Raw genomic sequence first — 57,671 nt, forward strand, 5'->3', positions numbered from 1 at the left:
GCTCACCATGAGGAAGGTGGTGTTCGGCAGGGAGACTGATCTCGAACAATGGCCATGCAACCCGCTCACTTTCCTCATGGTGAGCGTCCTGAGCTTGTCGAAGGGCGAACCACGCACGACACTATTGCCGTCACCTGCCACCCTCCTGACAGAAGGTTGTCAGGAGCCATGCGCTATAACCCACCCAACACAGGGGATGGCCATGGACGGATCACCGCATATTACCGGCAGTGCAACGGATTTTGATTTCCTCGTTGGCGATTGGAAAATCCGCAATCTTCGGCTGAAGGAACGATTTGTCGGCTGCCATATCTGGGATGAGTTTCACGCCACTTCCACCGTGCGCAAGCTTCTCAACGACACCGCCAATCTTGAAGAAATGGATATGCCCTCCCAAGGCTTTTCCGGCATAACCCTGCGGCTGTTCAACCCGCGCGATGGATCATGGTCGTTGCACTGGGCTGACAGCCGCAGCAACTATCTGTTTCCGCCTGTCATCGGCCATTTTGAGGGTGGCAAAGGCGTGTTCTACGGCAACGACACCGATAATGGCACGCCGGTGCGTGTGCGTTTCCTATGGACCCCCTCGCCCAAATCTCCACTTTGGGAGCAGGCCTTTTCCAAGGATGGCGGCGAAACATGGGAAACCAATTGGGTGATGGAGTTCAGCCACGTGTAGCCTCACACGGCAACCCTACTTATCTAATTCGAGACGGACCCGCCGCCAGAGCGCCTGTTGATAGCTATCGCCGCGATGCCACGCATAGTGTTCTTCGGTGACAGCCCTCTCTTCGCAATCGGGGCCATATTCAATGACAAGCTGTCTCGCCATGCGGGCAATTTCAGCCTGTGGGACAAATCGCGGCTTTATGAACTGCTCCCAGATATGAAACAGCAAGGTGCCCCAAATCGGGGCCGTGCAAATGCAAATGAGAGACCAATTCAAAATGACAATTAACATGCAGATATCTCCACAATTTGGCGACTATTAATCGCCATATTGTAGATCGACCTGTGGTTTTTGCCAGAACAAATTGTTCCCATGGAATCATTTGCATTAAACCTCAAATCGCGAACCAAAGAACTTGGTATCAGCCAAGCAGATGTTGCTCGCCGAGCCGGGTTAAGCGAACGACGCTATAGCAATTATGTAACTGGCCGACGCGAACCCGATCTGGCAACACTCGTAAGAATAGCAGTGGTCTTGCAAACAACGCCCGACAAACTGCTATCGCTCGGCACCGACGATCCGGATTCCGAACCCCTTGCACAGCAGAGAATTCGCGCTGCAATCAGCGTGCTTTCAGCGGAAGATTTGGAGCGGGTCGCCATCATGGTCGAGGCGTTGGCGGACAAACGCCACACCAGCCCGGAGTGAGTATCCAAGCTTATTGCAGTAACGAAATGCGTGGTTCGACAAGCTCACCATGAGGAAGGTTTGCTATTTGCACGAGCCGCGCTGCGTTATGCTGACGGGAGGTCAACGTGCGGCTTACCACCTTCCTCATGGTGAGCTTGTCGAACCACGCACAACAGCACTGCCATCAAGACAGATCAGCGGCGGGTCATCTCGCGGGCAATGCGGCTGAAATCCGCCTGCTTGATGCCGATATCGGCACGGTCTGCGGCGCTCATGCTGTTAAGCAAAGCCAGCGCATTGCGATAATCCGCATCATTACGGCGACGCCCGCGTGTGGCAAAATCAAAGATAAAACTCATGGCCCGATCCTATGGCGATGTTTGGTTCGTTATAGGATATGCGCAGAGGGTCGGATATTGCAGTGCAATATTGGCATAGGAGATATGTTTAATTTAGAAATCAGAAAAATTAGAATGTAACTTCGGTTAAGATAACACACCAAATTCGCTGTCTATCCAGTTAGAGATTTCTCTGAATGACTCCTTGGTCTGATTTAAATCTGCGTTGTTCTTTTCATTTAGTAGTTGTTGAAAAAGAAGCGAATAGTGCTTCTTTTGAATTGTTTTCACCCCAAACATACGTCTAACAGCTTCTTTCACATCATCCTTATACACGGCTTCAAAAGATTTTCCTCTCAGTCCTGAAGAAATATCCCCCAGCGTTACAACCTGATTCTCAGTTAGCAAGTATTCCTCAATATACCTTTTCTTGCCTTCCCGGCCCGCATTATCATCATCGAGAATGATACGGAACTCCACTCCCCATCCTCGAAAAAGGCTGATCAAGGAGCCTATGCTACCGGCACCATTTGCCGGGAACATTTCGGGACTATCTTGAGAACAAGAAAGGTCACGACGCAAGTAAACAAATGGATGGTAATCGAACTTTCCTTCAATAATTAGGGCGCGAGCCGATCTTATCAGGGGGCTAAAGGGTATATCTAACGCATCAAGAACCGGCTGAAAGTATGTGGTTTTTGTGGGGTAAGAACCAACAAAGGTCTTGTATTTGACTGCCTTAATATCGGTTTCGCGCTTCATAACCATATCTATTTGGTCTTCATTTTCATAATTTGTCGCTTTATTTTCGACAATGTAGGCTCTTTCCAGCCAAGTCGGGTTGATCATATAGTGAGAATGAGTTGAGTAAATTACTTGAACGGAACCGCCCGCAATACCGGCGAAACTTTCAAGAAGTTTTATTTGTGCCTTTGAGTGAAGATTGGCAGCAGGTTCATCAAATAAGAAAATCGTAGCGCCACCATCTTTCCGATTGCGGCGAAATTGTGTGAAAAGCAAAAATGAAAAAAACCAACGAAACCCCAATGAACATTCGGAAAGCGAGTACTTGGACTGACCGTCAATAATTGACACCTCAAGATAAGGTGCATTGTTACGTTCGGTGTCCAAAAGCCAGTCGATTTGAACACGTTTCCCAGTAACATTCCTACCAAGTATCTGATTCCACGAACCAAAGATTACCCTGCTCATTTCGGTCGAGGCCTGTTGAAGAACCGCATCAATTTGCTTTTTCTCATCGCGGCCAAATAGGTACGGCATAAAAGTTGCAGCTACCGAATGATGCTCTTTTGAACGATTGATCCGATCAATTATGTGTTTTTGAATAGTTAAGTCTTTGCCTTGACTGTCTAACACGTCTTGGATGACTTGCGTGTAATACGCACTAGTCTTTTCTTCATTCGTCTCCCCAGAGTTTTCAATGTATATTCTGTCGGGAAAATCAAAAAGGAACGTTGGGAAGTAAATAATCTTCGGTATACGCTCACCCAAAAATTGAATTCCGACCCTCCAGATCTCTACATCATTCTTTTCATCCGTTACGAACCCACCAAAACTTTTATACTTCTTATTTCCTTTTTTCTTCAGCAAGAATTTTATTCGCCAGAGCTTGCTGGAATCCTTAAAACTACTATCTTGAAACTCGTAGTCGCGAGTTACAGCGAATTTTCTCGGGATCGCATCCTTATCGATTATAAACCCTTCCTTAGATAGAAATTCTTCCGCAAGTGCCTCTATATCACTATCGTCAATCTCAACCGTAGCTTCAATCTTAATATGGCCAGTAAAGGCGGACTTTTGTTCTTTCGGAATAATGTTCTGTAATGAAGTCTTTTTATAAACTGTTTCAACCAGATTGGCTGTAATCTTATCCTCCGTCACGAAATGGGACAGAGCCTCTAGAATTGTTGTTTTGCCGCTCTCATTCAGTCCGACTAAAGTTGTAACGTTACCGGGGGTGCCATTACTTAAATCAATCGAAGTATGGGCTATACCCTTGAAGTTTCTTATATCAAACTTGACAATTCTCACGTTTTTCTCCGGAAAAGAATATACCCCCATAGAACAACCATAATACTCATTATGTAAATATATAAGTATCATTTACGAGTACAATTATAGCTTGCCCGAGCAAGAATAATTTTGCTCTCCGTGCAAATTATCCCACCCATTCCTCCTGCTCGACCGTCAGAGGTTTGATCCCTGGGGTGGCAGGTTCGGGGCGTTGCGGGTCGATGATGACCGGCGCAGGTGCAGGGCGCGGTGTACTGGTGGTGCATGCAGAGGCGCTGCACAGTACAAGCCCGCAGAGAAGAAACCCGGATAATAGGCGTGGAAGCCTGTGTGCGAGCAAAGCGGCGCGCATAGCACGCAGATAACGGGGAGCCGCTATCCGGCTTTGTCTGGCGCAGCGTGTTCCCGACAATGCGGTTCCACCATCAGCCACAATTTTAGTTATCGCTCATCTTCAGCGCCTGAATGAAGGCTTCCTGCGGAATTTCGACCTTGCCGAACTGCCGCATGCGCTTCTTGCCTTCCTTCTGCTTTTCCAGAAGCTTGCGCTTGCGCGAGACGTCGCCGCCATAGCACTTTGCCGTCACGTCCTTACGCAGGGCCGAGATGGTTTCGCGCGCGATCACCGTGCCGCCAATGGCTGCCTGAATCGGGATCTTGAACATGTGCTTGGGGATAAGGTCCTTCAGCTTTTCGCAAAGGTCACGCCCGCGCTTTTCAGCAGCGGCGCGGTGTACCATCATCGACAGCGCATCCACAGGCTCGCCATTCACCAGCACGGACATCTTGACCAGATTGCCTTCGCGGTAATCCGACAGGTGATAATCGAACGAGGCATAGCCCTGGCTGATCGATTTCAGGCGGTCGTAGAAATCGAACACGACTTCGTTGAGCGGCAGGTCGTAGGTGACCATAGCGCGCTTGCCGACATAGTTGAGATCGATCTGGATGCCGCGGCGGTCCTGACACAGTTTGAGGATCGAGCCGAGATAATCATCGGGGGTGAGGATGGTTGCCCTGATCCAAGGCTCCTCGATGGTGGCGATCTTCATCACTTCCGGCATGTCGGCAGGGTTGTGCAACTCGCGCTGCGTGCCGTCGGTCATGTTGAGCTTGTAGACAACGCTTGGCGCGGTGGCGATGAGATCGAGATTGAACTCGCGCTCAAGCCGTTCCTGAATGATTTCCAGATGCAGCAGCCCGAGGAAGCCGCAACGGAAGCCGAAGCCCAGCGCGGCAGAGCTTTCCATCTCGAACGAGAACGACGCATCATTGAGGCGCAGGCGGCCCATGGCAGCGCGCAGATCTTCGAAATCCGCCGCATCGACGGGGAAGAGGCCACAGAACACCACAGGTTGCGCAGGCTTGAAGCCCGGCAGGATGGTATCGGTCGGCCGCTTGTCTTCGGTGATGGTATCGCCGACGCGGGTGTCGGCGACTTCCTTGATCGACGCAGTGATAAAGCCGAATTCGCCCGGCCCCAACTCATCGACAGCGACCATCTTCGGCGTGAACACGCCGGTGCGCTCGACCGGATATTTCGCGCCAGTGCCCATCATGCGGATGGTCTGGCCCTTCTTGAGCACGCCATCAATGATGCGCACAAGCACGATGACGCCGAGATAGGTATCGTACCAGCTGTCAACCAGCATGGCCTTCAGCGGCTTGGTGCGATCACCTTCGCGCGGCGGCGGCAACTGCTTGACGATGGCTTCCAGCACATCCGGAATGCCAAGGCCGGTCTTGGCCGAAATCAGCACAGCCTCGCTGGCATCAATGCCGATGACGTCTTCCACCTGCTCGCGGATACGCTCGGGCTCGGCGGCGGGAAGATCGACCTTGTTCAGCACCACAACGATTTCGTGGTTGTTGTCGATAGCCTGATAGACATTGGCCAGCGTCTGCGCCTCGACGCCCTGAGAGGCATCGACCACCAGCAGCGAGCCTTCGCAGGCCGACAGCGAACGCGACACCTCATAGGCAAAGTCGACATGGCCGGGCGTGTCGATCAGGTTGAGGACATAGGTCTCGCCATCATTGGCCTTGTAGTGCAGCCGGACAGTCTGCGCCTTGATGGTGATGCCGCGCTCGCGCTCGATATCCATCGAGTCGAGCACCTGCTCCTTCATGTCGCGAAGCTCCAGTCCGCCGGTCGATTGGATCAGGCGGTCGGCAAGGGTGGATTTGCCATGGTCGATATGCGCGACGATGGAGAAATTACGAATGTGATCTAGTGGAGTGCTCATGCGCGCCACATAGAGCATTTTCAGGCGATTTGGAAGGGCGACGGCAGAGCAGCGTGATATTCATCGCGAATAATTTTACCCGGGTATATTGACGCACACATTTTACCCGGGTAAATCCATACTCAAGTTTCAGCGATGGATGGAAATCATGGACAAAGTAACAGCCTTTCAGGGCAACAGAAAAATCATCGACGGAACGCCAGCGGAAGTGGCCCTTACGGTCAAGCGACTGGAAGATAATGGCGAGACGATCCTCATATTCGACAATATGACGGGCAGACAGACAGAATTTGACCTGCGCGGTAGCGATGCGGAAATCTTGGCGCGGCTGGACAATAGTGAACCGCGCAAGCCGGGCCGCCCAAAGCTTGGCGTGACGGCACGCGAGGTGACGCTATTGCCGCGACACTGGGACTGGCTGGCAGAGCAACCGGGCGGCGCTTCCGTTACGTTGCGCAAACTGGTGGATGCGGCGCGGACAGCGAATGGCGGACGCGAACAGAAGCGGCAGGCGCAGGAAAGCGCCGACCGTTTCATGCTGGCAATGGCGGGCAATCAGCCGCATTATGAAGATGCGACGCGCGCGCTTTATGCGGGAAACTACCAGCGCTTCATCGAACTGACCGACGGCTGGCCGCAGGATATCCGCGACCATGCCCGGCATTTGAGTGAACCGGCGTTCGACTGGCCGGATTGAGCACCAATATTATACCTTAGACGGATCCCCGGCTTTCTGGCACGGACTTTGCAACGTTGTTTTTGTTATTCCGCGAGCGGCACCCCCGTTTTTACAGGGTCACCTCGCGGAAGCCATCAATATTTTGCGTGTTTTCAGGCGCTATTGCCACGCCAGGAGTATTTGAATGACGAAACGGATAAAACGATCTGCACTAAATTTGTGCGTAGCAACGATACTGACTGCTTTTTTAGCAGGCTGCAAAGACAAAGAGGATACGGCCGTCGAGGCAGTTTCAACGTTTTCAACGGTAGTGGCAGAAGCGGTTGTCACGCCTCCTGTCTCAACAGGCAGTTCGGAAGAGCCTGTGATTGGAACTGTAACCGTCGTTCCTGGCACAAGATCTGCAGTGACGCCGCAACCCGTCCCCAACACGCAGACATCTGTTCCTGCGGTCACAACTACAGTGCCGACGGCTCCGACAAACAATAACACTCAAACAGAGGCTCGCACAGCAGAGCCGCACACAGGAACCTTTCCTCAAACTATCGTAACGGAACCTGCAGCACCAACTTCAACCAAAAGTACCAGCAATCCAACCCCGCTTGTTGAGTCTCAAAGCACTGCCACGATAACCGTGCCCAAGGACAATATTGCAGCCACAGACCCGCTCCTCATAATCAATGGCGGCAAGCTGACTGCAAACAAGCAGGATGGCGCGCCAGTGCTAGCTGCAGAAACGGTAAAGGCCACGCGTTTTATCACAACCGCTCCCGATACAATTGAAGACCCAACATTCTGGTCCTCACCAGCTTACGAGTATAATCTGGGCAACCTCATTGCCACCGTAGGCGTTGATTCCACCAGTTTCGCCAAGAGCAACGTTATTATTACTCCTATCAGGGGTTGGCTACGCTATCCTCTCCAGTCCGTCTCCCCAATTACCCCCAATCAATATCCCCTTATTGTATTCTTACACGGACAGCATGATCCATACGTCACCAACTTTCACGGATATGATTACCTTGCTGAGAACCTTGCATCACACGGATATATTGTACTTTCAATTGACGCAAATGCAGTAAATGGCGAGCTAGTAACTGCTCCAGGTTACCATGGCGGGGATTCATCAAGTGAGTCTCGCGCCCAACTTGTGTTGGGAACCTTGGATCGCTTAAAGCAAATTAATGAACACGGACAAGTCGACAAAAACGGCAATCCGGGCGCCTTAAACATACTCCGCGGTAAAATCGATTTTGATCATATCGGTATTATGGGCCACTCACGCGGAGGCCAAGGAATAGCCAACACAATCAAGTTCAATAAAAGTCGGCGCGGTGCAAGCTACGCAGGCTTAGTTACTGCATTGTTGTTTGACCCAGACCGCTTCAGCACTGAGTATCCTGATCTTGGCGACAGCTTTGCAGCGGCAACCACTACTACAAAAGCAAGCCTGGATGAGCCAAAATTCGCGGCGGCCATTAATAAGTACAATATTTTTTATGCCGAAGGCGGTGGCGTGGCTTCACCTTATGATTTCAAGGCTGCCTTTTTGCTGGCACCTACAGATTTCGGAGGCAATACAGATCTGAATAACGTTCCTCTGGGTGTCTTACTACCCACCTGCGATGGCGACATGCTCAACCTTCAGGGAGCGGTTTCTTTTGATCATAACAGATACGGCGGGAAAGGCGACAAAGCACCCCGCTATCAAATAACTGTCCATGGCTCAAATCATAACTTCTATAATACGATCTGGGCTCAGGATGATTTCCGTCTAGGTAAAGGGCCGGATCACTGCTTGACAAACAGATACGATTCAATCCGGGTAGCTGCAGATGACCAGCGCCGTGACGGCTTATTCCTGATCAACTCGTTTATGCGCTATCATGTGGGTGGGGAAGAAAAATTCGCAAGCTGGTGGAAGGGCATGGCAAGACTGCCGGATGCAGCCTGCCCATTTGGACGTGGCCCGTGCGATGAACGCGTTGCACTGACAATCCAGAAGAATGAAAGCCAGCGAAAGCCGATCCAATATTTTACAATGGCAAACAGCGATAAAGTTAACTTGCTAGGCGGCGCGGTCACTTATTCCGGGTTCGACAAGACTGCCACATGTGAAATGCCCAGTGGGGCGATGACAGCCGGTATTTGCTCACGCTCCCGCATCTCGGATTTTGAGTTTGAGCCCTGGGGTGGTTCCGGCTTACGATCCATAGCAGAACACGCCGAGCTATCGTGGACCAAAGCCGGTGCAACCATTACGAACGATCTACTTGGCACTTCGGCGGACTCACATGATACATTGAGCTTCCGTTTAGCAGTTGTGCGTCCGATGGGGCAGGAAGTTTTGGTAACACTTACCGACAGTGCCGGTAAGGAAGCAACGATTGAAGCCAGTGAATTCAGCGGTGCAGTTTACAATGCGCCAAGGACGAAAGCCGAAGGGCGCCCCTTGATCGATGACCCGATCGACAAGCCTTACTCAAGCGGTCAGACAAAAATGCTGCTCAACATGGTGGCGATACCGCTCAAGGCTTTTGTGGGCGTGGACACAACGCAACTGAAAGAACTCAAACTGACTTTCCCGAAAGAGAGTGGCAAAGTTGCTCTTGCGGATATCCAGTTCCAGACATTTGGGCGGGATAAGTTTGGGCCTCGATTGGTCGCTGCCAAAAAATAACAACAGCAAAGCATAAGGTTGTCTACAAGCGTCCGGCTCTGAAACATTTCAGAGCCGGACTTTTTTGATGCTATTGTCTTAATTACACTCCGATCTTGCCACCGCCCTTTTTGGTGATTGCGACCACCGCCGGGCGGACAGGCATATCATCTTTGAAGTCCGGCCAGCGAGTCGACAGGTCTTCGTAGTAAGATGGACGACCAAAGCCTTCCCAATCTTCGCCGCCGTCTCCCGGATGCTGAACAGCAACCATCATGGTTGCCATATCAGGCAGCATCAGCGGACCGCACATTTCAGCGCCGACCGGCACACGGAAGAATAGTTTTGATGTGGCGCGGGCAGCGCCTTCCGTATCCACGGCCCAAAGTCCATCCGTACGCCCTGTGTCCTTGGGCGAATTACCGTCGGTGGAAACCCACAGCCGTCCGTCCGCATCGACCGCGCAATTGTCCGGCATACCGAACCAGCCATTTTTGGTCGTATCCGTGGAAAATGATGCGCCAACATCCGCGACAGCAGGATCGCCGCACTTGAGCAATATTTCCCATTTGCCTTTGGTCGCGGCAAAATTGCCGTCCTCTTCGGCAATCTCGACAATATGGCCAAACGCGTTCTTAGCGCGCGGATTGGCAGCATCAACCTGATCATCCTTGCGCTTGGTGTTGTTGGTCAACATGACATAGACCTTACCATTCACACCGTTTGGCCCAATATCCTCGGGGCGGTCCATCTTGGTTGCCCCAAGCAGGTCCCCGGCGCGGCGCGTCTCGATAAGAACATCAGCCTGGCTGTGAAAACCGTTGGCTTCCGTCAGAGGCCCCTCACCAAATACGACCGGCAGCCAAGCAATGGTGCCGTCCACGTCAAATTTGGCCACGTAAAGCGTGCCCTCATCAAGAAGGTCAAGATTTGCGGCGCGGTCATCAGGATTGAATTTCCCGGCAGTGACGAACTTGTAAACATAGTCGAAACGCTCATCGTCGCCGAGATAGAAAACAACGCGACCATCTTTGGCAACAATGGAATCGGCACCTTCATGCTTGAAGCGGCCAAGCGCAGTGCGCTTCTTCGGGATTGAATTGGGATCGTTTACATCGATTTCAACAACCCAGCCAAACCGGTTGGCTTCATTCGGATCCTTGGAGACATCGAAGCGATCATGAAAATTGCCCCAATCATAAACGCCCTCTGGTATTCCCATGCGCTTGTAATTGGCCGCTTCCTTGCTGTCTTCCGGGAGTTTTCCAAGGAAGTAGCCGTGAATGTTTTCTTCACCCGAAACATAGGTGCCCCAAGGAGTAACACCGCCGGAGCAGTTATTGATCATGCCGAAGACCTTTGTGCCTGAACTGTCGGCATTCGTTTTGACACGATCATGACCGGCAACGGGTCCGGACAACTGCATTTGCGTATTGGCAGTAATGCGGCGATTGAGTTTGCCGTCCTTGACGACCTGCCATTTGCCCTCGGTCTTGCGTATCTCCACCACGCTACCACCATGAGCAGCCATTTCGATATCAACACGGTTTTTGTCTGCAGGGGAGACTTCAATCTTGCCGTCCGCCACCTTGACGATACCGGGGAACATCAAATGTTCATTCGTGTATTCGTGATTGACGACCAGCAGCCCATGTTCCGAGGAACCGTCTAGCGGAATGTAGCCGACGTAATCATTATTATAGCCAAACTGCTTGGCCTGAGATTCCGGCGTCTGGTTTCTTGGATCAAATTCCGGCGAATCCGCGAAAATTCCGTCACCCCAACGCAAAAGCACATCTGCATCATAACCAGCAGCCACGTGATGCTTTTCATCAATACCAACTTCCACTTCTTCAAAGCTGAAGGCGGATTTGGTTTCAGCCCGCGCATCGTCTGCCAGCATCAACGCCATGGGGCTGACAGTTGCGGCGATGGCAGATACGGCCAGAGAGCCTTTCAGAAAGCCGCGGCGTGAGAAACGAGCCGCAATGAGTTCACCCATTGTAGGATTGTCCGTCGGATTGTGACCCGGACCTTCATTTTCCTCAAGCTGACTTGTTCTGAAAACGGGAGTTTGATCATTCATGTCGGACCTCTGGCTATCTGGCTGGGTTGCGGATTAGAACCGTTCCAGAATGGCTAGAAGTTAAGCGTAACAAACTGATGACAAAAGTGCAGCTTTTACCCACTTGCAACGATGGTCTAAGTAGCTGCGATCAACTTGGCATAAGAGTCCAGATCGACATTGCCACCCGATAGAACCACGGCAACGGTCTTTCCCTCAATATTCACTTCGCCGGATTCAAGTGCAGCAAGGCCGACTGAGCCGCCGGGCTCAACCACCAGCTTCAGATAACTGGCGGCGGCGCGCATGGCGCTGCGAACGGCGGCATCCGGAACGGCAATACCACCAGCAAGATTTTGCCTGTTGATAGGAAATGTCAGATCACCCGGTTGGGCGGTAAGAATGGCATCACAGATTGAACGATGCCCCGCTTCGTTGCTCAGAATGTGCCCTGCAACCAGCGAACGGCGCAGATCATCAAAGTTTTCAGGCTCTACACCCCAAATGCGTGTTTGCGGCGAGCGCGCCTTTACCGCAATTGAGACACCACTGATGAGACCACCGCCACCGCTGGGAACAAAAACATCATCAAGGACTATTCCCCGTTCCTTGGCCTCGTCAGCAAGTTCGAGACCAATCGTGCCCTGCCCCGCAATAATGGATGGATCATCATAAGGTGGCACCAAGACCATGCCGCGTTCTTCTATGAAGGGTGCTGCGATCACATCGCGGCTTTCCGTGTAACGATCAAAGAACACCACTTCCGCACCATAGGCCCGCGTATTGTCGATCTTTACCTGCGGTGCATCTTTTGGCATGACAATGACAGCTTTGATGCCGAATATGCGAGCCGAGCTTGCAACACCCTGCGCGTGATTTCCGGAGGAAAACGCCACGATGCCCCGCTTTCGCTCTTCTGCGGTGAACTGGGTGATACGATTATATGCGCCGCGAAACTTGAATGATCCGGTTCGTTGCAGGCATTCCGGCTTGAACAGAATTCGTGCCTTGTAGCGGTCGTTGAGAATCTCCGATTCCATCAAACGTGTCGGCACAAGTTGGCCCGACAATCGCCGCGCAGCAGCCTCGATATCGGCAATCCCTGCGGCAAAATCCTGATGATCCATGAGTCCGTCTCCTGCAATCCAGATATCCAGTCGATAGCATTCTACAATGCCGCAGACATCCAAATCATTGTCATCGTATCAATCCACCTAAGGAGTAGATTTGGCACGCTTCTCCAGAAATTCCGGCAATTCCGCAATCGATCCGAGAATGGCATCGCTGAGATGGGCAAGATCGTCCAACGTGCTGTTTCCGGATAAAACGCCGATTGCCAGACCCGCCCCGGCAGCATGGGCCATTTCCAGATCATGGGAGTTATCGCCCACCATGGCAACAGATTCGACCGGCAGGCCCGTTTTCGACGCAAAAAGATGCAGTTGGTCAGCATGCGGTTTTGCACGGGCCACAGAGTCATAGCCAATCATGACCGCGAACAGGGATGAAAGCCCCAATGCCTCAGCCGTAGCACGCGCACCCGCCTCTGAATCATTGGTCGCAATGCCAAGGACGAAACCTTGCGCGACCAGCAATTCTAGCGTTGCGTGCAGTCCATCGACGCCAACGGCGCGCCGGGAACCTTCCTGCACGGTATAATTGTCGTAGTCGCGAATTCGTTCGCGTTTTTCTTCCAAAGTCAGTTCCGGATGCCATAGATCGACGACATCATTGATCGTTCCGGCGGCCACAACCGAGCCTCCCCGGAACTTTTGCATTTCCCAATCATATCCCCCGGCCTCAACCAAAGCTTTCGCTCTTGTCTCATCTCCTTTGGCGGCCATTTGCGCCAGTTCCATGGTAATGCCGAACCAGGTTTTGTTGAAATCGACAAGCGTACCATCCTTGTCGAACAGAATGCCACGTATCTCGCCAGACTGCACCGTACGCATCAGGATTCCAGCGAGCCCGGCTTGGCGTTTTCCGAGCGTCTGCTACCGAGCAGTTTCAGCAAGTCGTCGCCCCGGCGGGTATAACGATGGCCGCGACGGGTGAGTATCCGGCCGGCCTGCGGCGCTGTCAGTGTTATATCTCCGGTCGGATCGCCGGGAATGGTCACAACGGTAACAAGCTTGTCGCCTGCCTTTACTTCCGCTCCGATATCAACATGGAAGAGGATCATGCCGCCCAGCGGTGCACGGATCATCTCAACATTTTCAAGTGGCGTAACAGGACCACTGAAATCAACTGTCAGCGTGACATTCGTATCTATGATCACACCGCGATGAACGAGGAACTTGTAGAGGCCTTCCGCATCCGATTTTCCGGTATCAATGTTTACATCACCGAGGCCACGAAATTCCACAGTGGTGACTGCTCGGTCTTTCTGCCCGGCTTTTGGCAGTTGCAGCACAGGGTGCGCGCAGGCCTCTTCGAATGCCGCATCGGCAGTGCTGTCCCATGAAAGGATGGCTGTTGAGCCGAGGGCAGAAGCAAGATCATACATTTCCGGTAGGAAAACCTGGTGGATATAGAGGTAGCTTTCGCTCTCATCGTCACAATGCAGGTCAAGAACAATCTCATGCGGAAGTGCGAGGCGCAGAAGCTGGGCTTTCAAGCGTTCAGCAAGCGGCTTCGACCCATCAATGGTTGGCAGCGATGAAGTATCAAAATTCTCCAGCAGCGGGAAAGAACGGTTGAAGTTTGTGCTGGAGAAAAACTCGAAGCGGCCAAGATGCTGATGAGCGAGCCATTGCCCGGAAGCAATGGGATTGGCCTGCGGAACAACTGTAATGTTACCGGCGATACGACCTTCTTTGGCGGCCTGCTCAAGCATTGGAACAAGGAAATGCAGTGCAGCCTGACCGGGCAATTCCGAACCGTGCAGCGAGGATTGCAGATAAGCAGTTTTTGCCTGGCTGTCCTTGCCCTCAAAACGCAACACGCGCAGTTCGATGCTGTTGCCCGGTACATCACCGGCCAGCTGTATTGTCTCGGTCTTCATCCTGTTATTCCTACCTATTGGCCGTTTCTTGTAAGTCTATCTTTATTTGGCGCGGCGCTTGCGCAGGTGCGCGACAAGTCCTTGCGTGGACGCGTCTTTGTCCTTTGCGCTCGCTTCGCCTGAGACGACAGGAAGAAGCTCGGTTGCCAGTTCCTTGCCCAGTTCAACGCCCCATTGATCAAACGCATTGATCCCGTAGAGCTGCGCTTCAACAAAAACGCGGTGTTCATAAAGCGCTATGAGGCGACCAAGCGTATAGGGATCAAGCTTGTCGTGGATGATCGTTATCGAAGGACGGTTGCCGGTGAATACGCGATGTGGCGCTATACGATTGACCTCTGACTTCGGCAAATTCTTGGCAGTCAATTGTGCCTTCGCCTCTTCCAGTGTGCGACCCTTCATCAATGCTTCCGACTGGGCCAGGCAATTTGCCAGCAACATCTGATGCTGGTTGTCCAGATCAGATTCATGACCATTGGCAGCTACGATAAACTCTACAGGGATTGTGTCGGTGCCCTGATGCAGCAGCTGGAAGAAAGCATGCTGGCCATTGGTCCCGGGCTCGCCCCAGACGACAGGTCCTGTCGGGCCCGATACGGGTTTGCCATAAACCGTGACGCCCTTGCCGTTCGACTCCATGTCCAGCTGCTGCAGATAGGCAGGCAGGCGCGCGAGACGCTGATCATAGGGGATCACAGCTCGGCTGGTATATCCGGAAATTGCACGATGCCAATACCCCACAAGGCCAAGCATCATTGGCAGGTTCTTTGAGAGCGCAGCCTTGCGGAAATGCTCGTCCATAGCATGTGCACCATCGAGGAACCGGCCGAAATCGTCCGGGCCGATGGCAATCATCAATGGCAGGCCAATGGCGGACCAGATGGAATACCGACCGCCAACCCAATCCCAGAAACCAAAAATGCGATCGGCAGGAATGCCGAAGGCATCGACCTTTTCCAAAGCGGTTGAGACTGCTGCGAAATGCTTGCCCACAGCCTTTTCGCCCAGCGCGTCGGCAATCCATTTGCGGGCAGCTTTGGCGTTGGTGATTGTTTCGATCGTCGTGAATGTCTTGGAAGCGATGATGAAAAGGGTTGTCGCCGGATCCAGCCGCGCCAAAGTGTCAGCAATATCAGCACCATCCACATTGGAAACAAAATGTGCCCGCGGTCCATCATGATATGGCGACAAGGCCAGCGTTGCCATGGCAGGTCCGAGGTCGGAGCCACCAATTCCTATATTGACGATATCCGTGATTGGTTTGTTTTTTGCGCCTTTGATTTCACCGGAACGAATACCGTTTGCGAAGGCTGCCATACGATCAAGCACGTCCTTGATACCGGGCATGACGTCCTGCCCATCGACCTTGACGGCCTTGCCTGAGCGATTGCGCAATGCGACATGGAGGACCGCGCGCCCTTCCGTATTGTTGATCGGCTCCCCTGCAAACATTGCCGTACGACGGCCTTCAACATTCGCCGCTTTGGCCAAATCAGCAAGGAGCGCAAGCGTTTCGTCATTGATGTGACATTTGGACCAGTCAAGCAAGAGATCATCAAGGCTCAAGGAATAACGGGAATATCGCTTTTTATCCTCGGCAAATACCTCGCGCATATTTTTGGGCGCACCGTTTTTCCAATGGGCTTTCAATGCCTGAACCGAACGCTTGATGCTGTTCGTTTGCTCTGACGCCATAGTCTGTCTCCTGAAATGATGGTCTTGTGCAAAATGTGGAGCGAACCTGCCACTAGAATGGCTTCAGTTCAATCGACCAACGGTGGAATATCTTGGCTTTCCGCGATAAGTGACTGATATGCTGTAAATGCGGCAATGAATCGGGAGATGCCAAGGATGGATTTGACGGGTGAAGAACGGATTGCCGCAAGCCGTGCAATTGTTTGGAGCGCCCTTAATGATCCCGAAATACTGAAAGCTTGCATTCCCGGTTGCGAACAATTGGACTGGGTGAGCGAGACGGAACTGGAGGCAACACTTGCTGTTCGCCTTGGCGTCATCAAACCGCGCTTCAGCGGCGCAATTTATTTGAGCAATCTCAATCCGCCGTTTTCCTATACGATCACTTGCATGGGCAAGGGAAGCATAGCAGGCATAGCCAAGGGCGGTGCAGATGTATCGCTTATTGAGGATGGAGGTGAGACGCGCCTTGTCTATAAAGTGAATGCCGAAGTCGGCGGCAAGGTGGCAAAATTCGGCAGCCGTCTGATCTCCTCAACGGCGAGTAAAATTGCCACGCGCTTCTTTGAAAAATTCAATGAGGCGGTTTCCGCCCTATAACCATTGATACTGTCGCAATTTCCACAGCTCATGGCGGAAAGCCGTTTGGGTTGGGATCGGCTAAGCCGGATATCCTGACGTGCGCAATTTTGCGCCGGACAGCTTTGCATGCGTAGTTATGATTTCATCATTGTTGGGTCTGGATCGGCTGGCTCCGTTGTTGCAAACAAGCTTTCCGAAAACGGCCGCTACTCTGTACTCGTCCTCGAGGCTGGCGGGTCAGATCGTCGATTTTTTATCACAATGCCGCTTGGATATGGCAAAACCTTCTACGACAAATCTGTCAACTGGATGTATCGCGCCGAGCCGGATTCCGGACTTGGAGGTAATGCGGATTACTGGCCACGCGGCAAAGTGCTTGGTGGGTCAAGTTCCATCAATGCCATGGTTTATGTACGTGGCGCAGCAGAAGATTTTGACGAATGGCGTGATGCTGGAAATCCCGGCTGGGGTTATTCGGACCTAGAGCCCATTTTCCGCTCTCTTGAAGATCACGATGGACCTGCCACAAGTCTGGGCAAAGGCGGGCCTCTGCATGTGACTGATTGTTCAAAGCTCTTTCACCCGCTGGCGAACAGGATGATCGCAGCCGCGCAGGAAGCTGGGCTGCCCTATAACCCTGATTTTAACGGTACGACACAGGAAGGAGTAGGACCGTTTCAGCTGACCACAAAAAGTGGGCACCGTATGTCGGCTGCCAAGGCATTTCTGCGCCCGGCGATGAAGCGCCGGAATGTTACGGTACTGACCGGAGCGATGGTAAAGCGGATCGTATTTGAGGGAAAGCGCGCTATCGGCGTTGAATTCCTCCACAAGGGAACGATGCAAAGTGTCACTGCCGGTCGAGAGGTCATACTTTGCGGTGGTTCGGTCAATACACCGCAATTGCTCGAACTATCAGGTATTGGCGATGCAACGAAGCTGAGAACACTCGGCGTTGAGGTCGTCTCTGATAGTCCGCAGGTGGGCGAGAATCTCTCCGACCATCTCGGGATAAATTATACGTACCGCGCAAATATTCCGTCCCTCAATCAGGTGCTTCGCCCTTGGTGGGGCAAGGCCTTGGCTGGCATCGAATATTTGCTGCTACGAACTGGACCACTCTCAATCAGTATGAATCAGGGCGGTGGTTTTTTTCGAACTGACCCGTCGCGGACGCGCGCCAATATGCAGCTCTATTTTCAAGCGTTCTCAACGCTTGTGCCCAAAAATGGCGAGCGGCCAATCCTCACTCCGGACCCTTGGCCGGGGTTTTCAATCGGTCTATCCAATTGCCGCCCGACCAGCAGGGGTTCGATCCATATTCGCTCCCGCGACGCACATGATGCGCCGAGAATAATAGCGAATGCGTTTTCCACTGAACATGATGTGGCAGAAATGCTGGATGCGGTGAAGTTCCTGCGAAAAATTGCAGCAACTGCAACTATGTCGAAACTGATTGAGGAAGAGCTCCTGCCCGGTCCGGACTGCACAAGCGATGAAGCATTGATCGAGGATTTCCGCAAGCGCAGTGGGACTGTTTATCATCCCGTATCAACATGCCGTATGGGGCCCGATGCGTCGCGGTCCGTCGTGGACTCCCGCCTCAAAGTTCATGGCATAACAGGTTTGCGTGTTGTCGACTGCTCGATATTTCCGAACATTATCTCCGGCAATACGAATGCCGCTGCGATGATGGTTGGAGCTAAAGGAGCACAGCTCATCTTGGAAGATCAACCGTAGCGCGCTTCCATCATATCGATATCGCGCACCATCTTGCTGGCGATTGTACTTTCAAGCCGCCGTGCCCGCACCAAGCGGTAAATCTCCTGCCTTTCAGCCTTCAGCGCTGTAATGCGAAGCCGTTTCTCGATTTCCTCGCTGAGAACGGCCAGTTCGCGTTCCTCGCCAAGGTGCATTCTTCCATCAATACGCTTGCGGTAAAGTTCCATGATACGGGTGGCTACATCGGTAAAAATATCAGCATCAGCGCGCCCAGTTGCCAGATCATGCTGTGCTTTTTCGATAGCCATGATCGCAGCCTCGGCGGCAGCGATACGGGCGTAATCTTCTTCCTTCTGGTGCGTATCTTCCGCGGGGAGATCGATGTTCTTGAGCAGCTTGGGCAGGCATATACTCGCCATCACCAATGAGAGAATAATAACGCCGGCAGCAAGAAAGATGACAAGATCGCGCGCCGGAAAGAGCGTTCCATCATTCAGGAAAAGCGGCAAGGTGAGAATGCCGGCAAGGGTGATTGCCCCGCGCACGCCGGCGAATGACATGGTTGCAACCAATTGCCAGCTTGGTCGCACCACTGTCTGCTGTCCGTCGGAACGGCGTGAAAGTGCAAAGCGCCATGATGCCCATACCCACAAAAAGCGTAGGCCCACCAGCGCTCCATATATAACCACAACATAAACTGGCAGCCACCAATAGCTGGAGCCACTGGCGTGCACGTTTTTGACGGCACCCCAGAATATGCTTGGCAGTTGTTCGCCCAGAAGAACAAAGATCGCTCCATTGGCAGCAAACTGTGCTGTATCCCAAACTGCGGTACGCCTTACCCGCGTTACCGCGAGTGACTGGCTGGAATTTTCCGCGTAGCTCATGGTGATACCAGCAGCCACCGCCGCGAGAATACCTGATGCGTGGACATGCTCAGCCAAAAGATAGGCCCCGAAGGGAATGAGCAGGCTGATAAGTATCTGCGAGCCGCTTTCTTCACCAAGCCGTCTGGTAAGGAATGCCTTGCCCCGGGTAACGCCAATTGTCACGCCGATGCCAATTGCGATGCCTGCGAAGGCAAGCCACAGAAAAGTAAAGAATGCGGCTGAAAAAGAGAAGGCCCCGGTCAGCATCGCCGCCACTGCAAAACGCATGCAAACCAGACCGGACGCATCGTTGAGAAGCGATTCACCTTCGAGAATGTGCATCATACGGGACGGTATGGGTACGCGGGCCGCAATTGCAGAAACAGCAATTGGATCTGTTGGCGACACAATGGCCGCCAATGCGAAGGCAACCGGCAGTGGTATGGACGGTATCATCCAGTGAACGAAGAAGCCTACCCCCAGAACGGTAAAGATTACCAGCCCCAGTGCCATCTCCAGAATGATGCCCTTATCCCTGAACAGACCTTCCTTCGGGATACGCCATCCATCGAGAAACAGCAGAGGCGGCAGGAAAAGCAGAAAGAAAATATCCGGATCAAGTTCGACGCGTATACTGGCCACTGAGGCAATGGCCGCGCCGAGACCAATCTGCACCAGCGGCAATGGTACAGGCAGAGGCAGCACACGGACGACACTATCGCTGACGACAACCGCCAGCAGCATCAACAGGACAATGGTAATCGTTTCCACGGCGAATCCAGTTTCAGTCTAATATTCAAGATGGAGGAAGTGCGGGTGCTTTGTCGAGGTGAACCTTGGCAACTTTGTGCCAAGATGTAGCCAAATGAATGAATTGGGGCGTTAAGTTAAAACAATCGTGAACAACGTTTTTACGTTTACGTTAGTGTAATTGCTTGCAAGACTAATCCTCTCGCCATAGGAGATATTGTTGAGTAGCATGGCGTAGGGGAAATGGTGCCAAGCTAGTAGCTAACTGGGAGGTTAATGTGGCTAAACAGACAAGTCCGGCAACGAAGTCTAAAATTGCAGCACAGAAGACTGTAAGCGAAAAACCAGCAAAGGCTGCGAAGCCTACCGGAAATGTCAAAGAGGCTGCTGCCAGCAGCCAGACAGCATCAACCAGGAAAGCCGCTGCAGCACCCAAGGCTTCAGCGAACACCAAGCCATCGGTAAAACCTGCAACGGCAGCTGTGAAAGCGGAGAAGCCAGCAGCCAGTAAACCGGCGACGGCTGCAAAGACGAGCCCGGCCGCAAAAGCAGCGCCGTCCGAAAAGGTTGCGGCAAAGGCTCCTGCCGCTAAAAAACTTCCAAACAACAAGGCCGCGCCAGCCGCGGCTGTAAAGCCCAGTGCGTCTCCAAAGGCGACCGTCAAACCAGCTGCTAAAACGGCGTCAGTCACAAGCACCAAGCCGGTTGCCAAACCTGTAAAGGCACAAGCACCGGCGCCGACACCTGCCGTTTCCACCAAGCCAAAAACAGCGGCCAAAGCCGCTCCGGCAAGCAAAGTCTCGGCAAAAGCTCCTGCTCCTGAGAAGGCTGCTGCGAGTACGCCTGTTCCCGATAAATCCGCAGCAAAGCCGAAGGCGCAAGCCAAGTCCTCTGCAAAGACTAACGCTGCCGCAAACAAAACGACCGGAAAGCCGATTATGCCCACGCCAAAAATGTGGGTAAAGCATTATCCGGACAATGTGCCAGCGGACATTCCCGACTTGCCCAATGAATCGCTTGGCGCCTTTTTTGACGAAGCATTCAAAAAGTTCAGTGCCAAGCCTGCATTTGATTGCATGGGCAAAAGCATCAATTATGGGGAACTCGACAAATATTCCCGCTCTATCGCTGCCTGGTTGCAATCCCGCGGGTTGGTCAAAGGTGACCGCGTCGCGATCATGATGCCGAATGTGCTGCAGTACCCGGTTGTGATTGCAGGGGTTTTGCGAGCTGGTCTGATCGTCGTCAACGTCAACCCGCTCTACACGCCGCGCGAACTTGAGTATCAGCTCAAGGATAGCGGCGCGAAGGCAATTTTTGTTCTTGAGAATTTTGCGGCGACGCTGCAAAAAGTTGTCACAAAGACCTCGGTGCAGCATGTCGTCGTGACTGCCATGGGCGACATGATGGGTCTGAAGGGTCACCTGGTAAATCTGGTCGTACGGCGGGTAAAGAAGATGGTACCCGCTTGGTCATTGCCGGGCCACATCCCCTTCAAAACGGCGCTGGCAAAGGGCGCTTCGATGTCCTTCAAGTCCGTCGATGTCAAACGTGCCGATGTTGCATTCCTGCAATATACGGGAGGCACAACAGGCGTTTCCAAAGGCGCTACACTGACCCACAGCAATATTCTTTCCAACATAGAACAGATGAGCATGTGGTGTGATGTGGGTTTCCGGCTGAAGGGTCGGCCGGACAGCATTGTGTATGTTTGCGCACTGCCGCTCTATCATATCTTTGCGCTGACAGTGAATGCGATGATCGGTATCAAGCAGGGCGGCCTCAATATTCTCATTCCCAACCCGCGTGACATTCCGGCCTTTGTTAAAGTCCTGCAGAAGCACAAGTTCCATTTCTTTCCGGGGCTAAGCACATTGTTCAACGGTTTGATGAACAATGAAGAGTTCCGCAAACTGGATTTCAAGGAACTGCGTATGTCCTTCAGCGGTGGCATGGCAATGCAAAAGCCTGTTGCCGACCGCTGGAAAGAACTGACCGGCAGCCTGATGATTGAGGGCTATGGTCTGTCCGAGACCTCGCCTGTTGCGTCTGCAAACCCGCTTGATGCAACTGAATTTTCCGGCACGATCGGCATGCCCATGCCATCAACGGATTTTTCCATACGCGATGATGACGGCAAGGAATTGCCTTTGCTGGAAGTCGGTGAAATCTGCATTCGTGGACCGCAGATCATGGCCGGATACTGGAACCGCCCAGATGAAACTGCCAAGGTCATGACCTCGGATGGTTTTTTCCGCTCCGGCGACATGGGCTACATGGATGAACGCGGCTACACGAAGATTGTTGACCGCAAGAAGGACATGATCCTTGTCTCCGGCTTCAACGTTTATCCGAACGAGATCGAAGAAGTAGCCATGGAACATCCCGGTATCGCGGAGGCCGCTGCAGTGGCGATTGCCAATGAGCATTCCGGTGAAGCCGTTAAACTTTTCATCGTGCGCAAGGACAAGACTTTGACCGAAGAGGCCGTAAAAGCTTTTTGTGCAGAACGCCTGACCAACTACAAGCGACCGCGCGTCGTTGAATTCCGGGACGAACTGCCGAAAAGCAATGTCGGCAAAATCCTGCGGCGTGAACTTCGCGACTGACAAGAAAGGGAGGGCTTAAACCCTCCCTTTTCATTTCAGATAGGCTGCCCCACATCAATGCGATTACCGTCGTGGTCCTCAAAGACGAATGCCCTGAGGCCATAGTCCTTGTCTTTCAGTCCCTTGATGATACGCAGGCCTTCGCTCTGGCAGATTGCATGCAACGCGTCGGCATTGTCCACGATCATATGAGCCACATTGAACGGGGGTGGATCATAGTCTTTTTGCAGGCTGAGATGCAGTTCCGCACCCTCGCGCTTTAGAATCATAAACCCTACAGGATTGCCGTTTTCGAACGTTTTGGTGAAGCCGAACGCGCGTGTGTAAAAATCATGCGCACGGACCATATCTTTGACCGGCAGCATGGCCGCAATACGCCCAAAGTGGATGACATTCTCATCTTTCATCTCATAACCTCAATTGTTGAAAGCGCATCCTGCCATATCGCGCGGTGGCGACACGATGGATTGTGCTTGCTTTAAAGATCATGAGACGGTGCCCACGCATTTTCTATAATAGTAACTGATGCTGCTGAAAAGGGTGCTCAGGCGACCTTGTCGCGAACCTGATAATCTTTGATCGCAGCAAAACGTATCGCCTTCCAACGCTCTGCTTCATAGGAAAGCGAGAAGCTGTTCTGCGCCAAAAACACAGGATCATTATCAAGGTCATGGGCGATATCGGCGCGGTGCCCATTGATAAAGCGCTGCAGTTCTGCCGGGTCATCGGCAGAAATCCAGCGCGCAACGGTGAACCGCGCAGGCTCGAAGCCAACCGGCAAAGTATATTCGACCTTGAGACGCTCTGTCAGAACGTCGATCTGCAACGCACCGACGACGCCAACGATTGCCGGCGAGCCATCATCCGGCAGGAAGAGCTGGACCACGCCTTCTTCCGCCATCTGCTGAAGCGCTTCACGCAGCTTTTTGGCTTTCATGGCATCATCCAGACGCACGCGGCGGAGGATTTCCGGCGCAAAGTTTGGAACACCGCGGAAGAGCAGGTCTTCGCCCTCTGTCAGCGTGTCGCCAATGCGCAATGTGCCGTGGTTGGGGATACCAACCACATCGCCAGCCCAAGCCTCATCGGCAATCTGGCGACTACGGGCGAAGAAGAATTGAGGTGCGGAAAGGCCCATGGGCTTGCCGGTGCGCACAAGCTTGGCCTTCATGCCACGCGAAAGTTTGCCTGAGCAAACACGCAGAAACGCAATACGGTCGCGATGGTTTGGGTCCATGTTGGCCTGAATTTTGAAAACGAAGCCGGTCATCTTGTCTTCTGTTGCTTCCACCCTGCGCGTATCGGCATCTTGTGCGCGCGGGCTTGGGCCAAAGTCACAGAAGGCCTCGATCAAGTCCCGTACCCCGTAATTGCGCAATGCCGAACCGAAATAGACGGGTGTCAGATGCCCTTCACGAAACGCTTGCAGATCAAACGGATTGCAGGCGTCGCGCGCCAGCGTCACTTCATCGATCCATGCTTGACGTTCGTTTTCGGGCAAAAGTCCCGAAGCGCCTGACGCTTCAGGACCATTTACAGGACGCGGTGTTTCTTCAGAGTCGCGCTGACGGACAGTGTTGTTCTGGAGATTATATGTTCCGGCAAAGCTTTTCCCTCTGCCGATTGGCCAGGTGATCGGTGCCGTATCCAAGGCAAGCTTCTGCTCGATCTCATCAAGAATTTCATAAGGGTCGCGACTCTCACGGTCCATCTTGTTGATGAAGGTAACGATAGGAATATCCCGCATACGGCAGACTTCGAAAAGCTTTAGCGTACGCGCTTCGATACCCTTGGCGGCATCGATCACCATGACGGCACTGTCAACGGCAGTGAGCGTCCGATAGGTATCGTCGGCAAAGTCTTCGTGACCCGGCGTGTCAAGCAGATTAAAAATGCAATCCTTGTATTCGAAGGTCATCACGGAGGTGACGACCGAAATGCCGCGATCACGCTCGATGTTCATCCAGTCAGAGCGGGTCTGGATGCGATCTTTCTTGGCCTTGACCTCGCCAGCAAGCTGAATCGCGCCGCCGAAAAGCAGCAGCTTTTCAGTCAGCGTGGTTTTACCGGCGTCAGGATGCGCAATAATCGCGAAAGTACGGCGCTTGGAAACGGGATGGTCTGCAGAAGACATAAAAGATAGCTCGAACAAAAGGAAAGGTTGGCGCCTTCTATCAGCCCCAGCCTTTCCCGTCGACCTTCAATTCCAAGGTCAGGCGCTTTCAAGTGCAGGCGCAGATTCCTCAGTGCCCATGAAAGTCTCGATGGTAATTCGCTTCGTGTCCTTGACCGTCACGAAACTGTTCGGCGGGACCGGCATCCAATTGCCGGCTTCACCATCAAGTGGCTCCGAAACGACGCACAGTCCCGCATTTGGTGCAAGCGTTGCCGTATAGAGTGATGGGGCAAAACGATCCGTTGCATATCGAACCGCATAAAGCTGATGGCCATCAGAAAAAGCTGCAGTCAATCGAATAAATGCCGGGACACCGATGCGATCTGACTCGGCCTTGATCGCATTGACAGTCGCAACAAGAGCCCGGGAGGGATCGAGATCAAGGCCATGCTGCAGCATGAGCAGGAAAATCAACTCCGAATCCGTCGAGCCAAGTTTTTGCGCATAGATTGCATCATCCAGACGGGCTTCAAGGCTACGCCGCAACCTGTCGAAATGTCCTATTTGCCCATTATGCATGAAGCTCCATTTGCCTGAAACAAACGGGTGGCAATTCATGCGGCTCGTAACACCGCCTGTTGATGCACGAACATGGGCAAGAAAAAGATGCGACCTGATCTGACGGGAAAGACTGCGCAAATTCTGATCTGACCATGCGGGCAGTATATCCCGGTACAACCCCGGTTCTTCACGCGCCCCGTACCAGGCCACGCCGAAACCATCCCCGTTCGTGCGGGTTTTGGCTTCATGGGCATCGTGGCTTTGCGCTATCAGCGAATGGCAGGGAGAGGCAATGACATCTTCTAGGAAAAGCTCAGGTCCGAGATAGGCAGCCCAACGGCACATGATTCACCCGCATTTGGTCACATAATGGCGGGTGATTTCTCCAACGGGAATCACCAGCTCCGTGCTGGGATAATATCAGATTATGTGCAAACAATGGATCTCGCCTATCTTGTGAGTTGACGGTGCCCGCCGTCTGGTGAAAAAGGTCTCTTCATGTCACAGAAAACCGATTCCACTCACCCGAACAATCCTGCACTTGGCCTGGTTCGCCTTGATCATGCCAAGGGGCTGGAACTTCCGTCTTATGAAACGTCCGGCTCTGCCGGTATGGATCTTCGCGCAGCTGTTCCCGAAGACAGGCCATTGCTGTTGCTTCCCGGCAAACGTGCCCTTGTGCCAAGCGGGCTGATCTTTGAAATTCCTGAAGGGTATGAGGCGCAGATTCGCCCTCGCTCCGGGCTTGCGCTCAAAAACGGTATCACCTGCCTCAACGCTCCTGGAACGATTGATTCCGACTATCGCGGCGAAGTAAAAGTGATCCTTGTCAACCTTGGCGAAGACGACTTCTATGTCGAACGTGGAATGCGGATTGCACAGGTAGTGCTTGCACCAGTGGTTCAGCTTAATGTTGAAGAGCGGCAGCATGCCAGTGAAACATCCCGTGGTGCTGGTGGATTTGGTTCGACAGGTACAGCATAGGAAAGAAACAAGACTGGGAGGTCATCATGGACAAGGGCAAAACATTTCGTCTTCTGCATCAAGGACCGGACGTTTTGCTGATGCCCAATCCATGGGATCCCGGTACAACGAAATTCCTGGCGTCTCTTGGTTTCAAGGCCATGGCGACCAGCAGCGCCGGATTTGCCTTTTCCCGTGCGCTTCCTGATGGCGGCATAACTTTCGATGTCATGATGCAGCATTGCCGCGATCTTGTCGCCGCCACCGACCTTCCTGTTTCCGGTGATCTGGAAAAGGGCAAGGGCGACAGCGCTGACAGCGCGGCAGAAACTATTTTTGCTGCCGAAGCCGCTGGCCTTGCCGGCTGTTCGATCGAGGACTTTTCTGGTGATCCGGACAAACCGGTTTATGAATTTTCCCATGCCGTCGAGCGGGTTGCCGCCGCTGCAGAAGCGGCACGGGCTTTAAAACGCGACTTTGTTTTTACCGCGCGCGCCGAGAATTTCCTCCGTGGCAATAATGACCTTGATGACACGATCAAACGTCTTCAGGCCTTTGAACAAGCGGGAGCCGATGTGCTCTTCGCTCCCGGCATTACTGATCTCGAGAGTATCACAACGCTCTGCAAATCGGTCTCCAAGCCGCTGAGTGTGCTAGCTCCGGCATCGTTGACAGTTCGCGAACTTGCAGAAGCGGGTGTCCGGCGAATATCGCTCGGACCAAGACTGACAACTGCGGCATTCAGCGCGATTCATGATGCAGCCCGACAGGTACTTGACAAAGGTACATTCGAGTTCGGTACGACGGGCGTCACTTTCGGCAATCTGCAACAGCTGTTCTCGCAGGATGCAAACAAGGAAAACTGAGTTATGGCACGTCCCGATCTGGTGATTTTCGACTGCGACGGCGTGCTCGTTGATACCGAAACAGTTGGCAATCATCATCTGGTCAAAATGCTTGGCGAAGCTGGTTTCCAGACTACGTTCTCGGAATTGCGCAAAACCTATACCGGCATGCCGATGCGGGCAGTTCAGGAAAAGGTTGAAGCGCAAGGCTATTCACTTGGCGCCGATTTTGTCGAACGGTGGTACAAAGCCATCCCCGTGATCTTCGAGAATGTCGAGGCAATTCCTTACATCGACGATGTCATCACTGCGGTCCGGAATGCCGGTCTTGCCTATTGTGTCGCTTCCTCGGCGAATGTCGAAAAAATGCATATTACCCTTGGAAAGACCGGTCTTATCGGTCATTTCGAAAAGGTACTTTATAGCGCATCAATGGTTGCGCGGGGAAAGCCGTTCCCTGATCTGTTTCTCCATGCTGCTGCCGAAATGGGCTATGATCCAAGCCGGGCTGTTGTGATCGAAGATAGCGTTGCAGGAACAAGGGCTGGCGTAGCCGCCGGTATGCGTGTCTTTTCCTATTGCGGCGATGAACATGCAGACCGCGAAGGCCTGGCAGCGGCAGGTGGAATCCTGTTTGACGATATGCGCAAACTGCCTGCCCTCTTGGAAATCGCGTGATGGGCAACCCGTTGAAGGTCATTGATATGCATACGGGGGGCGAGCCCTTGCGAATCATCACCGACGGATATCCCAGATTGCCCAAAGGTACGATTCTGAGCAAGCGTGCTTATGTGCGTGACAGGCTCGATCACTTGCGAAAAATTCTGATGTTTGAGCCCCGCGGTCATTTCGATATGTATGGGGCACTGCTGGTGGAAACCGACCTTCCAGATGCTGATCTGGCAGTCCTGTTCATGCACAATGAGGGGTATTCTACCATGTGCGGCCACGCGATTATCGCCCTCGGTCGCTACGCTGTCGATTATGGACTTGTCGCCAAGGTGGAGCCGGTCACGACCGTTCGCATTGAATGCCCATGTGGAATGGTCGTCGCTTCCGTGGAGGTTCGCGATGGGAAATCCGGCGGCGTCTCCTTTGAAAGCGTTCCGGCCTTCCTGTTTGCAGGGGACCAAACAATAGAGGTTCCGGAATTCGGTGAGATCACCTTCGATGTTGCTTATGGCGGTGCGTTTTATGCCTTAGCCGATTGCAGGCAATTTGGACTTGAGTTTGGGCGTGATCCCGGGTCAGCGTTTAAACATGCCGCGACAGCTTTGACTGAAGCAGTGAAGGAAGCTGTGCCGCTTGATCATCCCGATCACAAGGATCTCGCCTTTCTCTATGGGTCGATTCTTACCGATGGATCAGATGAATGGAATGAAGCCCCAACGAAGAACGTCTGTATTTTTGCTGATGCGCAATTGGATCGCTCACCTACGGGATCGGGGGTTACGGCCCGGCTTGCTGCAATGCATGCCAAAGGACAGATAATCCAAGGCAATGCCCGCATCTTTGAAAGCATTGTAGGATCACGCTTTGCAGGTTTTGTAGAAACAACTACCAAAACTGGCTCCTTCGATGCCATTACTGCCCGTGTTTCCGGACATGCCTACTATAGCGGAAAGGCTGAATTCATTGTCGAAGATGATGATCCATTGGGCGCTGGCTTCCTGATTTCCTGAGAATCGGCTTCAATAATCGCGAATTGAAAAACATTTAACCGAATGGTTGACCATTTTTCCATGACATGATACTAAACCATATGGTTGAATTACAAACACCTCACCTCGACGCCGTATTTCATGCGCTTTCCGACCCCACACGCCGGGCAATGCTGCATCGACTTACTATCGGCGAACACTCCGTCAGCGATCTGGCCACACCTTTTCGCATGTCGCTCGCAGGCGCTTCAAAACACATAAAAGTTCTTGAGAGCGCCGGTCTTGTGCGCCGACGCATCGAGGGAAGAACGCATTTATGTCAGCTTGAAGCTGCGAGGCTTGCAGAAGCTCAGCAATGGCTGAGCACCTATGAAAAATTCTGGAGCGCTCGACTTGATGATCTTGAAGCAATCCTGCGTGAAGAAGATGCTTCTATTGCCGGGAAACCCGCCACTCCACCCCTCTCCAATAAAGTGGGAGAATGACATGAACGAGTATAGTGGCAACGATAGCCTTGGCACTGTTACTGCACCGAGGACAGTTCGCATCGAACGCCTTCTTCCGGGGCCTGCTGAACGTATCTGGGCATATCTGACCGAGTCAGACAAGCGACGCAGATGGCTGGCGAAAGGACCGATTGCGGATTTTGTCGGAGGCGACGTTCGTCTTATCTTCCACCATTCAGAGCTTTCGCAAGAACCCGCGCCTGCCGAGTACAGAAAGTATGAGGGGCATACGAACCACGGGAAAGTGACGAGATATGATCCACCGCATGTTTTAAGTTACACATGGCCTGATGGTGACAACGAGCCATCGGAAGTAACATTCGAACTCGATACTATCGGACCTGATACGAAGTTGACCATCACCCATACACGTCTCGCCAATACGAATTCGATGGTGAGCGTGGCGACGGGCTGGCACACGCATCTGGCCGCCTTGGTTTCACATTTGCAAGGACAACAGATCAAAGACTTTTGGGCCGACCATAAGCGTCTTGAGTCCGAATACCGTCAGATTATCGGCAACTGAACATATCAAAAAATGGAGAGATCATCATGAGACCTTCTTACGAGGGAAGCCATAATATTGCAATGAAGGTTCCCCCACACCAGTACGAGGCTACTGTTGCATTCTACAGGGACATCATCGGCCTTAAGCCTCTGACCAACCATCTCCCCTATGTCGGATTTCATTTTGGCTCCAACCAGCTCTGGATCGACAAGGCTCCGGGCCTCAGTCAATCCGAACTATGGCTGGAAATAGCTGCCGATGATGCACAATCCGCAGCAGCGCACCTTGCTGAAGCTGGCATTGTACGTTGTGATGAGATTGAAGAACTACCGGAAGGGCATAAGGATTTCTGGATCACCAGCCCAAACCAGATTATCCATCACATATCGCAAAAAGGCGAAGGCTGGTAATCAGCGCTCAAACAACCTTTCATGCAGCCAGACAGGCTCACCGGTATAGGTGGTTTCCGCAATCTTGCGAAAACCATTCTTTTCGGCAATGCGGCGGGATGCAATATTCTCTGGAGAGATAATGCAACGGGCACTATCGGCCTTGAAGAAGCCTGCGCCCCACTCAAGCATTTTTCCGAGCGCCTCATTGCCGTAGCCCTTGCCATGAATTGCTTCCGACAAGACCCAGCCCATTTCCGGTGTATCGCCAAATGGTGGTTCGATTTCCCGGTTGAAATTGGCAAAGCCTACATCGCCAATGTAGCGGCCGCTTGCCTTCTCTTCCAAGGCCCAGAAGCCATATCCGATTGCATGCCACATGCCGATATATTGCAGTAGACGCCCCCATGAACGTTCCCGGGTCGAGGGCTGCCCGGAAATATACTGATAGACTACAGGTTGGGTCCACACTTCATGCAGGGCTTCAAAATCGTCTTCGCGATGCCCGCGCAGGATCAGGCGTTCCGTTTCAAGGATAGGGATCAAATCACACACTCCACTTTTGCTTTATTACGCTTCAAGTGCCTGCAAAGCCGTTGCAATCTTTTTTGCCAAGCGTTCAGCGACTTCTTCCTTGCTCATGTCTGGCCACTCCTCAACGCCCGTATGGCTGACAATGCGGACAGCATTCCGGTCACCACCCATCACTCCCTTGCTATGACTTACATCATTGGCAACGATCCAGTCCGCGCCTTTCTTGTCGAGCTTTTTCCGGGCATTGTTAAGCAAGTCCTGGGTTTCTGCAGCAAAACCGACAACCAGACGCGGGCGCAGCTTGTTGTGGCCAATACCTGCCAGAATATCCGGGTTTTCAACCATTTGCAGTGCAGGCGCTTTTTCGCCTGGTTGCTTCTTTATCTTCTCTTCTGCCTCATTTGCATATCGCCAATCCGCAACCGCTGCCACCATCACCGCTGCATCTGCTGGCAAAAGCTGTTCAATCGCATCCCGCATTTCGCGCGCAGACTCCACTCGAATAACCGATACCCCCACCGGGTCCGGTATTGTCACCGGGCCCGAAACCAGCCGCACCGTTGCACCAAGCCTGGCAAGAGCCTCAGCAATAGCGTGCCCCTGTTTGCCGGACGAACGGTTAGCGATATAGCGAACCGGATCGATTGGTTCATGCGTTGGACCAGACGTCATGATGATGGTTCGCCCGGCAAGCGGTTTGGGCCGAGTATCCAGATGCTTTTCAAGCTCGGCAACAATTTCAAGTGGCTCTGCCATGCGTCCAGCACCACTTTCACCGCTTTCCGCCATTTCACCCTTGTTTGGGCCTATGAAGTGGATGCCGTCCTTTTCTAAGGTGGCTCGATTGCGTTTCGTCGCAGCATGATGCCACATTTTGGGATTCATGGCCGGAGCAATCAGAACAGGCTTATCCGTTGCCAGAAGAACAGCACTGGCAAGATCGTTGGCAAGGCCATTTGCCATTTTGGCCATCAGGTCGGCAGTAGCCGGGGCAACAACAATAAGATCCGCTTCACGAGACAGGCGAATATGGCCCACATCATGCTCATCCTCGCGGGAAAAAAGCTCGGTAAATACCTTATCGGCAGCGAGCGCTCCCACCGCCAGCGGTGTTACGAACTCTTCCGCAGCCTTGGTGAGGATAGGCCGAACGTGGGCACCACGTTCCCGAAGACGCCTGATAAGATCAAGGCATTTATAGGCTGCAATGCCACCGCCAATTATGAGAAGAATGTGCCTTCCCGAAAGCGAGCCTGAGGTATTTATCGAGGCGGTAGCCGCGATAAAGGGCCTTGATGCCTCGCTGTTAAGCTCTCCAAGAACAAGCCGAGCTTCTTCCTCCATGGAACGGCCGTTCAAAGCTGCGCGCAGACGAAGCTTCTCCTTGACGGAATCATCCAGATTACGAACCGTGATACTGGCCATTTGATTGCACCTCGCCGATTAATGACCGCCATTGTGCAATCATTGCAATCAACGTATCGCAGAAATGATTAGTTTAAAAGCTGATAGGTGATGATGACAAAACAAATTGCAATCACCCACAACGCCCAGCGGCCCGACCTTGTATGACGTGCCTCGGCCTTACCGATTGCAAATGCAGTCTGGTCATCGAAACGAAGCCCCTTTTCTGCCATGCGATCCAGCTCAAGCGAAAGCCGATCGGCCCGTGCCACGAGATCAGGCGCCTGGCGTGCCAGATGCAGCAGGGACATGGCGCCTTCACGCGCATCAACAATGATGCCCTGCGGGCCAAGATTGCGCCTGATCCAATCCCCAACAACCGGCTCGGACGCTTTCCACATATTGAAATGCGGATCGAGCGTACGCGACACGCCCTCAACAACAACCATGGTCTTTTGCAGCATGACCAGCTCGGGACGTGTTTCCATGTCGAAAAGCTCAGTCACTTCAAACAGCAGGGTCAACAGCTTGGCCATGGAAATGGTTTCGGCAGGCTGGCCGTGAATAGGCTCCCCAATAGCGCGGATGGCTTGCGCAAAACTCGCAACGTCGTGGTGATGCGGAACATAACCGGCCTCGAAATGCACCTCAGCGACCCGCACGTAATCGCGCGTGATAAAGCCATAGAGTATCTCCGCAAGAAAGCGGCGCTCCTTCTTGCCCAAGCGCCCAGTGATGCCGAAATCCACGGCAACAATGTTGCCGTTTACGTCAACAAACAGGTTTCCCGGATGCATATCCGCATGAAAGAAACCATCGCGCAACGTATGACGCAGGAATGACTGGATCAGAGTTTCGGCGAGCTTGATGAGATTATGCCCGGCAGCCCGCAAACCCTCAGTGTCCGACATCTTGATGCCATCAATCCATTCAAGCGTCAGCACATCACGGCCCGTGCGTTCCCAATCGACTGTAGGAACCCGAAATCCCGGATCATCCTTGGTGTTCTCGCCAATTTCTGAAAGTGCCGCTGCCTCCAGGCGCAAATCCATTTCGATGCGTGTGGTCTGAGCAAGCGTCTGGGTGACCTCAATAGGGCGCAGGCGACGACTGGCCGGGACATATCGCTCCTGCCAGCGAGCAACCAGAAAGAAACTCTCGAGGTCATTGTTGAATCGCTGGCGCACGCCCGGACGAACCACCTTAACCGCGACTTTTTTTGGCTCTCCGTCACTTTTAACAAAGGCTGGATGCACCTGAGCAATTGACGCTGCAGCTATGGGCGGTTCAATATTTACATAGAGATCATCAATGGTACGGCCCAGCGATCCTTCGATAGCCTTGATCGAAGCCTCCATCGGGAAATAATCGAGCTGATCCTGCAGCAATGCCAGATCGTCCGCAACCTCTGTACCCACGACATCGGGCCGCGTAGCCAGAAACTGTCCAAGCTTGACATAAGATGGACCAAGCTTGTTGATCGCTCTCGACATGCGCTCCGAACGACGTGCGGTCATGGCGCGGCGGCGAGCCAGAAGACCGGCAATCTTGTGCCCGAAGGCGGGTAAACCGCGCAAACCATCGGCAGGGAGTGCGGCTATCACACCCTCTCGTGTCAATATCCACCCTGCCCGCATCAAGCGGAACGTTGCTGCAAAACTACTCATTCAAAAATCACAATTTCCAGCCGGAATGCAGCGCTGCAATGCCGCCCGTGAAGTTTCGCCAACTGACCCGCTCAAATCCGGCGTTGCGAATCATGTCAGCAAAGTCCGACTGGCGCGGGAACTTGCGAATGGATTCCACCAGATACTGATAGCTGTCCGCATCGCCCGTCACAGCCTTACCGATCTTCGGAATCGCATTGAATGACCAGGCGTCATACAGCTTATCCAGCACCGGCAGCTCAACCTCTGAAAATTCGAGGCAAAGGAAGCGCCCGCCCGGTTTCAGAACGCGATATGCCTCGGCAAGGGCACGATCAATGTGCGGGACATTACGGATGCCGAACGCAATGGTATAGGCGTCAAACCTGTTGCTTTCAAATGGAAGCTCTTCCGCATTCGCCTCGACGAATTCGGTGTTTTCGGTCAATCCCTTCTTGGCAGCACGGTCCCGGCCAACACCAAGCATTGAGCCGTTGATATCCAGTACAGTGGCATGGGCATTGCGGTTGGATGCCTCGACAATCTTGAAGGCAACATCACCAGTTCCACCCGCAACGTCCAGCACCTTCCAGTTGGCCGTTCGCGATGGAGAGAGCCATGCAATCATCGAATCTTTCCAAACCCTGTGGAGGCCACCTGACATTAGGTCATTCATGACATCATAGCGCTTGGCGACACGATGAAACACATCATTGACGCGTGTCTGTTTTTCGCCGTCGCCCACATCCTGAAAACCAAAGGATGTTTCCATGCCGCCCTGTGCACCGGTGCGTTGCTGGTTCATTGTGTTACCTGCCTGTCTAATTCGCCGGAACCATAGAATATTGAAACGCAGAAGGCTATCGCCTGTTGCGCGACAAAACTGTGCGTGCGCATCACGCACACTTTGCGATCACGCCCTTCAACAGATAAGGTTAGGCAAGTTCAGTTTAAAGGAATCCCTATGGGCGTGACGATCGTTTCCCACCCGCTTGTACAGCACAAGCTTACCATCATGCGTGACAAGGATACGTCAACGGCAGGCTTTCGCCGGCTGCTGAAAGAGATATCCCTCCTGCTCTGCTATGAAGTAACCCGCGATCTGCAGCTGACAAACATCACGATCCAGACCCCCTTGGTCGAAATGGAGTCGCCTGTTATCGAGGGTAAGAAACTGGTTTTTGCTTCAATCCTGCGAGCGGGCAATGGCTTGCTTGAAGGCATGCTGGATCTGGTGCCTGCGGCTCGCGTGGCGCATATCGGGCTATATCGCGATCACGATACGCTGCAGCCTGTCGAATATTATTTCAAGGCACCGGAAGACATCGTGAACCGCCTTATCATTGTCGTTGATCCAATGCTTGCCACGGCCAATTCAGCGATCGCAGCGATCCAGAAACTCAAGGAAAGGGGAGCGAGCAATATCCGTTTTCTTTGCTTGCTGGCAGCACCGGAAGGTATCAAGCGCTTCACCGAAGCACATCCGGATGTGCCCGTCTTCACCGCGTCCATCGACAGCCATCTGAATGATAAGGGTTACATTGTCCCCGGTCTCGGCGATGCGGGCGACCGCATGTACGGAACCAAATAGCTGGAGCATGTTTTGCTCTAGAGCCTTTCTTGCTTAAATTGAATCGTTCTGCCGGAGGGAATTTTGGACAAGGTCGAGGGGTTTAGCGAGATCGATGTTTATCCATCGGGCGAAGCTGAAGCCCGAAGGATTTGACCCAAATTCACCCGGCCCTTTGGGTTTCCGGCTGGCGGACAACCACTTTGTCAGGCGGCGTCGGACGATGGGTAAACATCGACCTCGCCACCTTCCGCGCGGATTGCCTCGTCATCCGCGAAACAGAACTGCTTCTATTTAAACAAGAAGGGCTCTAGCTTCCTATACGACGCAAAACAGGATTGACCGTGCGGGGCTTTTTATCTGCAAAATGATAAGCGGCCTCCACGGCGCTAACGGCAGCGGCAGCATCACTGTCCGAACGAGCATGAACAAGTGCAATTGGTTCGCCCTTCTCCATCTTCGCGCCTATGGGCTGCAAAGCGGTAATTCCAACGGCATGATCCACAGGATCTTGGGGGCGTATACGTCCGCCGCCAAGCGCTACCACCGCGATGCCAACGGCGCGAGTATCCGTCGATGAGATATAACCCGCCTGTGACGCCCGCACCTCTACTTTTACGGGGGCCACGGGCAAATACTGATCAACCTTCTCAACAAAATCAGCTGGGCCGCCCAAACCCGTTACCATTCGCCCGAAAACTTCCGCAGCTTTGCCGCTATTGAGAGCTGTTTTTGTCTTTTCCATCGCGGTCTTCAGATTTGTTGCGAGCCCCGCAGACAGAACCATCTCCGCAACCAGTGCGAGAGTGACACTTTCCAATCGGGCGTCGCGACGATCACCCGTGAGAAAATCGACAGCATTTTTGACCTCAACCGCATTGCCAGCCGCCAAGGCAAGCGGCTCATTCATATCTGTCAACAGAGCAGTGGTGGGCAGACCTGCACCGTTTGCCACTTCTACAATACTCGTTGCCAAGGCCACTGCATCGCGGTTCTTGGCCATGAACGCGCCATTTCCCGACTTCACATCGAGAACCAGTGCATTCAATCCGGCAGACAGTTTCTTTGACAGGATTGATGCTGTTATCAGCGGTATGGATTCCACTGTCGCAGTAACGTCGCGGATGGAATAAAGCCGTTTATCGGCAGGCGCGAGATTAGCAGTCTGGCCAATAATCGCACATCCGACTTCGCAAACAACTTTCCTGAACAGGGCGTTGTCAGGCTGGCTGATATAGCCTGGAATTGAGTCCATTTTGTCGAGCGTTCCGCCCGTGTGTCCAAGCCCCCTGCCCGATATCATGGGGACATAAGCTCCACAGGCAACCGCAAGAGGTGCCAGCATCAACGAAACATTGTCGCCAACACCACCGGTCGAATGCTTGTCAACAACCGGCCCGGGCAAATCCGACCAGTCCAACACGTCGCCTGAATCCCGCATGGCCAGTGTCAATGCCACAGCCTCATCGCGCTTCATTCCGTTGAAGAATACGGCCATGGCAAACGCTGCGACCTGGCCATCCGTGATTGTGCCAGAACTCATCGCATTCACAAAGGCTGCAATATTTGCGGCACTCAAAGTCTCGCCGTCACGCTTGCGCCGGATGATTTCTTGCGGAAGCAGCATCGGCTAACCTATTTCCTGAATCAGCGAGCGAATAATCTTCTGCAAACGCGCGCCGCCTTGCGGTGCCACGTCTTTCGTCTCTTCATGCGATAGTTCTGCACCGGTCATACCGGCCCCGAAATTTGTGATGACCGAACAAGCGGCAACCCGAAGTCCAAAAAATCGAGCCAGAATGACCTCTGGAACTGTCGACATTCCAACCGCATCAGCGCCCAATGTTCTGGCCATGCGTATTTCGGCAGGTGTTTCGAACGATGGTCCCGAAAACCACATGTAAACGCCTTGCGCCAGTTTCTCTCCAACTTCGCTAGCCGCAATTATAAGAGCATCTTTAAGTTGTTGATCATATGCCGTTGTCATACCGACAAAGCGTTTATCGGACGGCTCGCCAATTAGCGGATTCAGACCAGAATAGTTGATATGGTCATCAATCAGCATCACACTACCAGGGGCCAGATCGTGACGCACAGACCCTGCCGCATTTGTCAGAACAAGCATGTCAATGCCGATCTCTGCCAGCGCCGCTATCACAGGGCGCATAACGGAAGCATCGCCTTTTTCGTAATAGTGTGCCCGTCCCGCAAGCATCAGGACCGGTTTCCCGGAAAGATAACCGGCAACCAACTCGCCAGCGTGACCGGAAACACCACTATGCGGAAAGCCCAGTAACTCAGAGTAAGGAATCCGGACTGCATTCTCCACCGCATCAACCAGAGAACCGAGGCCGGAGCCAAGCACCAGCGCAACGCGTGGCGCGAGGCCATTCAGCCTTTCAATGAGGGTACTGGTGGCTGGCGCGATCATGCGGCACCTTTACCAAGCACTTCCGCCTCAAAACCGAAGGGGAACAGTTCTTTCATCGTCAATGTCTGGACAATACCGTTATTGTCGCAAAGGTGCAGGAGAGTTTCCGGGCCAGCGAATTCGGCCAGACGCTGACGGCAACCACCACAGGGCGTACACTTTGCCTTTTTCTCCGCCACCACAGCTATTTCGGTGATCGTCCCACCACCGCCCATGACGAAGTGGGATAGGGCAGTGGTCTCGGCACACCAGCCTTCAGGATATGAGACCACTTCGATATTGCAGCCGGAATAGATTCGCCCGTCACTTGTCCGCAGCGCCGCTCCAACGGGAAACTGCGAATAGGGCGAATGGGTTTTCTGCATCGCCGCAAAAGCTGCATCAAACAAATCAGTGCTCATGACTATCTTTCCTTGACATAGGCTACGCCACCAGCTTTCGGCGGGATTGCCTTGCCAATGAAACCTGCCAGCAGAACAATCGTGAGAATATAGGGCAGAGCCTGCATAAGCTGTACCGGCACTTCCCCGATCAAAGGCAAAGACTGACCTTGGAGACGAATGCCCAAGGCATCAAGAAACCCGAATAGAAGACAAGCATACATTGCCTGCACAGGCCGCCATTTTGCGAAGATCAAAGCCGCAAGCGCAATATAGCCCTTACCTGCCGTCATATCTTTTACGAAACCAGCGCCTTGCGCCGTGGCAAGATAAGCGCCAGCAATGCCGCAAAGAATGCCGCAGCAAATGACAGCGCGATAGCGCAGCCAAGGAACAGAAATACCCGCTGTGTCTACAGCTGCCGGATTTTCACCCACCGCCCGCAAACGCAGTCCGAAACGCGTGCGGTAAAGCACCCACCAAGTGAAAGGCACCAGCAGGAAAGCCAGATAAACAAGGATGGAATGACCGGATATCAGCTCGAAATAAATTGGGCCGATGATTGGAACCTCTCGTAACGTCTCCGCACCGGGTAGATTGATCGCGTTGAACCGCGCCGTGTTTGGCAATGAGGGCGTCCGGCCACCTTGATGGAACCACGCCTGCCCCAGAATAACTGTTGTTCCCGCTGCAATGAAGTTTATCGCAACGCCAGAGACAATCTGATTTCCACGATGTGTTATGGATGCAAAGCCATGCACCAGCCCCAAGGCCACCGATATGGCAATAGCAGCGATTAAAGCGAGACTGGCTGAGCCATACCATGTGGCAACAGCACCTGCAGCAAAAGCGCCCGCCAGCATTTTGCCCTCAAGGCCAATATCGAAGATGCCAGCGCGTTCCGAATAAAGCCCTGCTAGACAAGCGAGCAGCAGCGGAGCTGACAAACGGATTGTTGAATCAAACAGTTGGAGAATGGCGACGAAGCTATCCATTACTGGTTTCCTCCAGCAGTGACGGGAGCGGCAGTCTCGTTCTTTTTACGTGAGAACCCGAAGAAAATACGCTGCAAAGTCGGTCTGAACATGTGCTCGAGTGCTCCGGCAAACAGGATCACCAAGCCTTGAATGATCACAATCATATCGCGAGAAATGTTTGGCATATCAAAAGCAATCTCAGCGCCGCCCTGATAGAGCATGCCGAACAGGATAGCGGCAAGTACAATACCAACGGGATGCGACCGCCCCATGAGAGCGACTGCGATACCGACGAAACCCGCACCTGCGACAAAGTCCAGCTGCAGTCGATGCTGTGCGCCCATGATGGGATTCAGTGCCATCATACCGGCCAACGCACCTGAGATCATCATGGTAATGATAATGATGCGCAGCTCGCTGATACCTGCGTAACGTGCAGCCTTCGGGCTGAAGCCCATCGTGCGGATTTCATAACCAAGTTTCGTCCGCCAGATGAGTACCCAGACCAGAAAGGCTGCCACAAGGGAAATAAGAAAACTGAGATTGAGCGGGGCGGAACGCATGTTAAGCCCCACGGAATTCAACAGCCATCCAAGGCTTGGCAGTTGCCCGCCAGCACCGAAAACACGTGTCTCCGGGGATTGAATATTCATCGGCTTGAGGATTTGCACCACGATATAGACCATGATGCTTGCCGCAATGAAATTGAACATAATCGTCGTGATAACAACGTGCGAACCGCGCCTCGCTTGCAGCCAGGCAGGAATAAGCGCCCACAAGGCACCAGCTATGCCTGAGGCCACAATTGCCAATGGAAATACCACCCACCAAGGCAGAGTATCGCCAAGGCTCAGCCCTATGAAAGCTACGCCGAGGCCGCCAATATATGCTTGTCCTTCGCCACCGATATTGAACAGTCCGCAGTGAAATGCCACAGCGACACACAGGCCCGTGAAAATGAAATTGGTCGCGTAATACAGGGTATAGCCAACGCCATCACCCGAACCAAATGCGCCCTTGACCATAAGCACTGCCGCATCGATCGGGTTTTCCCCGACAAGAAGAACGACAAGTCCCGCAACAAAGAAGGCAACGACAAGATTAATGAGCGGAAGAAGTCCGTAATCTGCCCAAGCGGGTAGTTTTGCAAAAGGCTGGCTCATGGCAGGTTTCCGATAATTTCTGCAGATGTCGTGATACGGGCATACTCACCCTCAAGCAGAGAAAGTGCCAAAGCATGCACATCTTCTGCCGACCAGTTTTTACCGCGGTGGTCCTTGCGATCAACGCTCGCGACGGCATCTTCCGGGATAATCACCTCGAACCCCAACCCTGCTGCCATACGCACTGTTGCATCAACAGAGTTTTCGAGCAGCACGCCAGTCACCACCAGACTGCGAACCTGTAGCTCATCAAGCACGTCCATCAGATCGGTGCCGATGAACGCACTGTTTGTGCGCTTGTCTACGACCGGCTCTCCTATCTGAGGCGCTACTTCATCCTTGAATTCATTGCCTTGCGTGCCCGGACGATAGGGTGATGCTGGATCTGTCGAATCATGACGGATGTGGACAATGGGCAAGCGGCGCTCGCGCCAAGCTGCAAGCAATTCTGCAATTCTCACTTCAGCTTCACGTTGCCCGCGGCGGCCCCATTTGGGATCATCTATCGCATTTTGCACATCAATTACGATAAGAGCCTGCGTTGTCATTGCGCAGCCTCCAACTGTTCCACACCAGCCATGAGGCAGCCGAGTTCGCCTTCATCGGCTTCAGCATCGCGTTCACCGACAATACGACCGGCAAACATGACCAGGATGCGGTCCGACAATGACCGAATTTCATCAAGCTCCACAGAAACCAGCAGGACGGCCTTACCCGCATCGCGCATTTCGATAATGCGTTTGTGGATGAACTCGATTGCACCAACGTCGACGCCGCGCGTCGGCTGGCCGATGATAAGCACACCCGGATCGCGCTCGATTTCACGCGCAAGTACAATTTTCTGCTGATTGCCGCCCGAGAAATTGGCTGTCTTCAGGTTCGGATCGCCCGGGCGTATGTCATACTTTTCGATCTTTTTGCGCGCATCGGCTTTGATGGCATCAATATCAAGAAACGGCCCTTTGAGATAAAGCGGATCGTCATGATATCCGAGGATGGAGTTTTCATATTCCTCGAAGGCCAGAACCAACCCCATATGGTGACGGTCTTCGGGCACATGCGCCAAACCGCGATCCCGCAACTCGCCCGGGTCTGCCGCGCCAGTAATATCGATCAACTGACCATCCAGCAAAACGCGGCCTGATACGGCAGCGCGAATTCCAGCTATCGTCTCGATCAGTTGTGATTGCCCATTGCCCGCTACGCCCGCAATGCCAACGATTTCACCTGCACGCACATTGAAAGAGGCATTATCGACCATGACAACACCACGACTGTCCCGCACCGTCAGGTTTTCGACGGAAAGCTTCACTTCACCGGGTTGCGCCTCCCCCTTCTGAACACGCAGGAGAACACGACGACCAACCATAAGCTCAGCCAATTCTTCCACCGAAGTTTCGCTGGTCTTTCGCGTTGCCACAACTGAACCCTGACGCATAACCGATACGTTGTCGGTTGCAGCCATGATCTCGCGTAGCTTGTGCGTTATGAGAATGATTGTTTTGCCTTGATCCCGCAATTGCTCAAGAATTCGGAAAAGATGATCTGCTTCCGGCGGCGTCAAAACCCCGGTTGGCTCGTCCAGCACAAGAATCTCAGCGCCACGATAAAGTGCTTTGAGAATTTCTACACGCTGCTGCAGGCCAACAGGCAATTCTTCGATCAGGGCGTCCGGATCGACATCAAGCTCATATTCCTGTTCAAGGCGTTTCAACTCGGCGCGAGCTTTCGCGATACCATTTTTCAGGAGTGGAGCCCCCTCCACGCCAAGCATGACATTTTCCAGAACTGTGAAATTTTCGACCAGCATGAAATGCTGATGGACCATGCCAATACCCATCCCGATTGCAGCATTCGGATCGGAGATTTTGGTCGCATTGCCATTGATGCGTATTTCACCGCTGTCGGCTTGATAAAACCCATAGAGGATCGACATCAGGGTCGATTTTCCAGCACCGTTTTCGCCAATGATGCCGTGAATCGTCCCTTTTTCTATAGCAAGATGAATATCGCGATTTGCATGGACTGTGCCGAAACGCTTGTCCACGCCAATAAGTTCGATTGCAGCTACGCTCATATCCCCATCCGCTGTTGATCAGCTTTTGTCGTTTTTCGAAGCTTTTGACCCTAACACGGGAAATTTTTCTTTCCAGTCAAGAAAAGCAACATTCAACAGCCGCTATCATCTCTTCATGCCTTGACGCAATGGATATCAACTTGTTCAAATATCAAACCCGGAACAGAATAAGAAAGAACGGAGACGGGAATGACAGCCGAAAACATTGACCGCCTGACGCGGCTCGAAATCCTGGTAACCGAACAAGAAAAAACGATTGATGAACTCTCAGGCCAGCTTGCCGAGCAGTGGAAGACCATTGAGGCCATGCGGCGCAAACTGGATGCCCTGACAGATCGTTTCCTTATGCTGGAAGAGCAATCCGCCGACGATATTCCCGTAACCAAACCTCCGCACTATTAGATGATTACACGAGTAGAGCCTCTCGAACACCACCCCGAACTCGTGCCATTATGCGCGCGCTGGAATTACGAGGCATGGGGCCGTGACGATGGTCGCAGCCGGGAAGAGATCGTCGAAAGCTTCTTAAATTTCCTCAGTCCTGAAAGCCGCCAGAAAGCACTCGTTGGTTTCGTTTCCGGCCTGCCCGTCGGCCTGTCATTGCTGATCGACCATGACCTTGATAGCCACCCTCATTTACACCCTTGGCTTGCAAGTCTCTACGTTACCCCCGAAATGAGATTGCTTGGGGTCGGCAAAGCTCTGGTTGAGGCGACCGAAAAAGCTGCTCAGCTGCAGGGTCATGGACAACTTTATCTCTATACGGCTGAAACAGGTTATTACGAGCGGATGGGCTGGCAGAAGGTTGAAGAACTGCACGGCGACAATGCCGGGATGTGGATTTTGCAAAAACCATTAAAAAAGCCGCTGGTGATGTAACCAGCGGCTTTTCTACTTCAATCTACACCTTATTTATACGGGCAGGCATTGTCTGAGAAATAGCTGTGAACCTTCACTTTTCCGGAGATGATGTCGGCCTTTGCAGCTTCAACCGCTTTTTTGATATCATCGGTCAGGAGTTTCGCGTTGTTTTCATCAGCCGCGTAGTCCACACCCCCATCCTTGACGCCCAGATAGCTGACGCCTGCGGTAAATTTACCGTCAGCACCATCCTTGAACGCATTGTAAGTCGCAACATCGACACGCTTTAACATTGATGTCAGAACTTTGCCGGGATGCAGGCCATTCTGGTTGGAGTCTACGCCGATGCCGAGCTTGTCAGCATCAGCTGCAGCTTGAAGAACGCCAATGCCTGTTCCGCCGGCTGCCGCAAAAATGACATCTGAACCCTGATCCATCTGGGACTTGGCAATTTCACCACCCTTGGAGGGATCATTCCAGGCAGCTGGCGTGTCGCCGGTCATGTTCTGAATGACCTTGGCATCGGCATTGGTTGCCTTGACGCCGCCAACATAACCGCACGCAAAATTACGGATCAATGGAACGTCCATACCACCGATAAAGCTTACCGTGCCGGTCTTGGATGCCTTTGCTGCAATTACGCCAACAAGGTATGAGCCTTCATTGTCATTGAAAATGACCGAACGCACATTGGGTTTGTCAACTTGCGCATCAATGATGACAAATTTGGTATCAGGAAACTCACCCGACACTTTTTCGATAGCTGCTGCGGCCGAAAAACCGGCGATCACGATAGGCGAATTGCCATCCGACGCAAATTTGCGAAGCGCCTGCTCGCGCTGTGCTTCGTTCTGGATTTCAAATTCGCGGAACTTTACACCGGAATCAGCCGCATATTTTTCGGCCCCGTTGAAAGCAGCTTCGTTGAACGATTTATCGAACTTGCCGCCGAGATCGAAAATCAAGGCTGGCTTGTCGTCCGCAGCATAAGCTGAGACGGACAATGCCGTAGCCGCAAGGAGACCGAGAACAATACGCTTCATTTGATGGCAACCCTCTGGATTTTGTTGAGACACAACTTGCCGCTGTGTCCGAGACCATTGCAGCAGGATATTCCCTGCCGCACCACGCCCAATCTTGCACGGCATTGCGCAAAATTCACGCGGAATTTTTCCAAACGATCAGAAAACGGTTACCAAAGCGTCGAATTCGGTCAGTTGACTGCCTTGGCACCAGGGATCGGGCAGGCAACGCCCGTACCACGCAAGCCACAATAACCAGCCGGATTTTTTGCAAGATATTGCTGGTGGTAATCTTCCGCATAGTAGAATGTTGGTGCTTCAATGATTTCGGTGGTTATTGTCCCACGATTGCTGGCTGTAAGTGCTTTCTGGTAAGTCGCCCTACTCGCTTCTGCTGCTGCCTGCTGCTCAGGCGAGAAGGTATAAATACCGGACCGGTATGTTGTTCCCACGTCATTGCCCTGCCGCATACCCTGAGTTGGATCGTGCTCCTCCCAGAATATTGTCAAAAGCTCGTTGTAGGAGACAACAGCCGGATCGAAAACGACCAATACTACCTCATTGTGCCCGGTAAGGCCGGTACAGGTTTCCTGATAGGTCGGATTGGGTGTAATACCACCTGCGTAACCCGCCACAGTCAGATAAACTCCGGGAACCTGCCAGAACAGCCGTTCCACGCCCCAAAAACATCCCATCCCGAACATGGCGGTTTCCATGTTTTCAGGCCAAGGACCCTTCAATGGAAGTCCGCTGACAAAATGGGTTTCTGCGGTCGGAATCGGCGACGAACGGCCAAGCAATGCCTGTTCTGCCGTTGGCATTTCAGATTTTTTGCTGAGCATGCTGAATATGGACATTGAATTACCTCCGGGTGCATGGACCTTGGCAATGCTTATCGGGCAGCGAACCTTCCAGTTCTGTCCGCACGTCTGTACCCGATCATATACAACAGGAGGGCAAGCAGGGCGAAGACGATAACTGTGGGTGCTTCCAGTATCCAAAGCATCAACGGGTCCCAGAATATGCCGTATAGATGGGTTCTGATGCTCGTTTCGACAAGTGCAAGGGAATTGGTTGAGACCGATTGCCAGCTATCTCGCAGCGACGTTATGACCAGATTGGATGCGCCAACTGACCGGGCCGCATCAAGGACTGCAGCAATGATAGCGAGGCTGAGGCAGATATAGGCTAAAAGCCTGCAAACAAGACGTAGCAACATTCTTCTCCAGAACAGGACGGTTTTGCGACCCGAGGGGGCTGCAAGCCGCTTGATTTCCTACCCTCTAGCGCAAAACCCGGAAAACCGGAATCGCTTTCTGAACATGTTTGCGACACTCCTTCCTCATACGCACTAACGCATTCCACAGCTTGAAGCGAAGCTCCGGTACGATTGAAAGCCTTTAAGCCACTGAATATCAAAAGAAAAATCACTAAGTTATCACGAATCAAAAATATGTTGAATTAGGAGTTGAACAAGTGCTTGTTCTGGCTATAGTGCGCGCCGCACGGGTAGCTGCCGACTAACCATCGTAGAGCAACCTGCATGTACCGAGATTGAGTGGCCGATGGTTGACGGTGCTCTTGCAGCCGCTCTTTCCGGTTGCAAATAATCGACCCGATCGGCGATCTGCCGAACGTCTTGCGGAGAGGTGGCCGAGTGGTTGAAGGCGCACGCCTGGAAAGTGTGTTTACGTTAATAGCGTAACGCGGGTTCGAATCCCGCTCTCTCCGCCATTAAACCAGCCATTTATCTGTTTTTGCACTGTTTTTTACACAAAGAAAAACGAGCAAACTGGGGAGCTAGCAACTACGCAGGCAGCTACCTATGACAATCGTATACTAGCCCACAGCATTCTCCCGTAGAAATCTGTCCGTGGTTAAAGTATGATCTGGCGCTATGAGTATAGTAGTCTTGGATTGGCTTCTAACAGCAACTTCCGCAGAGAAGCTGATACAGTCGGCCGACGAAGCTCTTTATCAGGCTAAAAGAGATGGTAAAGGTGTGCATCGAAAGTGCCAACCACGCGCTATGCACTGACCAAGGCGCTTTTGACTGATGCACGTCGGGACGCCATTTCGCCTGCCCGCCAGGCTGACAGTTGGAGCGATCGAAAGCCGAATTTATCTTTAATAATTGGTCCCTGATTATAATGCAGATTTTTGACGTTTGTTGGTGGTAGTCACGCCCAGAGTCTCAATTGGCTTGCAGCTAATCAAATAATATTCGCTGCAAGCCAATTGATAAAAGCGGCGAGGTATCGCCAATATCGCTGTTTTATCTGGCCTGAAGAGCTTTGACCAACAACGATGTTCCTTGTTCAACTTTACTTAGTTCCGCGGCCAGGTGTTCTGAAAAAGGTTGATCTGAAGAAACTGGCTCTGTTGGGTTGACGTTTATCCAGCTGGTTTGGCTGACCGGATCGATCACGGCGCTTATAAGGGCAATTTCAGCCGGTACCGTCGTGCCTGTCTCTTTCCAGATCGACGATGAAGGCTATGCCGGTTGAGCCAGCGCAAAACTGCCATTGAAAATATAAAATGCGAATACGTTGTTCTGTCCAATTAAGCGGCGCATTTGCCACAAGGTACGTGTCAGAGTCAAAGCAGATGAATGAACAGTGGCCAAAGCTATGGCCAAATTTGAATTACCAACGTCTTCTGCAATAATTACTTTGATCCAGCGACCCTCAGTTCATGTAAATTTTCTTGCTGGATGTAAATATTCGCCTCGATCGCAGCCTCTATGAAAATTGATCGTGCCGCCTCGATAGAAACAAGTCCCGATTGCGCCTCATAGCAGGCAACGCGTGCTTCCAAATGCAGGGGTGATTTCTTCTTGGGCCATCCGCCAAGCAGAAAAGCTGCTGCCTCATCGATTGATGATACAGTTTCAACTCGGCCTATTTGACTATTTTCCAAGGTGACAGACTGAAATACGCTACTAACCATTCGGGCCTCGGTCACCTTCGGCAAGGGATTTGGCTTACATGCCAAAAGTTGAACTGTTTTTTATTTACCTGCCTGCATGTGCCCTTACGCCCCCAAGCGTGACGCGATAGTGACGCGATAAAAATGCACAACAGGGCACGAAGTATCGGTATTTTTTACCAACTAATGATGGTTTCCCGCGAAATCAAAATACCTTGGAGTCACACCGCAAGACAGTTATCACAGTTCTGACAATGCGTATTTTTCAACGATATCTTTCCACATGCACAGAAAAGCACCGCATTCCGGGCAGTGAATTGGCGCGAGGCCTTCTGACTCCTGAACAAGAAACAGCTGCATTGAATCGCATTCAACGCATTTCAATGGTGGCACAAGTGCCAATGGCGGCAGACCTTCTTCGTTGATCGCTGCAGCATGACTGCGATGCTCAGCTACGACCGGCTTGAACGGATCGTTGTGGAGGGGCCGACCTTTGTGCGTTGCCATGATTACCCCTTTACCGCGCCAGCTGTCAGACCGGACACAATTTTACGTTGGAAAATCAGAACCAGAATGAGGAGAGGCAGCGTTACCGTAACTGATGCTGCCATAACCTGACCGAACGGATACTCATAACGGCTGCTTCCCGTCAGCAATCCCATAGCCACAGGTACTGTGCGATTCTCATCGGTGAGAATAAATGTCAAAGCGAACAGAAACTCGTTCCACGAAAGAATGAAGGCAAGCAGGCCAGTGCTTGCGATGGCCGGCCCCATGAGAGGCAGCAGAACGTGAGTGAGAATTCTGAAGCGAGAGCATCCATCAATGAGCGCGGCTTCTTCCAGTTCCTGTGGCAGATCACGAATGAAACTCGTAAGCACCCATGTCGTAAAGGGGAGCACAAGAAGAAGATATGAAAAGACCAGTGCTGTTGGCCGGTTATAGAGCCCGAGCCAGCCAATTACCTCGAACATTCCCGATAGCACCACGACCTGCGGAAACACAGAAATCATTAGAACGCAGATCAGCACCATTCGGGAGAGCCGGAAGTTCATCCGGCCCAGCGCGTAAGCTGCAAGGATGCTAACTACGAGAGAAATCAGACTGCTGGAGAAAGCCACAAACGCCGAATTCAGGATGGCACCAATAAAAATCGGATTGTGAAACAGACTGATGTAATTACCAAAATTCAGCGATGGCAAAAGGCTGAAGGAATAGAGATTCTCCGGCGTCTTTGTGGAAGAGATAATAGCCCAGTAATAGGGAAACAACATGTAGGCGAGTACCATTAACACGCCAAAGTAAAGCCCGGCACGCTTCAAAAAACGTAACTTACGATAGGTGCTGTTGGAATAATGTTGTGACTTTCGCGCCATGGTCAGCCTGCATTCCTGTCAAGCCTGAGTATGCTGACCAAAGCGATCGCAATCAGTCCTATAATAAGAAATACCCAGGTCGAAGCAGCCGAACCTACGCCCAAATCCTGAAAACTTATCAACTGGTCGCGAGCGTAGATGGACATGGTCATGGCCTTCTCATTGTTCGCGGCAAGAACGTAACTCAGATCGAACATTCGCAATGCGTCAAGTGTCCGGAAGAGAACTGCTACCCCGATGGCGGGAGTGGCCAACGGCAAGGTAATCGACCAAAGGCGTTTCCACGCGGGAACTCCGGAAACCTCTGCCGCTTCATAGATTTCTTCCGGTATCAGTTGCAGTCCTGCAAGGATGAGCAGAACCATGAAAGGCGTCGTAACCCACACGTCTATGAAAATGACCGTGCCAAGAATAAGCGAAGGATCGGCAGTCCATGCAATGCCTTTATCCAGAAACCCTAACCAGATGAGGCCTTTGTTGATGAGACCGAACTGATCATTGAACATCCATTCCCAGATCTTTGCAGATACCACCATTGGCATTGCCCAAGGCACCAATATTGCTGCACGTACCAGACCGCGTCCGGCAAAAGCGCGGTGCAGCAGCAGGGCAATTGCAAAACCAAGTATGGTTTCAAGGAGAACTGACACCGAGGTGAAAACGAGCGTATTGCGAACGGCGCCCCAGAAAACGGAATCCTCGATAACAGTCAGAAAATTCTGAAAACCAACGAAATTGTAGTCCGCTGGATTATCAAGAAAAGCATCTGTAAACGAGAAGTAGACATTGCGCGCCAATGGCCATGCTGCAACAGCAGTTAGTGCCAGCAAAAGGGGCACAAGAAAGAGCCATGCTGTTGTCGCTTCCCTGTTCCTCAACGAACCACCTCAATAGCTGGCGGCTGCGGGAAAGATTCAATTCTGATTGACTGATCTTTACCATCGAAAAGATAGAGATCTTCGCTCTTCCATCTTAATCCGATTTTGGAGCCTGAATCATATGCCGGGATGGCACCGGCAGATCTCACTGTCCAGATTGTATTGTTGCTTAGCCGGATATAGGCAATCTGTTCATAGCCAAGGTCTTCGACTCGTTCAAATATACCTTTTATGCAATTTGAGCTGTCCGAAGAAACTATCTCCAATGCTTCCGGGCGTATGCCAAGCGTTACCGCTTGCCGAACGCTTGCGTGATTTGCGCTCAGCTTAAAACCGTCCGGGCCGATGAGCGTACTACCGGTTTCATCGCTTTCTACCGAAGTAAAATTCATGCGCGGACTGCCCAGAAAGCCAGCTACAAACCTGTTCACCGGGTGGTCATAGAGTTCGCGCGGCGTGCCAATCTGTTCAATGCTCCCGTGGTTCAGAATGACAATCCGATCGGCCAATGTCATTGCTTCGGTCTGGTCATGCGTGACGTAAATCATCGTAGCTCCAACCTCAGAATGGAGCTTGGCAATCTCAAAGCGCATTTCCATCCGCAAATCGGCATCCAGATTGGAGAGTGGCTCGTCAAACAAGAACAATTTCGGCTGGCTGACCAAAGCCCGGCCAATGGCCACGCGCTGACGTTGCCCGCCTGACAACTGCTTTGGCTTGCGATCAAGCAAGTGGCCGATTTTCAGCATCTCGGCCACCTTCGTCAGGCGCCGCCCGATTTCAGCTTTGGTCATCCGGGCAGTTTCAAGTGCGAAACTGATATTGCGAGCAACATTCATATGCGGATAGAGGGCATAGGACTGAAAAACAAAAGCGACGCCACGCTTGGATGCAGGCACGTCGGTCACTTCATTGCCGCCGATTGAAACAGTGCCCTTCGAGACCGGAACCAATCCAGCAATCACACGCAGCAGGGTTGATTTTCCGCATCCTGACGGCCCCACAAAGACCAGGAATTCTCCATCCTCAACGGCAAGGTCAATCGACCGGAGTACATCATAGGCTCCAAAGCTTTTACTGACTTCTTTGAGTGTGACGGAGGCCATTATGATGCCTTTGGTTATTATAAAATTCGCTGAAGCGACGATGATGACACCTGCGAAGCACATTCGCAGGTGTCATGGGAATCAGTTGGCCTTGACATCGCGTTTCAGTCTTTTTTCGAGCTGCGCCAACTCCTCGCCCACGTCACTCGTGCCGGAAATTATGTCATGGACAGCACGATAAAATGTACGCGACACCCGGTTGTAATTTTTGCCTGTTGCTGCTGAAGGACGGGCAACAGATTCCTCGAAGGCGGTCTTTGCCATTGGCAGAAACGGTATCTTTGCAAGAATTTCGGCATCAGTATAAAGCGCTTCGACCGTTGGGTTATACCCGCCTTTGATCGCCCGCATCTTCTGATCCTCAAGTCCCACCATATATCTCAGCAGTTCGGCAGCCTTTTCCTGTTTTGTCGAATATTTGGAAACGGCTAGATAAGCAGTGCCAAGCGTGCCACTGGACTTCTGACCATCTGCGCCGACGGGCAGTGCCGATACTCCAACCTTGTCAACCAGCTTGCTTCCCTGTGCCTGAGATGTTCCCCACACATAGGGCCAATTGCGGTGGAATACCGCGTTGCCGCTTTCGAAAAGTGCCCGGGAGCTCTCTTCGTCATAGTTGAGCACGCCTTTTGGAGAGATCGTATCGATCCAGGCCCGGGCACGGGCCAGTGCTGCGACAGCGGCCGGGTTATTAATTGTCACCTCTCCCTTTTCGGACAGGATTGTGCCGCCACCGCCGGAAGCAATCCACTCCACGGCATCGCATGTCAGCCCTTCATAGCTGCGCCCTTGCCAGGCATAGCCCCACATGTCCGCATTGCCCGACTTGCGTTCGGCATCCTGAATTTCCTTGGCGGTAGCGGTCAACTCATCCCAGGTTTTAGGGGCTTGTTTGCCATATTTTTCCAGCAGATCCTTGCGATAGAACATCAGGCCGGTATCAATGTAAAACGGCATCGCGATCAACTTGTCTTCAATCCGGGCAGCGTCAGTCGCTGAGGCGAAATGGGCCTTCACCTCAGCTTCAGGTACCAGCGATGTAAGATCGGAAAAATGATCTTTCATCATGCCCAGCCAGATCACGTCGACATAAAGCAAATCGACATCCGCCGACTTGGAGGCAAACAACTGCTGATAGATTGGAATGGCATCGTCCAGATTCTGCGGTGTACGATTTATCTTGACCTCGTTACCGGAAGATTTGGCCCATTTTTGAGCCCCTTCTTCACATAACTCGTAATCCGTAGCCGAGCAGAACATCGATATTGTTTCTGCTTTGGCGGGGAGAGCTGCGCCGATGGTCAAAAAAGCGAGACCTGCAAGTAATTTGAGTTTGTATCCCATGTCCGTTCCCTATTTTTCTTGATTGATTGAAGTCGTTAGCCGGCAGCGCTTCGCCGCCGGTATTGGTCAAGATCGGAAAGATATGGCAGGTTTCTGCCACCATACGCTGTCACTGCAAGCGAGCCACATATAACCGCTACTTCCAACGCCGAAACAAAGTCCGGTTCGTGCAGCAGTCCATGAACGAACCCCGCATTGAAAGAGTCACCAGCGCCGGTCGTGTCAAAAACATCAACAGCCAAGGCGGGCAGTCGGTATACCCTGCCGTTATCACTTGCTATGACGCCTTCTGAACCGCGCTTGATCACTACGGTTTTGCAGTATTTTGTCAGAATGTTCAGCGCGGCTTCAATATCCGTTTCGCCGGTAAGAGCTTTTGCCTCGGTTTCATTCGGGAGGAAAACATCGATTTTTTGCAAGGCCTCAATCAGGCCAGGTGCAGACAAATCCATCTCGATATGCTGGCAGTCGGAGCAAACTTTAATGCCAAGTTTACGGGCACTATCAATGAGCGCGGCCCGATCATCGTCAAGGGAGAAACCTTGCAGAAGGAGCACCTCCGGTCTGATCCGCTCCAGATCAGCTGGTGTTGGACTTGGATCCCTGTCTTCACTGTAACTGATAAATCCTCGGTCATCAGTGAATGAAAAGGCAGAACTTAACCGGCGCCATGGCTTGTCGAGATGGATAAACAATCCATCATCAATGTTTTCCCGCCTTGCCTCCTCAATGATCATACGGCTGAAGATGTCATTGCCGAACGCGCACCACCAACCGGCCATTGTTCCAAGCCGCGTCAATGCCAAAGCGGTTGAGAAGGCCGCCCCTGGCACCCAGTCAAATTCCTTTGCCCACAGGTCCGCGCCCATTCTGGGTATGTCCGGCAATCCTCTAAAAACGAGGTCGAAATAATATTCGCCGACGATCATCACTTCATAGGTTGATCGCGTGGATTCCTTCATTTCCATACTCCAGCATATTGGGCATGGGCTGCAAGATATTCGTCAACCAACGGAACTGCACGCGAATAGGACAATACGAGTGGGTGTGCCATCAAAGCCTCAACAGCAGTATCACGGCTCCGCTCACGGATCGCTCTTACTGCCAGCCTTTCGTACTGCTTCACGCTTTGTATGAGTTGAAGCTGTGGCTCGGGCATCTTACCGATGTTCAAAGGCCTTATTCCCGTCTTGTCAACAATGCAGCTTACTTCGACTACATCGTCGCTTCGCAGACCATCAATTGCTCCCTCATTGCGAACATTGAGACCACTGTAGCAAGGCTTACCGGTTTGCAGCGCATCAACCAGATTAAGAGCAACACCGGCGTATCCCTCACCTTCTTCGGAGTTACTCTCATGGCTGCCAGTATCGATGAAACTGTCTGCCTCTTCCATGCTTGGAGCATCCTCAAGCGCATAATGCATATAGGTAGAACTGCGCCGCCGCTCATAGGCGTAGTAGCGGTTCAACGCCTCTTCTGCATTCTTCTCAAGATTGATTGAGCCGAGGGTTTCCATAAGCGCTTTGTTCAGATCCTTGACTTCCTCGCCACGCGTACGGGTGTCAGAATTCAATGCGTCAACAGCCTTTTCGGCATAATAGTAGTAATAGAGATATTCATTGATCCAGTTCCGTTGCCTGCGAACAAGCTTCGGATCAAACATTCGTTGCGATGTCATCTTGAGGAATTGATCATCATCCAGCAGCGGTTGCAAAACCTCTTTCCCATTGATCTTGGCGCTACGCGTAAAAGAGAGATGGTTTAGACCGGCCACTTCTGCATGAACATCGTTCTGAGGAACCTTGAACCATTTGGCCAAGGCCTCCTGTGCACCATTAGCGCCATCACAAATGCCAATCGTGCGATCATATCCCTCATCCTGAAGCGCTTGCGCCACAAGACCAGCAGGGTTGGTGAAATTGAACAACCAAGCATCTGGACTAACTTTTTTCAGAAGCCGTGCATATTCCAGAATTGCGGGAATACTGCGTAGTGCCATGGCAAAACCGCCGGGCCCGGTGGTTTCCTGACCCAGCACTCCATGTGATAGGGCGATACGTTCATCCTTTATCCGGCCCTCTTCGTCTCCAGGGCGGACGGTCGTAACGACGTAGCTTGCCCCCTCCAGCGCCTTTTCCGCGTTGGTGGTCATGGAAATCTTGACTGGCGACTGTGTCCGCCGAGCCAGTTCCTGACTTATGCGGCCAAACAATTCGAGCTTCTTCTCGTTGATATCCTGCAGGCAAATTTCCTGCAGTCCGCTCTGCTCTGCGCGGCGAAGTGCCGAGCCCACAAACAATGGCGCTCTTACTCCGCCACCGCCAACTAAAGTCAACTTCATGAATTGCTCCAATGCTCACGCTGTGATATTGCTACTGGTTATAACCAGTTATGTCAACGCTGCGAATTCTACTTTCTTTGCATTGGTCTCGACAAAAGTCCCTACAATCTGCGAGATACGTTGCATGCCAAAAACAGGTGAAGATTCGAGATGATAGATACGCAACGTAATGGCGGGATAAACCCGGTGGACCGAAACCACCCGGACCCTCTTTACGTTCAATTGAGAGCTGTATTGAAGAACATGATTGAGAGCGGAAAACTCTCAGTCAATGACAAGCTCCCATCCGAACGCGAACTTGTTGCCCTTTATGGCGTGAGCCGAATTACAGTCCGGCAAGCTGTCAAGGACCTGGAGAATCTTGGCTTTCTCCAGACACGCGCTGGCAAAGGGATTTACGTAACTGAGCCTCAGCCGACCTATGAGATCGAGATCGTCAGGAGCTTTACTGAAACAGCCGAAGCAAACAATCGCAAACCCGGCATGCAGCTACTCGCCGCCGCGATCATTCAAGGCAATTCGGATATCACGCGCCCTCTTGGGTTACCGCCAGGCTCAAAAGTTGTCTTTATTGAACGTTTGCGCTTTCTGGACGATTTGCCAGTGGTTGTTCAACGCGATTGGTTTGCCGAAGCCATCGCCCCTGGTATTCTTGATATAGATTGGAGAGCGGGGAACAGGTCGCTCTATGCAGAGTTCAAGGACCGCTACAGAGTCATTCCTGCACGAGGCCAGTCAACATTGAGCGCACGGCTTGCAACTGAGGCAGAGGCCGGCTTTTTGCAACTCGACCTTCCGGCGGCAGTCCTGACCCTTGATCAGATTGCTTATGACAGCGAGTATCGCCCGGTGAATGTGAGTTCGATGGCATATCATCCCGTCCGTTATCCGTTATCGCTTACTCAATCCCGTATGCGGAGCTGATAGCCGGATTATCGCGATCATTTCATTGAGGTAGTTCCAATGACCGTGTCTCACTTGCCCTGGCAGCTCATCAGTCAGGAGTTATCGGAAACCCTGTCTAAAATAGATGCAAATTCCTTTGACCAGTTGGTACAAATTTTTTCCGACACGGACCGGCGCTGGTTCTTCAGCGGACAAGGCCGTTCTGGCCTGTCCGCGCAGATGGCCGCGATGCGCTTCATGCATATTGGACGTATTGTTCACTTTGTTGGTGAAGTATCAGCCCCGTCCATTCGACAAAACGATGGGTTGGTCATCATATCGGGCTCCGGTCAAACTCCCGTCAGTTTAAATTTCGCACAGATTGCAAAGTCCGAAGGGGCCACGGTTGTTGCGGTGACCCGAGACGCTCAAAGCCCACTTGCGCAAATGTCCGACATGACAATGCTGGTACCAACCATTGCGAGTGTTCAGTTTGGCGGAAGCCTTTTTGAACAATGCAGCCTGCTCGTTCTGGACAGTGTCATACTGCAGCTGACAGCCGGGATACCGGATGTGCATGAGGCCATGCAACACCGGCATACCAATCTGCAATAGACAGTTCGTATCAGAATGTACGGATTATTCGCGTTACGTCCTTGTCAAACTCGCCTATGACTTTCTGTGCTGCATCGCGTTCCTTGCGCAGCTCTCCCAAGCGATCTTCCTCTTGGCCCATTTGTACCAGATATCTGCTCTGAAGATCGCCATTGGGTACGGCCCGTAGATTTTCGCGTGTACGATCCTGAGACTCGGCCACCTGATCATATTCCTGCTGGATACGTTCCAGCGCGCCTTGTGCCTCGACCTGCTTCGTCCGGGCTTCGGCAAGTTCTTTCAACTTCGCCTTTACCTCAGGGTCTTCTGCCGCGTCAGCCCAGCTTGTAATCATCTGCGGAACCGCATCAGACAACGCAAATTCTTCGGCCTGCGTCTGCTCGTTCACTGTCTCGACAGTTTTTGTTTCACCTGCCTTCAAAGCGACGCGCACACGATCATGCGTCAGAGTGGAATCACCGGTGCTCTCCGCTTTGAAGGTCCAGCCCGGGCGCTTCAACTGCTCGATCAATACGGTACGATCGCCATCTGCTGCACCATTGACAGTAAATACCGTTACATCCCGCAAAAGCGTTTTTGCATGGATGACACCATCGGCCACTTTTATCGACGTAATCATCCTCTGGGGCTTGGTGTCAGTACCCACTGAAACCTTTTGATCAAGCGCAAAACTCGCAGCGCGCTTTTCGCCAGACGGCATCCCCGCTATCTGAGCGTCGCCAACATATCCGGACTTGCCGTCATACACAGTCAAAATGCCCTGTGGGAAGCTGGAGCCACTGTCGTTCTCCAGCATGACGGAAGCCGTTGGATGCTCTGCGTTGCTACCTGCCTGATAGACTGAAACCATCTCGGCCTTCACATCTTTGTCAATCAAAGGCACCGAAATTGTTTCGCCATTCTTCAGGTCAAATTGCCCAGGCAGTGTGAAATTCGACGTCACCTCCTGTTCGTCGACAGCGGTTTCCATGGAGGCAGGTGCCATCTCTATCGGTCTTTGTGCCTGCTGCATCTCCATTACCGGAGCTGGAGCCGCATAACCCGCTGCTGCATCCTGATCCGATCCTAGCTTTTGTCTGCGTGAGGCACTTAGACTTGCAATTGCGGGATTCTTCGCAGAAGTATCCACGACCAACTCGGTGCGATCTTTCCAGTAACGCCTATGCAGCGCCTGTTTCAGTGTCACGGGCTTTCCCGAAGAAAGCACGATGGAAACATCGTTCCAGTCTTCACCGGAGGCGTTCTCGAATATGGCCCAGGCCTGCAGTCGCGCAGTACCATTTTCACCTGTCACCATGCGGTAGCTGGTTTTCCAGATCGGCGCCGAGACAACATATGAAATGTCGACTGTTCGGGTGCCGTGTCCGTCCAGCTCGATCTTGATCGTACGCGAGCCATCAACCGTTGCCTTGCCAGCGACCAGCGTGGCATCAGCGATCTTATCATTCAGAACCTTGTCTAAAATTTCAATCGATATGGAGTTATCGAGAGGGATCGTTGCAATTTCCCGCTTGGCTGTGAGCAACAAAAGTACGGCATTTTGTGCGCCATTAGCACCGTTTTGATACTCAACGCCAAGGATGCTGCCTTCCACCTCGCGCGCGCCGGACACGCGGATACCAGTACCTTTCACGGCATTCAGCAACCGAGGAAGCGAGTTCAGATCATCTACAGTAAAGGGCAGCGTTCGAAAGGTCTCTTCGAGCGGGCTCGGTCCAGCTAGCGACAGGTTTTTAACCTTGCCATTGGCATCCCTGATGATGAGGCTCTTCAGGATATCATCCACCTGATCCAGCGGCACATTAATCGTGATTTCGCTATTGTCGCCAATATTGGCTGAACGAACGATTTCAGACAGGCCTCCCGACGAGAGGATAACGGATTTCACAGGTCCGTTTACAGCCGCCAGGGCGGTAGAGCAGATTAATGGAAAAAGCAGAACCGGCAGAAGGTGACGTTTGAAAGCCAT

At 52.4% G+C, this 57,671-nt stretch carries 56 protein-coding genes and 1 tRNA gene; 20 read left to right on the forward strand and 37 right to left on the reverse strand.

Annotation, left to right across the window (positions count from 1 at the left end; translation table 11 throughout):
* A partial coding sequence (locus tag PMI41_RS19395; RefSeq protein WP_008127701.1) for a hypothetical protein occupies positions 1-679 on the forward strand: 679 nt, incomplete at its 5' end.
* Positions 680-694: 15 nt separating this feature from the next.
* Here PMI41_RS19395 and PMI41_RS19400 read toward each other — a convergent pair.
* Positions 695-961, reverse strand: coding sequence for a hypothetical protein (locus PMI41_RS19400; protein ID WP_008127702.1), 267 nt, complete (start codon positions 959-961; stop codon positions 695-697).
* Positions 962-1,042: 81 nt separating this feature from the next.
* On the opposite strand from PMI41_RS19400, the gene PMI41_RS19405 reads away from it, so the two are divergent.
* Positions 1,043-1,378 carry a helix-turn-helix transcriptional regulator gene (locus PMI41_RS19405; protein ID WP_008127703.1) on the forward strand — a complete coding sequence of 112 codons (336 nt, stop codon included), beginning with the start codon at positions 1,043-1,045 and terminating at the stop codon, positions 1,376-1,378.
* Between the two features lie 176 nt (positions 1,379-1,554).
* Here the strand turns inward: PMI41_RS19405 and PMI41_RS25295 are convergent, their stop codons facing one another.
* The 4 genes from PMI41_RS25295 to lepA all read right to left on the reverse strand — a co-directional run bounded on the left by PMI41_RS25295 (position 1,555) and on the right by lepA (position 5,978).
* Positions 1,555-1,719, reverse strand: coding sequence for a hypothetical protein (locus tag PMI41_RS25295; protein WP_008127704.1), 165 nt, complete (start codon positions 1,717-1,719; stop codon positions 1,555-1,557).
* 126 nt (positions 1,720-1,845) lie between these two features.
* Entirely contained in the window at positions 1,846-3,750 is a 1,905-nt protein-coding gene (locus tag PMI41_RS19410; protein ID WP_008127706.1) for an AAA family ATPase, read from the reverse strand.
* Between the two features lie 127 nt (positions 3,751-3,877).
* A complete protein-coding gene (locus PMI41_RS25115) occupies positions 3,878-4,144 on the reverse strand; it encodes a hypothetical protein (protein WP_157179447.1) in 267 nt (88 codons plus the stop codon).
* 25 nt (positions 4,145-4,169) lie between these two features.
* The gene (gene lepA, locus PMI41_RS19415; protein ID WP_040856027.1) at positions 4,170-5,978 is read right to left on the reverse strand and encodes a translation elongation factor 4; all 1,809 of its coding nucleotides are present in this window, start codon (positions 5,976-5,978) and stop codon (positions 4,170-4,172) included.
* Between the two features lie 148 nt (positions 5,979-6,126).
* On the opposite strand from lepA, the gene PMI41_RS19420 reads away from it, so the two are divergent.
* Together PMI41_RS19420 and PMI41_RS19425 are read left to right on the forward strand one after the other, a co-directional pair.
* Positions 6,127-6,675: a DUF2239 family protein gene (locus PMI41_RS19420; protein WP_008127708.1), complete on the forward strand. Its 549-nt coding sequence runs from the start codon at positions 6,127-6,129 to the stop codon at positions 6,673-6,675.
* Positions 6,676-6,841: 166 nt separating this feature from the next.
* The gene (locus PMI41_RS19425) at positions 6,842-9,337 is read left to right on the forward strand and encodes a hypothetical protein (protein ID WP_008127709.1); all 2,496 of its coding nucleotides are present in this window, start codon (positions 6,842-6,844) and stop codon (positions 9,335-9,337) included.
* Positions 9,338-9,419: 82 nt separating this feature from the next.
* On the opposite strand, the gene PMI41_RS19430 is transcribed toward PMI41_RS19425, so the two are convergent.
* The 5 genes from PMI41_RS19430 to pgi form a co-directional block, all read right to left on the reverse strand.
* Complete coding sequence (locus PMI41_RS19430) at positions 9,420-11,402, reverse strand: PhoX family phosphatase (RefSeq protein WP_008127710.1); 1,983 nt, start codon at positions 11,400-11,402, stop codon at positions 9,420-9,422.
* A gap of 116 nt (positions 11,403-11,518) precedes the next feature.
* Positions 11,519-12,508 carry a threonine/serine dehydratase gene (locus PMI41_RS19435; protein ID WP_008127711.1) on the reverse strand — a complete coding sequence of 330 codons (990 nt, stop codon included), beginning with the start codon at positions 12,506-12,508 and terminating at the stop codon, positions 11,519-11,521.
* 87 nt (positions 12,509-12,595) lie between these two features.
* Positions 12,596-13,333, reverse strand: a complete 738-nt coding sequence (locus PMI41_RS19440; protein WP_008127713.1) for an HAD family hydrolase — start codon at positions 13,331-13,333, stop codon at positions 12,596-12,598.
* Positions 13,333-14,385 carry a succinylglutamate desuccinylase/aspartoacylase family protein gene (locus PMI41_RS19445; RefSeq protein ID WP_008127714.1) on the reverse strand — a complete coding sequence of 351 codons (1,053 nt, stop codon included), beginning with the start codon at positions 14,383-14,385 and terminating at the stop codon, positions 13,333-13,335. Before PMI41_RS19445 ends, PMI41_RS19440 begins: the two co-directional genes overlap by 1 nt.
* Before the next feature lie 42 nt (positions 14,386-14,427).
* Positions 14,428-16,080, reverse strand: coding sequence for a glucose-6-phosphate isomerase (gene pgi, locus PMI41_RS19450; protein WP_008127718.1), 1,653 nt, complete (start codon positions 16,078-16,080; stop codon positions 14,428-14,430).
* Positions 16,081-16,236: 156 nt separating this feature from the next.
* On the opposite strand from pgi, the gene PMI41_RS19455 reads away from it, so the two are divergent.
* Both PMI41_RS19455 and PMI41_RS19460 read left to right on the forward strand, forming a co-directional pair.
* Positions 16,237-16,680 carry a carbon monoxide dehydrogenase subunit G gene (locus tag PMI41_RS19455; protein WP_008127720.1) on the forward strand — a complete coding sequence of 148 codons (444 nt, stop codon included), beginning with the start codon at positions 16,237-16,239 and terminating at the stop codon, positions 16,678-16,680.
* Positions 16,681-16,788: 108 nt separating this feature from the next.
* Positions 16,789-18,402, forward strand: coding sequence for a GMC family oxidoreductase N-terminal domain-containing protein (locus PMI41_RS19460; RefSeq protein ID WP_008127722.1), 1,614 nt, complete (start codon positions 16,789-16,791; stop codon positions 18,400-18,402).
* Here the strand turns inward: PMI41_RS19460 and PMI41_RS19465 are convergent.
* Positions 18,393-20,024, reverse strand: coding sequence for a Na+/H+ antiporter (locus PMI41_RS19465; protein WP_008127724.1), 1,632 nt, complete (start codon positions 20,022-20,024; stop codon positions 18,393-18,395). The genes PMI41_RS19460 and PMI41_RS19465 overlap by 10 nt on opposite strands.
* A 461-nt stretch (positions 20,025-20,485) precedes the next feature.
* Here PMI41_RS19465 and PMI41_RS19470 point away from each other — a divergent pair, with 461 nt between their 5' ends.
* Entirely contained in the window at positions 20,486-22,612 is a 2,127-nt protein-coding gene (locus PMI41_RS19470) for a long-chain-fatty-acid--CoA ligase (protein ID WP_348225807.1), read from the forward strand.
* 35 nt (positions 22,613-22,647) lie between these two features.
* Here PMI41_RS19470 and PMI41_RS19475 read toward each other — a convergent pair whose 3' ends face one another.
* From PMI41_RS19475 to PMI41_RS19485, 3 genes are all read right to left on the reverse strand, one after another.
* The gene (locus tag PMI41_RS19475; RefSeq protein ID WP_008127729.1) at positions 22,648-23,019 is read right to left on the reverse strand and encodes a VOC family protein; all 372 of its coding nucleotides are present in this window, start codon (positions 23,017-23,019) and stop codon (positions 22,648-22,650) included.
* 137 nt (positions 23,020-23,156) lie between these two features.
* A complete protein-coding gene (locus tag PMI41_RS19480) occupies positions 23,157-24,746 on the reverse strand; it encodes a peptide chain release factor 3 (protein ID WP_008127731.1) in 1,590 nt (529 codons plus the stop codon).
* A 78-nt stretch (positions 24,747-24,824) separates the two neighbouring features.
* Positions 24,825-25,634, reverse strand: coding sequence for a class II glutamine amidotransferase (locus tag PMI41_RS19485; RefSeq protein WP_008127732.1), 810 nt, complete (start codon positions 25,632-25,634; stop codon positions 24,825-24,827).
* 153 nt (positions 25,635-25,787) lie between these two features.
* Between PMI41_RS19485 and dut the strand changes: the two genes are divergently transcribed.
* From dut to PMI41_RS19520, 7 genes are all read left to right on the forward strand, one after another.
* Positions 25,788-26,273: a dUTP diphosphatase gene (dut, locus tag PMI41_RS19490; RefSeq protein ID WP_008127734.1), complete on the forward strand. Its 486-nt coding sequence runs from the start codon at positions 25,788-25,790 to the stop codon at positions 26,271-26,273.
* Positions 26,274-26,299: 26 nt separating this feature from the next.
* Positions 26,300-27,118, forward strand: a complete 819-nt coding sequence (locus PMI41_RS19495) for an isocitrate lyase/phosphoenolpyruvate mutase family protein (RefSeq protein ID WP_008127735.1) — start codon at positions 26,300-26,302, stop codon at positions 27,116-27,118.
* Between the two features lie 3 nt (positions 27,119-27,121).
* Entirely contained in the window at positions 27,122-27,775 is a 654-nt protein-coding gene (locus PMI41_RS19500; RefSeq protein ID WP_008127736.1) for an HAD family phosphatase, read from the forward strand.
* Positions 27,775-28,779: a proline racemase family protein gene (locus PMI41_RS19505; RefSeq protein WP_008127737.1), complete on the forward strand. Its 1,005-nt coding sequence runs from the start codon at positions 27,775-27,777 to the stop codon at positions 28,777-28,779. The genes PMI41_RS19500 and PMI41_RS19505 overlap by 1 nt, the downstream gene beginning before the upstream one ends.
* An 80-nt stretch (positions 28,780-28,859) precedes the next feature.
* Positions 28,860-29,243, forward strand: coding sequence for a metalloregulator ArsR/SmtB family transcription factor (locus PMI41_RS19510; RefSeq protein WP_040856007.1), 384 nt, complete (start codon positions 28,860-28,862; stop codon positions 29,241-29,243).
* 1 nt (position 29,244) lies between these two features.
* Entirely contained in the window at positions 29,245-29,790 is a 546-nt protein-coding gene (locus PMI41_RS19515) for an SRPBCC family protein (protein WP_008127740.1), read from the forward strand.
* Positions 29,791-29,816: 26 nt separating this feature from the next.
* Positions 29,817-30,182 (forward strand): hypothetical protein, encoded by a 366-nt coding sequence (locus PMI41_RS19520; protein WP_008127741.1) that lies wholly within the window; start codon positions 29,817-29,819, stop codon positions 30,180-30,182.
* On the opposite strand, the gene PMI41_RS19525 is transcribed toward PMI41_RS19520, so the two are convergent.
* The 4 genes from PMI41_RS19525 to ubiE all read right to left on the reverse strand — a co-directional run bounded on the left by PMI41_RS19525 (position 30,183) and on the right by ubiE (position 34,550).
* Complete coding sequence (locus PMI41_RS19525) at positions 30,183-30,716, reverse strand: GNAT family N-acetyltransferase (protein WP_157179448.1); 534 nt, start codon at positions 30,714-30,716, stop codon at positions 30,183-30,185.
* Positions 30,717-30,731: 15 nt separating this feature from the next.
* On the reverse strand, positions 30,732-32,120 hold the full coding sequence (coaBC, locus tag PMI41_RS19530) for a bifunctional phosphopantothenoylcysteine decarboxylase/phosphopantothenate--cysteine ligase CoaBC (protein WP_008127745.1): 1,389 nt from the start codon (positions 32,118-32,120) through the stop codon (positions 30,732-30,734).
* Between the two features lie 68 nt (positions 32,121-32,188).
* On the reverse strand, positions 32,189-33,766 hold the full coding sequence (gene ubiB, locus PMI41_RS19535; protein WP_040856009.1) for a 2-polyprenylphenol 6-hydroxylase: 1,578 nt from the start codon (positions 33,764-33,766) through the stop codon (positions 32,189-32,191).
* Positions 33,767-33,773: 7 nt separating this feature from the next.
* On the reverse strand, positions 33,774-34,550 hold the full coding sequence (ubiE, locus tag PMI41_RS19540) for a bifunctional demethylmenaquinone methyltransferase/2-methoxy-6-polyprenyl-1,4-benzoquinol methylase UbiE (protein ID WP_008127749.1): 777 nt from the start codon (positions 34,548-34,550) through the stop codon (positions 33,774-33,776).
* A gap of 159 nt (positions 34,551-34,709) precedes the next feature.
* On the opposite strand from ubiE, the gene upp reads away from it, so the two are divergent.
* Positions 34,710-35,336, forward strand: coding sequence for a uracil phosphoribosyltransferase (upp, locus tag PMI41_RS19545; protein ID WP_008127751.1), 627 nt, complete (start codon positions 34,710-34,712; stop codon positions 35,334-35,336).
* A gap of 289 nt (positions 35,337-35,625) precedes the next feature.
* Here upp and deoA read toward each other — a convergent pair whose 3' ends face one another.
* Genes deoA through PMI41_RS19580 form a run of 7 tightly spaced genes read right to left on the reverse strand, consistent with a single transcriptional unit; the run spans position 35,626 to position 42,343 of the window.
* Positions 35,626-36,939: a thymidine phosphorylase gene (gene deoA / locus PMI41_RS19550; protein WP_040856034.1), complete on the reverse strand. Its 1,314-nt coding sequence runs from the start codon at positions 36,937-36,939 to the stop codon at positions 35,626-35,628.
* A gap of 6 nt (positions 36,940-36,945) precedes the next feature.
* Positions 36,946-37,746, reverse strand: a complete 801-nt coding sequence (locus PMI41_RS19555) for a purine-nucleoside phosphorylase (RefSeq protein WP_008127754.1) — start codon at positions 37,744-37,746, stop codon at positions 36,946-36,948.
* Positions 37,743-38,147 (reverse strand): cytidine deaminase, encoded by a 405-nt coding sequence (locus PMI41_RS19560; protein ID WP_008127755.1) that lies wholly within the window; start codon positions 38,145-38,147, stop codon positions 37,743-37,745. The genes PMI41_RS19555 and PMI41_RS19560 overlap by 4 nt, the downstream gene beginning before the upstream one ends.
* 2 nt (positions 38,148-38,149) lie before the next feature.
* Positions 38,150-39,121: an ABC transporter permease gene (locus tag PMI41_RS19565; protein WP_008127756.1), complete on the reverse strand. Its 972-nt coding sequence runs from the start codon at positions 39,119-39,121 to the stop codon at positions 38,150-38,152.
* Positions 39,121-40,266, reverse strand: coding sequence for an ABC transporter permease (locus tag PMI41_RS19570; RefSeq protein WP_008127757.1), 1,146 nt, complete (start codon positions 40,264-40,266; stop codon positions 39,121-39,123). The genes PMI41_RS19565 and PMI41_RS19570 overlap by 1 nt, the downstream gene beginning before the upstream one ends.
* Entirely contained in the window at positions 40,263-40,814 is a 552-nt protein-coding gene (locus PMI41_RS19575) for a cysteine hydrolase family protein (protein WP_008127758.1), read from the reverse strand. The genes PMI41_RS19570 and PMI41_RS19575 overlap by 4 nt, the downstream gene beginning before the upstream one ends.
* Positions 40,811-42,343 carry an ABC transporter ATP-binding protein gene (locus PMI41_RS19580; protein WP_008127759.1) on the reverse strand — a complete coding sequence of 511 codons (1,533 nt, stop codon included), beginning with the start codon at positions 42,341-42,343 and terminating at the stop codon, positions 40,811-40,813. The genes PMI41_RS19575 and PMI41_RS19580 overlap by 4 nt, the downstream gene beginning before the upstream one ends.
* Before the next feature lie 189 nt (positions 42,344-42,532).
* Between PMI41_RS19580 and PMI41_RS19585 the strand changes: the two genes are divergently transcribed.
* Positions 42,533-42,745, forward strand: coding sequence for a SlyX family protein (locus PMI41_RS19585; RefSeq protein WP_008127760.1), 213 nt, complete (start codon positions 42,533-42,535; stop codon positions 42,743-42,745).
* A complete protein-coding gene (locus PMI41_RS19590; RefSeq protein ID WP_008127762.1) occupies positions 42,746-43,222 on the forward strand; it encodes a GNAT family N-acetyltransferase in 477 nt (158 codons plus the stop codon).
* 29 nt (positions 43,223-43,251) lie between these two features.
* On the opposite strand, the gene PMI41_RS19595 is transcribed toward PMI41_RS19590, so the two are convergent.
* From PMI41_RS19595 to PMI41_RS19605, 3 genes are all read right to left on the reverse strand, one after another.
* Positions 43,252-44,247, reverse strand: coding sequence for a BMP family ABC transporter substrate-binding protein (locus PMI41_RS19595; protein WP_008127764.1), 996 nt, complete (start codon positions 44,245-44,247; stop codon positions 43,252-43,254).
* A gap of 170 nt (positions 44,248-44,417) precedes the next feature.
* Positions 44,418-45,083, reverse strand: coding sequence for a peptide-methionine (S)-S-oxide reductase MsrA (gene msrA, locus PMI41_RS19600; protein WP_008127765.1), 666 nt, complete (start codon positions 45,081-45,083; stop codon positions 44,418-44,420).
* Positions 45,084-45,118: 35 nt separating this feature from the next.
* Positions 45,119-45,445, reverse strand: coding sequence for a hypothetical protein (locus PMI41_RS19605; protein ID WP_008127767.1), 327 nt, complete (start codon positions 45,443-45,445; stop codon positions 45,119-45,121).
* A gap of 424 nt (positions 45,446-45,869) precedes the next feature.
* Between PMI41_RS19605 and PMI41_RS19610 the strand changes: the two genes are divergently transcribed.
* Positions 45,870-45,960, forward strand: a tRNA-Ser gene (locus tag PMI41_RS19610).
* Between the two features lie 933 nt (positions 45,961-46,893).
* Here PMI41_RS19610 and PMI41_RS19615 read toward each other — a convergent pair.
* From PMI41_RS19615 to PMI41_RS19650, 8 genes are all read right to left on the reverse strand, one after another.
* A complete protein-coding gene (locus tag PMI41_RS19615) occupies positions 46,894-47,175 on the reverse strand; it encodes a DUF982 domain-containing protein (RefSeq protein WP_008127769.1) in 282 nt (93 codons plus the stop codon).
* A 219-nt stretch (positions 47,176-47,394) separates the two neighbouring features.
* The gene (locus PMI41_RS19620) at positions 47,395-47,661 is read right to left on the reverse strand and encodes a hypothetical protein (protein WP_008127771.1); all 267 of its coding nucleotides are present in this window, start codon (positions 47,659-47,661) and stop codon (positions 47,395-47,397) included.
* A 2-nt stretch (positions 47,662-47,663) separates the two neighbouring features.
* The gene (locus PMI41_RS19625) at positions 47,664-48,530 is read right to left on the reverse strand and encodes a carbohydrate ABC transporter permease (RefSeq protein ID WP_008127773.1); all 867 of its coding nucleotides are present in this window, start codon (positions 48,528-48,530) and stop codon (positions 47,664-47,666) included.
* A gap of 2 nt (positions 48,531-48,532) precedes the next feature.
* The gene (locus PMI41_RS19630) at positions 48,533-49,408 is read right to left on the reverse strand and encodes a sugar ABC transporter permease (RefSeq protein WP_008127775.1); all 876 of its coding nucleotides are present in this window, start codon (positions 49,406-49,408) and stop codon (positions 48,533-48,535) included.
* Positions 49,405-50,514, reverse strand: coding sequence for an ABC transporter ATP-binding protein (locus PMI41_RS19635; protein ID WP_008127776.1), 1,110 nt, complete (start codon positions 50,512-50,514; stop codon positions 49,405-49,407). Before PMI41_RS19635 ends, PMI41_RS19630 begins: the two co-directional genes overlap by 4 nt.
* An 81-nt stretch (positions 50,515-50,595) precedes the next feature.
* Positions 50,596-51,858, reverse strand: a complete 1,263-nt coding sequence (locus PMI41_RS19640; RefSeq protein WP_008127777.1) for an ABC transporter substrate-binding protein — start codon at positions 51,856-51,858, stop codon at positions 50,596-50,598.
* Positions 51,859-51,893: 35 nt separating this feature from the next.
* Positions 51,894-52,826, reverse strand: coding sequence for a PfkB family carbohydrate kinase (locus tag PMI41_RS19645; protein ID WP_040856013.1), 933 nt, complete (start codon positions 52,824-52,826; stop codon positions 51,894-51,896).
* A complete protein-coding gene (locus PMI41_RS19650) occupies positions 52,817-54,202 on the reverse strand; it encodes a glycosyl hydrolase (RefSeq protein WP_008127779.1) in 1,386 nt (461 codons plus the stop codon). The genes PMI41_RS19645 and PMI41_RS19650 overlap by 10 nt, the downstream gene beginning before the upstream one ends.
* A 150-nt stretch (positions 54,203-54,352) precedes the next feature.
* Between PMI41_RS19650 and PMI41_RS19655 the strand changes: the two genes are divergently transcribed.
* Positions 54,353-55,126: a GntR family transcriptional regulator gene (locus PMI41_RS19655; protein WP_008127780.1), complete on the forward strand. Its 774-nt coding sequence runs from the start codon at positions 54,353-54,355 to the stop codon at positions 55,124-55,126.
* 39 nt (positions 55,127-55,165) lie between these two features.
* Positions 55,166-55,702, forward strand: a complete 537-nt coding sequence (locus PMI41_RS19660; protein ID WP_008127781.1) for an SIS domain-containing protein — start codon at positions 55,166-55,168, stop codon at positions 55,700-55,702.
* A gap of 10 nt (positions 55,703-55,712) precedes the next feature.
* Here the strand turns inward: PMI41_RS19660 and PMI41_RS19665 are convergent, their stop codons facing one another.
* Positions 55,713-57,671 carry a DUF4139 domain-containing protein gene (locus tag PMI41_RS19665; protein ID WP_008127782.1) on the reverse strand — a complete coding sequence of 653 codons (1,959 nt, stop codon included), beginning with the start codon at positions 57,669-57,671 and terminating at the stop codon, positions 55,713-55,715.

The sequence above is a fragment of the Phyllobacterium sp. YR531 genome, from assembly GCF_000282595.1.
Classification (GTDB): domain Bacteria; phylum Pseudomonadota; class Alphaproteobacteria; order Rhizobiales; family Rhizobiaceae; genus Phyllobacterium.

Coding starts and splice junctions, on each gene's coding strand:
- PMI41_RS19400 (WP_008127702.1), bottom strand. CDS start 961: ATGTTAATTGTCATTTTGAATTGGTCTCTCATTTGCATTTGCACGGCC.
- PMI41_RS19405 (WP_008127703.1), top strand. CDS start 1,043: ATGGAATCATTTGCATTAAACCTCAAATCGCGAACCAAAGAACTTGGT.
- PMI41_RS25295 (WP_008127704.1), bottom strand. CDS start 1,719: ATGAGTTTTATCTTTGATTTTGCCACACGCGGGCGTCGCCGTAATGAT.
- lepA (WP_040856027.1), bottom strand. CDS start 5,978: ATGAGCACTCCACTAGATCACATTCGTAATTTCTCCATCGTCGCGCAT.
- PMI41_RS19420 (WP_008127708.1), top strand. CDS start 6,127: ATGGACAAAGTAACAGCCTTTCAGGGCAACAGAAAAATCATCGACGGA.
- PMI41_RS19425 (WP_008127709.1), top strand. CDS start 6,842: ATGACGAAACGGATAAAACGATCTGCACTAAATTTGTGCGTAGCAACG.
- PMI41_RS19430 (WP_008127710.1), bottom strand. CDS start 11,402: ATGAATGATCAAACTCCCGTTTTCAGAACAAGTCAGCTTGAGGAAAAT.
- PMI41_RS19435 (WP_008127711.1), bottom strand. CDS start 12,508: ATGGATCATCAGGATTTTGCCGCAGGGATTGCCGATATCGAGGCTGCT.
- PMI41_RS19440 (WP_008127713.1), bottom strand. CDS start 13,333: ATGCGTACGGTGCAGTCTGGCGAGATACGTGGCATTCTGTTCGACAAG.
- PMI41_RS19445 (WP_008127714.1), bottom strand. CDS start 14,385: ATGAAGACCGAGACAATACAGCTGGCCGGTGATGTACCGGGCAACAGC.
- pgi (WP_008127718.1), bottom strand. CDS start 16,080: ATGGCGTCAGAGCAAACGAACAGCATCAAGCGTTCGGTTCAGGCATTG.
- PMI41_RS19455 (WP_008127720.1), top strand. CDS start 16,237: ATGGATTTGACGGGTGAAGAACGGATTGCCGCAAGCCGTGCAATTGTT.
- PMI41_RS19460 (WP_008127722.1), top strand. CDS start 16,789: ATGCGTAGTTATGATTTCATCATTGTTGGGTCTGGATCGGCTGGCTCC.
- PMI41_RS19475 (WP_008127729.1), bottom strand. CDS start 23,019: ATGAAAGATGAGAATGTCATCCACTTTGGGCGTATTGCGGCCATGCTG.
- PMI41_RS19480 (WP_008127731.1), bottom strand. CDS start 24,746: ATGTCTTCTGCAGACCATCCCGTTTCCAAGCGCCGTACTTTCGCGATT.
- PMI41_RS19485 (WP_008127732.1), bottom strand. CDS start 25,634: ATGTGCCGTTGGGCTGCCTATCTCGGACCTGAGCTTTTCCTAGAAGAT.
- dut (WP_008127734.1), top strand. CDS start 25,788: ATGTCACAGAAAACCGATTCCACTCACCCGAACAATCCTGCACTTGGC.
- PMI41_RS19495 (WP_008127735.1), top strand. CDS start 26,300: ATGGACAAGGGCAAAACATTTCGTCTTCTGCATCAAGGACCGGACGTT.
- PMI41_RS19500 (WP_008127736.1), top strand. CDS start 27,122: ATGGCACGTCCCGATCTGGTGATTTTCGACTGCGACGGCGTGCTCGTT.
- PMI41_RS19505 (WP_008127737.1), top strand. CDS start 27,775: ATGGGCAACCCGTTGAAGGTCATTGATATGCATACGGGGGGCGAGCCC.
- PMI41_RS19510 (WP_040856007.1), top strand. CDS start 28,860: ATGGTTGAATTACAAACACCTCACCTCGACGCCGTATTTCATGCGCTT.
- PMI41_RS19515 (WP_008127740.1), top strand. CDS start 29,245: ATGAACGAGTATAGTGGCAACGATAGCCTTGGCACTGTTACTGCACCG.
- PMI41_RS19520 (WP_008127741.1), top strand. CDS start 29,817: ATGAGACCTTCTTACGAGGGAAGCCATAATATTGCAATGAAGGTTCCC.
- coaBC (WP_008127745.1), bottom strand. CDS start 32,120: ATGGCCAGTATCACGGTTCGTAATCTGGATGATTCCGTCAAGGAGAAG.
- ubiB (WP_040856009.1), bottom strand. CDS start 33,766: ATGAGTAGTTTTGCAGCAACGTTCCGCTTGATGCGGGCAGGGTGGATA.
- ubiE (WP_008127749.1), bottom strand. CDS start 34,550: ATGAACCAGCAACGCACCGGTGCACAGGGCGGCATGGAAACATCCTTT.
- upp (WP_008127751.1), top strand. CDS start 34,710: ATGGGCGTGACGATCGTTTCCCACCCGCTTGTACAGCACAAGCTTACC.
- PMI41_RS19555 (WP_008127754.1), bottom strand. CDS start 37,746: ATGATCGCGCCAGCCACCAGTACCCTCATTGAAAGGCTGAATGGCCTC.
- PMI41_RS19560 (WP_008127755.1), bottom strand. CDS start 38,147: ATGAGCACTGATTTGTTTGATGCAGCTTTTGCGGCGATGCAGAAAACC.
- PMI41_RS19565 (WP_008127756.1), bottom strand. CDS start 39,121: ATGGATAGCTTCGTCGCCATTCTCCAACTGTTTGATTCAACAATCCGT.
- PMI41_RS19570 (WP_008127757.1), bottom strand. CDS start 40,266: ATGAGCCAGCCTTTTGCAAAACTACCCGCTTGGGCAGATTACGGACTT.
- PMI41_RS19575 (WP_008127758.1), bottom strand. CDS start 40,814: ATGACAACGCAGGCTCTTATCGTAATTGATGTGCAAAATGCGATAGAT.
- PMI41_RS19580 (WP_008127759.1), bottom strand. CDS start 42,343: ATGAGCGTAGCTGCAATCGAACTTATTGGCGTGGACAAGCGTTTCGGC.
- PMI41_RS19585 (WP_008127760.1), top strand. CDS start 42,533: ATGACAGCCGAAAACATTGACCGCCTGACGCGGCTCGAAATCCTGGTA.
- PMI41_RS19590 (WP_008127762.1), top strand. CDS start 42,746: ATGATTACACGAGTAGAGCCTCTCGAACACCACCCCGAACTCGTGCCA.
- PMI41_RS19595 (WP_008127764.1), bottom strand. CDS start 44,247: ATGAAGCGTATTGTTCTCGGTCTCCTTGCGGCTACGGCATTGTCCGTC.
- msrA (WP_008127765.1), bottom strand. CDS start 45,083: ATGTCCATATTCAGCATGCTCAGCAAAAAATCTGAAATGCCAACGGCA.
- PMI41_RS19605 (WP_008127767.1), bottom strand. CDS start 45,445: ATGTTGCTACGTCTTGTTTGCAGGCTTTTAGCCTATATCTGCCTCAGC.
- PMI41_RS19615 (WP_008127769.1), bottom strand. CDS start 47,175: ATGGTTAGTAGCGTATTTCAGTCTGTCACCTTGGAAAATAGTCAAATA.
- PMI41_RS19620 (WP_008127771.1), bottom strand. CDS start 47,661: ATGGCAACGCACAAAGGTCGGCCCCTCCACAACGATCCGTTCAAGCCG.
- PMI41_RS19625 (WP_008127773.1), bottom strand. CDS start 48,530: ATGGCGCGAAAGTCACAACATTATTCCAACAGCACCTATCGTAAGTTA.
- PMI41_RS19635 (WP_008127776.1), bottom strand. CDS start 50,514: ATGGCCTCCGTCACACTCAAAGAAGTCAGTAAAAGCTTTGGAGCCTAT.
- PMI41_RS19640 (WP_008127777.1), bottom strand. CDS start 51,858: ATGGGATACAAACTCAAATTACTTGCAGGTCTCGCTTTTTTGACCATC.
- PMI41_RS19645 (WP_040856013.1), bottom strand. CDS start 52,826: ATGGAAATGAAGGAATCCACGCGATCAACCTATGAAGTGATGATCGTC.
- PMI41_RS19650 (WP_008127779.1), bottom strand. CDS start 54,202: ATGAAGTTGACTTTAGTTGGCGGTGGCGGAGTAAGAGCGCCATTGTTT.
- PMI41_RS19655 (WP_008127780.1), top strand. CDS start 54,353: ATGATAGATACGCAACGTAATGGCGGGATAAACCCGGTGGACCGAAAC.
- PMI41_RS19660 (WP_008127781.1), top strand. CDS start 55,166: ATGACCGTGTCTCACTTGCCCTGGCAGCTCATCAGTCAGGAGTTATCG.
- PMI41_RS19665 (WP_008127782.1), bottom strand. CDS start 57,671: ATGGCTTTCAAACGTCACCTTCTGCCGGTTCTGCTTTTTCCATTAATC.